The organism is Pigmentiphaga sp. GD03639, from assembly GCF_029845405.1.
Taxonomy (GTDB): Bacteria; Pseudomonadota; Gammaproteobacteria; order Burkholderiales; family Burkholderiaceae_B; genus Pigmentiphaga; species Pigmentiphaga daeguensis.
Map to the genome: position 1 here is coordinate 1 of NZ_JAOCLR010000009.1, position 56,401 is coordinate 56,401.

Here is a 56,401-nt window from a genome sequence, read left to right on the forward strand (position 1 = left end):
GGGCGCCCCCCAGGGGGCGAAACCAGCGGACTGGCGGAGCCAGATCCGCGGTTTCCTGGGTCTAGTGCGGCTTTCTTGGTTTGATGCACCGCTGCTACCGCTGGCAGCCAGCGAAGCACAGGTACCCCAATCCAAGATAAAAACTCTAGACCGCAGGATGCGGTGGATCCGGCTTTGCCGGTCCACCCGCATCGCCCCCTTGAGGGGGCGCCCGGAGGGCGTAGGGGGGGGGCTTTCCTTGCGCGCGTCAGCGCGTAGGGGGGGACGACTACTTCCAGGTGTCGCGGAGCGTGGTGGTGCGGTTGAAGACCGGGGCCAGGGTGGACGAGTCTTCGCGGTCGGCGACGAAGTAGCCGAAGCGTTCGAACTGGTAGGAAGTGCCCGGCGTGCCGTCGGTGCCGGGTTCCAGGTAGCCCTGGATGGTCTCGACCGAGTTGGGGTTCAGGTACTCGATGAAATCCTTGCCGCCGGCGCTGGGATTGGGTTCGGTGAACAGGCGGTCGTACAGGCGGATCTCGGCGGGCACGGCCGTGGGGGCGTGCAGCCAGGTGATGTTGCCCTTGACCTTGACGCTGTCCGCGCCGGGCGTGCCGCTCTTGGTGTCGGGCAGGTATTCGGCCTGGACCTCGACCACCTTGCCGGCCTCGTCCTTGACGAAGCCGGTGCACTTGACCACGTAGCCGTACTTGAGCCGCACCATGTTGCCGGGGAACAGGCGGAAGAAGCCCTTGGGCGGGGTTTCCTCGAAGTCCTCCTGCTCGATCCAGAGTTCGCGCCCGAACGGGAAGGTCCGCTTGCCCATTTCCGGATGGTGGGGATGGCGGGGGGCCGAGCATTCCTCGGTTTGGCCTTCCGGATAGTTGGTGATGACCAGCTTGAGCGGGCGCAGCACCGCCACGGTACGCGGCGCCTTGGGGTCCAGGTCGTCGCGCAGCGCCTGCTCCAGCAGCGAATAGTCGATCCAGGAGTCCGACTTCGAGGCGCCGGTGCGCTCGCACAGCAGCTGGATGGCCTCGGGGGTATAGCCGCGCCGGCGCAGGCCCAGGATGGTGGGCATGCGCGGGTCGTCCCAGCCGCTGACGTGGCCGTCGTTGACCAGTTGCAGCAGCTTGCGCTTGCTGGTGATGATGTAGGTCAGGTTCAGCCGCGCGAACTCGTGCTGGTGGGGCAGGGGCGCCTCCAGCAGGCCCAGCTCGCGCAGGTTGTTCAGCAGCCAGTCGTAGAACGGCCGCTGGTCTTCGAATTCCAGCGTGCAGATGCTGTGGGTGATGCCTTCCAGCGCATCCTCGATGGGATGGGCGTAGGTGTACATCGGGTAGATGCACCACTTGTCGCCCGTGCGATGGTGCGTGGCATGGCGGATCCGGTACAGCACCGGGTCGCGCAGGTTCATGTTGGGCGAAGCCATGTCGATCTTCGCCCGCAGGGCCATCGAGCCGTCGGGATGCTTGCCGTCGCGCATCTCGCGCAGGCGGGCGACGGACTCCTCGGGCGGGCGGCTGCGCCACGGCGAATCGGTGCCGGCTTCGGTCAGCGTGCCGCGCATGGCGCGGATTTCCTCGGGGCTTTGTTCGTCCACGTAGGCGTGGCCGGCCATGATCAGCGCCTCGGCCGCCTCGTACATGAAGTCGAAGTAGTCGCTGGCGTGGTAGTAGTGCTCGGTGCCGAACGCCGTCCAGTCGTAGCCCAGCCAGCGCACGGCATCGACGATGGCGTCGACGTAGCGCTGTTCTTCCTTCTCGGGGTTGGTGTCGTCCAGCCGCAGGTGGCAGACGCCGCCATAGTCGCGGGCGAGGCCGAAGTTCAGGGCGATGCTCTTGGCATGGCCGATGTGCAGGTAGCCGTTCGGCTCGGGCGGAAAGCGCGTGCGGATGCGGGCCGGATCCAGCGGAGCGCCGGCCAGGTCCGACGCCGGGCCGGGGTGGCCGGCCCAGTGTTTCTCGGCATAGCGCCCGGCGGCCAGGTCGGCCTCGACGATATTGCGCAGGAAATTGGTGGCTGGAGCGGGAGCGGGTTTGTTCGGTGTGGTCATTGGAAATAGGGGTGGACGAACTGGTCCTTGCTTCGATTTTGCCATAACGCTGGTCCCCCTACGCGCCGCGTGCGCCCGACATGGTGAGCCCGGCCGCTGCGCGGCAGCTCCCCAAGGGGGCCGGGACCCGCCTTGGGGCGGCACTGGCGGACCGGCGGAGCGGGTCCGCTGTGCCTGGGGGGAGGTCCGGCTGGCGGGGTGGGGTCAGGGGGGGAGGGGGATAGCCGCGATGACCCGCAGGCCGCCGCCTGCCGGGGTTTCCAGGACGATCCGGCCACCGTGGGCGCGGGCGATGGCGTCGACCAGGGCGAGGCCCAGGCCGACGTTGCCGGTGCGGCTGCGGGCGGGGTCCAGGCGGGAGAAGGGGCGCAGGGCGTCTTCGTAGCGGTCGGGGCTGATGCCCGGGCCATGGTCGCGCACGCCCAGGCGGGCCTCGCCGGAGCGGGCTTCCAGGGTGATCTCCAGGGGCGGGGCGCCGTGCTGCATGGCGTTCTGGATCAGGTTGTCGACCAGCCGCGCCAGCGCGACGGCGTCGGCGTTGACCACGATCTCGCCGGTGGGGGGGGACGGATAGTCGATCTGGCTGCCGGTGCCTTGCCAGGCGTGGATCCGTTCCCGCAGCCAGTCGCCCAGGTCGATGGGGGTGAAATGGTAGGTGGCGCGGTCGGTGCCGCGCACGAAGCCGATGAACTGGTCGACGATGTGCTGCATGTCCTCGGCGTCCTGCCGCAGGCCGTCCTTGAGCGCCGGATCGTCGACCATCTCGGTGCGCAGGCGCATCCTGGACAGCGGGCCCTTGAGGTCGTGCGGCAGGCCGGCCAGCAGCGTGCGGCGCACCTTGTCGGACTCGTTCAGCGCATCGAGCATGGCGTTGAAGCGTTCGCCCAGGACCTGGGTCTCGTGCGGGCCGGCCGGTTCCACCCGCTCCGGCTTGCCGGCCGCGAGGCGATCGGCGGCATGGGCGAGCGAGGTGATGGGGCGCGTGATGTGCCAGGAGAACCAGGCGGCCAGCAGCAGGATCGCGCCCACCCCGCCCAGCCACATGACGATCAGGGGCGTCTTGACGGGCGGGCTGATGCGTTCGAGCGAGATGACCAGCCAGGACCGCATGAGCGGTTCGTCGTCATTGCCCAGGCCGGGCGTGAGGGAGATGAACAGGGCGGGTTCGGGGCCGCGGGACAGCGCTACCCGCGAGCCGTCCGCCAACTGGGCGTTCAGGCGCTGGATCAGGCCCCGCATGGCGTGGCGGGGGTCGTCGTCGGCCCAGCGCGGGGCCTCGCGCGGGCCGCGGCGCTCGGGGCCGAAGCGGAATTCGCCGGACCGGTAGTCGGGCGGCATGCGGCCCCCAGGCAGCGGTTCGAACCGGGGGTGGGCCGGGCGGCCTTCCCGCCGTGGGGGCTCGCCCGGCCGGGGCCGGGGCGGGATGGGGCGGGAGACCAGCCGCCACTCGCCCTGGGAGGCCGCCGCGACGAAGGCGGCGCGCTCGCTCTCGTCGATCTGCGCGATGGACGCGCGCAGGGTGCGTATCGTGGTCGCCATGAGGTCCGGGGTGACGTTCTCGAGGACGTTGCGGCGGTAGTGCTCGATGGCCAGGAAGGTCGTGGCCTGCGCGACCAGCACCGCGCCCAGGATCAGCAGGACGAGGCGCGCGCGCAGCGAGCGCGGCACCAGGCGGCCCGCCCAGCCTCGGCGCGCGGGTGCGTTCATGGCAGGGACGGCGAGGCCGGCGCCGGATCGTCGTTCGGGGCCAGGGGAGAGAACCGATAGCCGATGCCCCAGACGGTCTGGATCCATTTCGGCTGCTTGGGGTCGTCCTCGATGGCGCGGCGCAGGCGCAGGATGGCGATGTCGATGGCGCGGTCGTTGCGCTCGCCGGCCTCGTCGTCGCGCGCCAGGGCCAGCAGCCTCTCGCGCGAAAGCGGCTTGCCCGCGTTGCGCAGCAGGGCCTCCAGCAAGTTGAATTCGCCGCCGGTCAGGCGTACCTGCTCGGCTCCGCGATGCAGGGTGCGGGCCTTGGCGTCGAAGATGAAGGGGCCGAACGAGACCGGGGCGTCCTTGACCAGCGCCGAGGGGCCGCTCTTGCGCCGCAGCACCGCCTCGATGCGGGCGAGCAGCTCGCGCGGATCGAAGGGCTTGCCCAGGTAGTCGTCGGCGCCGGATTCCAGGCCGATGATGCGGTCCACCGTCTCGTCGCGCGCGGTCAGCAGGATCACGGGCAGGTCCTCGCCGCGTTCGCGCAGGCGGCGGCAGGCTTCCGCGCCGTCGCCGCCCGGCAGCATGCGGTCGAGCACCAGCAGGGCGGGCGCGTAGCGGGTGATGCGCGCTTCCAGGTCGGTGGCGTCCGGCGCCAGCAGTGTGTCGTAGCCCTGCTTGTTCAGGTAGTCGGCCAGGAGCTGGCGCAGAGCCGGGTCGTCATCGACCACGAGCAGTTTGATGGCGGATTTTTCCATGGGGGAATGTTCGCGTGGCGGGGCAGGACCCGCAAGCTGCCTGAAATCGGTTGAAACAGATGGGCCCCGCCCCGCAACCGGTCCGAAACGGGTCTGGAACAAGAATGCCCTCACCGCCGCAGTCCGATGCGGTGTCGACAAGGAGTAATGCAATGACCAAGAACGCCCTTCGTACGATCGCGCTGTCGCTGGCCCTGGCTACCGGGGGCGCAGGCGTGCTGCAGGCCGCCCATGCCCAGGCCGCGGGCGACAATACCACGCAGGCCGAACAGAAGCCCGCGCCGGAACGCCATCGGGGCCCCATGGGCCACCATGGAGCCAAGGGACATCACTTCTTCCGGGGCGGCATGGAGCAGTCGCCGCTGGCCATGCTGGGACACCTGAAGTCCAGGCTGAACCTGACCGATTCGCAGCAGAAGCTGTGGGATGCGGCGCAGAGCGCCAGTCGCGAGGCCGGCCAGGCCATGCGGGCGCAGCGCGAGGAAGGCATCAAGGCCCTGCGCACGCAGGTCGCCGCCGGTCCCCTGGACCTGCGGGCGCTGAGTGCCCGGCACGACGCCGAACGCGCGGCCGTCAAGCCCAAGCTGGATGCCGCCCGGGACGCCTGGCTGGCCGCCTATGATTCGCTGGACGGCAAGCAAAAGCAGGTCGTGACCGACGCGGTCAAGCAGCGCCTGGAACGGGGCGACCGCATGCGCGAGCATCGCCGTCAGGATGCTCCGTCCAAGAGCTGATCACGGCGGACCGGAAAACCGGCGCAGCGATGCGCCGGTTTTTTTTGCGCAATGAGGTACGTTTCTTGCGAGAAGAGGGGTTTTCCGGCCGATATTGCGGACGGCCGCCACGGGAGACGGTCATGGTGGTGATCATCATGGGAGTATCGGGCAGCGGCAAGACGACCATAGGCAAGCTGCTGGCCGCCCGCCTGCGCTGCGGCTATTCGGACGCGGACGAGTTCCATCCCGAGGCCAACATCGAGAAGATGTCGCGCGGGGTGGCGCTGGGCGACGCCGATCGGGAACCATGGCTGCGAGCCATGCGCGCCGCCATCGAGACCGTCCTGGCCGGCGGCCGCACCCACGTGTTCAGTTGTTCCGCCCTGCGGCAGCGCTATCGCGACGCGCTGGCCCGGCCCGGCGAGGACGTCGTGTTCGTCCACCTGAACGTTTCCTACGAGACGGTCATGCGGCGGCTGGCTCGCCGCCGGGGGCATTTCTTCGATCCCGCCCTGGCGCGCAGCCAGTTCCAGGCGCTGGAGGTGCCCCGACGGGGCATCGTGGTCGATGCCGAGCGCACGCCCGAGGAAATCGTCGACCGGATCGCCGCGAGCCTGGCCCAGGGGGACGCACGGGCGGCCCAGTGAGGCCTTCTTGTCCGGCTTGGCGCCGCTTCGGCTTCGATATCCAGCCGACTTCGCTAAAATCCCCTGTGATCGGCGACCCGCCCGAACCTGCCAGAGATGTCCATGCCCAAGCCCGATACGCTGTTGGCGCATGCCGGACGCGCTCCCGAAGCCTATGCCGGCATGGTCAACACGCCCGTCTTCCGCACTTCCACCGTCATCCATCCCACGATCGAGTCGTACGAGGCGCCGCGCGACCTGACGAAGAAGCCGGTCAGCTACGGCCGCCACGGCACGCCCACGACCTTCGCCTTCGAAGAGGCCGTGGCCAGGCTCGAGGGCGCGCACCAGGCGGTGGCCACGCCCAACGGCCTGTCGGCCATCGTCGTGGCCCTGCTGGCGGTGCTCAAGCCGGGCCAGCACCTGCTGGTGGCCGATTCGGCGTATTCGCCGGCACGCGGCTTCTGCGACCGCAGGCTCGTTCCCCTGGGGGTCGATGTCGAATACTACGATCCGCTCATCGGCGCCGGCATCGCCGGTTTGTTGCGCGACAACACCGGCGCGGTGTTCTGCGAGTCCCCGGGTTCGCTCACCTTCGAAATGCAGGACATCCCCGCCATCGCGGCGGCGGCCCATGCGCGCGACATCCCGGTGCTGGCCGACAATACCTGGGTCACGCCGTATTTCGCCTCGCCGTTCGAACTGGGCGTGGACATCTCCATCCATGCGGGCACCAAGTACATAGGCGGCCATTCCGACCTGATGATAGGCGTGGTCGCCACCAACGAGCGCTATTGGAAGCCGGTGCGCCAGACGGTGTACGACTATGCCTACAGCGTCAGTCCCGACGATTGCTACCAGGCCCTGCGCGGCCTGCGCACGCTGGGCGTGCGCCTGCGCCAGCACGAGCGCAACGCGCTGCAGGTGGCACGCTGGCTCGAGGCCCAGCCGGAAGTGTCCCGGGTGCTGTATCCGGCGCTGGAAAGCGATCCCGGCCATGCGCTCTGGAAGCGCGACTACCGGGGCGCCTCGGGCCTGTTCTCGGTGGTGCTCAAGCCGGTCGGCGACGCCGCGCTGGCGCGTTTCGTCGACGGCCTGAAACTGTTCGGCATCGGTTCGAGCTGGGGCGGCTTCGAAAGCCTGATCACGGTCGTGCATGCCGCGGCCTATCGCACGGCCACCAGGTGGCAGCCCGAGGGGCCCGCCGTGCGGCTGCACATCGGCCTGGAGGATCCGACCGACCTGATCGCCGACCTGCGCCAGGGACTGGACCTGTTGCACGACAAGGCCGCGGCGCATGGCTGACGGCAGCGCGCTGGAGGTCCTGAACCGGGTTTTCGGCTACGACCAGTTCCGCGGACCACAGCAGGAGATCGTCGACCACGTGATCGGCGGCGGCGATGCGCTGGTGCTGATGCCGACCGGCGCGGGCAAGTCCCTGTGCTATCAGGTACCGGCACTGGTGCGCAGCGGAACCGGCGTGGTCGTCTCGCCCCTGATCGCGCTGATGCAGGACCAGGTCGATGCCTTGACCGAACTGGGCGTGCGGGCGGCCTTCCTGAACTCCACCCAGGACTTCGCGCGTGTGCGCGAGGTCGAGCGCGCGTTCGTGGCCGGCGAGCTCGACCTGCTGTACGTGGCGCCCGAGCGCCTGTTGACCGATCGCTGCCTGGCCCTGCTCGAGCGCGGCCGCATCGCCCTGTTCGCGATCGACGAAGCGCACTGCGTGTCGCAATGGGGGCATGACTTCAGGCCCGAATACCTGGGCCTGTCCGCGCTGCACGAGCGCTGGCCCGACGTGCCCCGCATCGCCCTCACGGCCACCGCCACCCAGGCGACGCGGGTCGAGATCGCCCAGCGGCTGGGGCTCGAGGACGCGCAGCATTTCGTCTCCAGTTTCGACCGTCCCAACATCCGCTACCGCATCGTCGAAAAGAACGATCCGCGCCGCCAGTTGCTCGATTTCCTGAAGCAGGAGCACGCGGGCGATTCCGGCATCGTCTATTGCCTGTCGCGCGCCAAGGTCGAGGAAACCGCCGAGGCGCTGCGGGCCCAGGGCATCGATGCCATGCCCTACCACGCCGGCCTGGACGCCGCCACGCGGGCGGCCAACCAGGCGCGCTTCCTGCGCGAGGACGGCGTGGTCATGGTGGCCACCATTGCCTTCGGCATGGGCATCGACAAGCCCGACGTGCGTTTCGTCGCCCACCTGGACCTGCCCAAGTCGGTGGAAGGCTACTACCAGGAAACCGGGCGGGCCGGACGCGACGGCTTGCCGGCCACGGCCTGGATGGCCTATGGCTTGCAGGACGTGGTGCAGCAGCGCCGCATGATCGACGAGTCGACCGGCGACGAGGCCTACAAGCGCCGCTCGGCGTCCATGCTGGAAGCGATGCTGGGGCTGTGCGAGACCGTCGAATGCCGGCGCGTGCGGCTGTTGCAGTATTTCGGCCAGGCCTCGCAGGCCTGCGGCAATTGCGATACCTGCCTGGAACCGCCCCAGGCCTGGGACGGCACCGAGGCGGCGCAGAAGATCCTGTCGGCGGTCTACCGGCTATGGAAAGAACGCGGCCAGCGTTTCGGCGCCGGGCACGTGATCGACATCCTGCGCGGCAAGCGCAACGAAAAGGTCGAGCAGCACCGGCACGACGAACTCAGCGTGTTCGGCATAGGCGCGGACCTGAGCGAGAAGGACTGGCGCAACGTGCTGCGCCAGTTGATCGCGCAAAGCCTGCTGACGGTGGACCACGAGGCCTTCGGCACGCTGGCCCTGACCGAGGGTAGCCGCAGCGTGCTCAAGGGCGAGCGCACGCTGATGCTGCGGCGCGAGCCCGCCAAGCCGGCCCGTGCGCGCGAAAGCTCGCGGGCCCGTTCCGCCGTTACCCTGCCGCCAGAGGCCGAGGCGCTGTTCACCGCGCTGCGCACCTGGCGGGGCGAAGTGGCGCGCAGCCATGGCGTGCCGGCCTACGTCATCTTCCATGATGCGACGCTGCGGGAAATCGCCCTGGCGCGGCCTGCGTCGCTGACCGAACTGGGGGCGATCAGCGGGGTGGGGGCGCGCAAGCTCGAGGCCTATGGCCAGGAGATCCTGGAGCGGGTAGAGAGGTTCTGACCCGCCGCCAACCTAGGCTGACTCGACATTCATTTTCTTTATCCGGTCTTGTCCGGGGCGCCGGGGCCGGGCGGGCGCGCAGGCGCAGCGTAGCCGGTCCCGGCTTTGCCGGGACTTCCCGGAGTTGGCGCGGTTGGCCCTTAGCCATCATGGATGCCATGAATGTCCATTCAGCCTAGCGAGCCGGCACGGTCCAGAAGTAGATCCGCTTGCTGTCTACCGTCAGGGTCTGCTCCGGTTCCCAGTCACCCATGTCGAACGCGTGCGAGACGATGCGCGTGCCGGGCTTGAGCGCGAGCAGGGTGGGTCGCAGCTTGAGGTTGAGATTGGGCAGCAGGTAGAGCGTGATGACGGTGGCCGGGCTCAGGTCTTGTTCGAACAGGTCGCCCTGGATGAATCGGACCTTGTCGGTCACCTGCTGGCTGCGCGCGTTGGCGTTGGCCTCGCTGATGCGCTGGGGGTCCAGGTCTATGCCCACGCCGCGCGTGCCGAAGCGCTTGGCCGCGGTGATCGGGATGCGGCCGTCGCCCGATCCCAGGTCGTACAGGATGTCGTCGGGGCCGACCTTGGCTACCTGCAGCATGGCGTCCACCACCGTCTGGGGCGTGGGCACGAAGATCACGTCGGGTGTGCGGGGCAGGGGCTTGGCGGTGCCGAAGGACTGGGCCCAGGCGGGGGCGGCCGCGGCGGCGGCCAGGGTGGTCAGGCAGAACTGGCGGCGTTTCATGGCTGGAAGGCTCCCGGAGAAGTGGCGGGTCAGGATGCGGACGGCGTGCGGCCGCGGGGCTGGGCCAGCATCAGCAGGGCGCCCACGCCCAGCACGGCCACGCCCACCAGGGCGCCGACGCCGGTATGGCGCAGGCTGGCATAGAACAGGTAGCCGCTGGTGGCGATGAACAGCAGCGGCGTCAGCGGATAGAGCGGCACGCGGAAGGGGCGATGGGCGCCGGGGTCCTTGCGCCGCAGCACGAGCAGCGCCACGCCGCTCAGCACGAAGAACAGCCAGAACACCGGCGCGGTGTATTCGACCATGGTGGCGAAGCCGCTGCGGGTGAAGGCCCCCAGCGCGACCAGCGCCAGCGAGATGGCCGCCTGGACCCACAAGGCGTTGACCGGTGTGTTCCACTGCGGATGCCATTTGGCCAGCATCGAGAAGGCCGGGGTGTCCTGGCCGAAGGCGTAGGTGGTGCGCGCGGCGGTCAGGATGGTGGCGTTGGCGGAGGTCAGCGCCGAGATCGCGATCAGCAGCGCGATCAGTTGCGCGCCCGGTTCGCCCAGCGCCCGCCGCATCATGTCGGCGGCGACGGCCGACGAGGCCCCCATGCCATCCTGGCCCAGCACGTTCAGGTAGGCCAGGTTGACCAGCAGGTACAGCAGCGTGATCAGCGCCAGGCTCCAGAACAGCGCCCGCGGCAGGGTCCGCCCAGGGCCCGAGGCCTCGGCCGAGATGTAGGCGGCCTCGTTCCACCCGCCGTAGGTCAGCATCACGAAGATCAGGACCAGGCCCCAGTTGGCGACGCCCGAGGCGGGGGCAGCCGGCGCGGCCGGCGCTGTCTCGGGCGCGAACAGCAGGCCCACGGCGATGATCAGCACGACGCCGCCGACTTCCAGGGCCGTCAGCAGGTTCTGCGTCCATTTGCCGGTGCTCAGTCCCGCCACGTTCACCAGCGTCAGCACGACGATGATCGCGGCGGCGTAGATGGCGGGCGAAGCCGGTCCGAGATTGGCGATCTGCGTGGCATAGTCGCCGAAGATGTAGCCGAGCAGGGCGATCGAGCCGGTGGGGATGACGGTCAGGCGGGCCCACGCGAACAGGAAGGACAGCCGGGTACCGAAGGCGCGCCGCAGATAGTGGTAGTCGCCGCCGGCATGCGGGTAGGTGCTGGCCAGTTCCGCGTAGCACAGCGCGCCGGCGACGGAGATCATGCCGCCGACGATCCAGGCCATCATCATCGCGGCCGGGGAGCCCGCGTGCATCGCCACCAGCGACGGCGCGCTGAAGATGCCGGCCCCGATGACGATGCCCACGACCAGCGCCATGATGTCCAGCGTACCGAGGAGCGGGCGAGTGGGGGGCCTGGCGGCGGCATCCGGGTTGGACGCATGCGGGGTCGATGCGGGGAACGCGTTGCTCATGACGGGAGGGTCCTCGGTGCAGGGCAGGGATGCGTGATCGTCCGGCGCAGCAAGCGGCACGCCCGGCGGCGCGGGCGGCAAGCTTACAAGTTCCTGAAAGTAATGGCGAAAGCCGAAGACGGTCAAGCCCCCGGGGGAGGCGCGGCACGGTTGCGGTCGAGCTGGTCGCGCACCATGGTGCGGAAGTCGCTGGGCGATGCGCCTGTGTGCTTGGTGAAGAAGCGCGAGAAATAGCCAGGGTCGGAAAAGCCCAGCGTGAGGGCGATTTCCTTCACGCTCAGCGACGAATAGGCGAGGTCGCGGCGCGCCTCGGTCAGCAGGCGGTCGTTGATGACGCCCAGGGCCGACAGGCCGAGCTCGTCGCGGCAGATCCGGTTCAACTGCGTGGGGGTGATGCCCAGGCGCTCGGCGTAATAGGCGATGTCGCGCTGCTCGCGGAAGCTCCGGTTCAGCAGGGTCTTGAAGCGGTGCAGGTGCATGACGCCGCGCGAGCTGCGCCGGCCCGGCCGGGGGCCGGCCAGCGTGGCGGCCTTGCGCGCCAGCAGGACCAGCACGGTGCCCAGCAGCGATTCGAGCAGGGCCAGTCTCCAGGCGTGGGCTTCGTCGTATTCGGCCAGCAGCAGCTCGATCGATTGGGCGAAGGGCGCGTAGGCCGCTTCCCCGGGCTCGAACGGGACGTGGCGTGGTGCCTGGAAATGAGGAAGGAGCTCCGCGTGGCGAGCCAGCAGGCTTTCCATCTGCTGCGTGACGATGGTGATGACCGCGCCGTCTATGTCCTCGGAAAAGCGGAAGCCATGCGCGTGCAGGGCGGGAACGAACAGGGCGCACGGGCCGTGGACGGTGAAGCGGCGATCGTCGAACTGGATGTCGGCGGTACCTGACCGTATGTACAGAATTTGCACGAACAGGTCATGGCGGTGCAGCTTGATCTCCCAGTCGTAAAGGCGGCTGCGTTGCGGGATGGATTCGCAGTGAAGGCTTTCCGGGACGAGGTTCTTGCCGTGTTCCCCATACAGGGCATAGGTGGGGACGATGCTTTTCATGGCCATGGTTCCTGGCACGCAAGATGTTCGGATTATCCATGAAGATGTCTCCATAATCTATCGCGCGCCGCCGACCCGGCTCTTAAGATGCCTGGAAGTCAGAACACATGCAGGAGACACGCCATGAGGGTCCAAGTCGCAATCATCGGGTCCGGTCCGGCCGGGCTCTTCCTCGGGCAGATCCTTTCCCGGGCGGGCATCGAGACGCTCATCATCGAGCAGCGCAGCAAGGAATACGTACTGGGCCGCATCCGCGCGGGCGTCCTGGAGCAGGGCACGGTCGACCTGCTGGACGAGATCGGCGCCGGCCGCCGCATGCACGAGCAGGGCCTGGTGCACGACGGCATCGAGCTGTGCTTCGACGGCCAGCGCCACCGCATCGACCTGAAGACGTTGTCGGGCGGCAAGAGCGTCATGGTCTACGGGCAGACCGAGGTCACCCACGATCTCATGGACGCGCGCCAGGCGGCCGGCTACGCGTCGGTCTACGAGGCCGAGCAGGTCCGTGTGCACGACTTCGGCACCGACCGGCCCAAGGTCACGTATCGCAAGGACGGCGTCGAGCACGTGGTGGAGTGCGACTTCATCGCCGGCTGCGACGGCTTCCACGGCGTGAGCCGCGCCAGCGTGCCGGCCTCCGCCATCAAGACCTACGAGAAGATCTATCCCTTCGGCTGGCTGGGCATTCTGTCCGAGACGCCGCCGGTGTCGGACGAGCTCATCTACTCGAACCACGAGCGCGGCTTCGCGCTGTGCAGCATGCGCTCGCACACGCGCAGCCGCTACTACGTGCAGTGTTCGCTGGACGACAAGGTCGAGAACTGGTCCGACGAACGGTTCTGGGACGAACTGCGCAGCCGGCTGGATGCGAAGGCGGCCGACTCGCTGGTGACCGGCCCGTCTATCGAGAAAAGCATCGCGCCGCTGCGCAGCTTCGTGGCCGAACCCATGCGCTTCGGCCGGCTGTTCCTGGCCGGCGACGCGGCCCATATCGTTCCGCCCACCGGCGCCAAGGGGCTGAACCTGGCGGTCTCGGACGTACGCTACCTGTCCGATGCCATCATCCGCCACTACGGCGGCGACCAGCAGGGCATCGAGACCTATTCCGAACGGTGCCTGGACCGGGTCTGGAAGGCCGTCCGCTTCTCCTGGTGGATGACCTCGCTGATGCACAAGTTCCCGGAGAACGGCGACTTCGGCCAGAAGATCCAGCATGCCGAGCTGGGCTACCTGGTCGGCTCACAAGCCGCCTCGACCGCCTTGGCGGAAAACTACGTCGGCTTGCCGTATTGAGATTCCCCCCTACGCGCTGACGCGCGCCCCCCCGGGGGGCCGACGGCGGTGGACCGGCGGAGCCGGATCCACCGTGTCGTGGTCTGTGTCGTCGTTCTCGGTGCGGAGCACCGCATGCTGGCTTTGATCCTGGGCGCCGCGGATCCGGCTTTGCCGGTCCGCCAGCGCCGCCCCCTTGAGGGGGCGCCCGAAGGCCGTAGGGGGGCTTCTAGCGGCCGCCTAAACCTTTCCAGCGTTTGAGGCGGTCGGAGTGGATGCCGAAGAGGTCCAGGGTGCGCAGCACGGTGTGGTTGACGATGTCGTCGACGCTCTGGGCGCCTGAGTAGAAGGCGGGGACGGGGGGGAAGACGACGCCGCCCATTTCGGTGACGGCGACCATGTTGCGCAGGTGGGCGAGGTTCAGGGGGGCCTCGCGGGTCAGGAGGACCAGGCGGCGGCGTTCTTTCAGGACGACGTCGGCGGCGCGGGTGATCAGGTTGTCGGCGTAGGCGTGGGCCACGGCCGCGAGGGTCTTCATCGAGGTGGGGGCGATGACCATGCCGGCGGTCAGGAACGAGCCGCTCGCGATGGCGGCGCCGACGTCGCCGGGGTGGTAGACCACGTCGGCCAGCGAGGCCAGGTCCTTGCGGCCGAGCCCGTGTTCATGCATGGTGTTGAGCACGCCGGCTTCGGAGACGACCAGGTGGCTTTCCCAATCGGGCAGTTCGCGCAGCGCTTCGAGCAGGCGCAGGCCGTAGATGGAGCCGCTGGCTCCGGTGATGGCGATGATCAGGCGTTGGCGCTGACGGTCGGCCGGCGGTGGGGTCATGGGGTGGTGTCTCCTCGTTGTTCGGCGCCCCGCGTCACCGCTGTGTCACGCAGGGCCGGCATAATTGTACGTTGGGTGATCGCGTCGCGAGTACAAGAAGAATGATGGTCGTGTTCCGCCGGCTGCGGGCGTGTGGGTTCCTGCTGACCGTTTTCCTGGCCACGCCGGCCATGGCCCAGGAGTCGTCGCCGGTCCAGGCGGAGGCCTTCGCCATCCATGCCCAGTCGACCTATGTATGGCAGCGCAAGCCCTCGTTCGCATCCCCGTACCAGGGGGAGAACTCGCTGTCGGGATCGCGTGCAACGAGTTATTCGCTGACGGCCACCGTGGACCTGGGCGCCAGGCTGTGGGAAGGGGCCGAGGTCCATTTCAACGGCGAAGGCTCGCAAGGCATCGCGTTCTCCGGCCTGCATGGCCTGGGTGGCCTGCCCAACGGCGAGCTGGCCAAGACCGCGGGTTCCGACATGACCTTCTACCGGGCCCGCGCCTTCCTGCGGCAGACCTGGGGGCTGGGCGGCGGACGCGAGGCGGTCGACGCGGACATGAACCAGCTCGCGGGCTTCGTCGACAAGCGGCGCATCGTGCTGACGGCGGGCAATATCTCGGTGCTGGATGTGTTCGACGCGGTGTCGGTCAGTCACGACCCGCGCACGCAGTTCATGAATTGGGCCTTCATGGCGCATGGCAGCTACGACTATGCCGCGGACGCCCGGGGCTACACCTGGGGGGCGGTGCTGGAATACATCGACGAGGGCTGGGCGGTGCGCGCCGGCCGGTTCATGCAGCCCAGGGAGTCCAACGGCCTGCCGCTGGACCGGCGGCTGGGACGCCACTACGGGGACCAGGTCGAATTCGAGAAGTCGTATGCGGTGCTGGACCGGCCCGGTACGCTGCGCGTGCTGGCCTTCCGCAACAAGGCGAACATGGGAAGCTACGGCGATGCGCTGGCGGCCGCGCGGGGCGGAACGCCCGACCTGGCGGCGGTGCGCAAGGAGCGGGCCAAGCTCGGCATGGGGGTGAGCCTGGAGCAGGGCCTGTCCGATCGCGCCACCGCCTTCATCCGCCTGAACTGGGCCGACGGCAAGACCGAAACCTACGCCTTCACCGAGATCGATCGATCGGTCTCGGGCGGCGTGGTGTTCGACGGCGCGGCGTGGGGGCGGCCGGGCGACACCGCGGGCGTGGCGGCCGCGATCAACGCGCTCAGCGCCTCCCATCGCGAATACCTGCGTCGCGGCGGGGCCGGCGCCTTCCTCGGCGACGGCACGCTGAACTACGGTACCGAGCAGATCGCCGAGGCCTATTACAGCTGGCGCCCCTTGAAGCGGCTATGGATCACCGCCGATGCACAGTACATCCGGCATCCCGGCTACAACCGCGACCGCGGCCCGGCCAAGGTGTTCGGCGTGCGCCTGCACACGGAATTCTGAGGCGCCTCGCCGGAAACCGCCTCATTCGGGCTGGATGTTGGCCTTCTCGATCACGGCCTTCCACGCCTGCGCCTCCTGCTTGATGCGCGCGGCGAATTCCGCCGGCGTGCTGCCTATGGGCGTGACGCCGATGTCGGTGTACTGCTTGCGGATGGCGGGATCCTTCAATACCTCGCGCAGCGCGCGCGAGAATTTGTCGATGATCTGCGGGTCGGTGCCCACCGGCGCGGCCAGCCCCCACCAGTTGCCCGTGACCAGTCCCGGCAGGCCTTGCTCGGCCGTGGTCGGCACCGACGGCAGGATGGGCAGGCGTGCGCCATCGGCCACGGCGATGGCGCGCAGCCTGCCGCTGGTCACATGGCCGGCCACCGAGCTGAGCGCGGTCGCATACAGCTGGATCTCGCCCGCCAGCAGAGCCTGGACCGCGGGCGGCGAGCCCCGGTAGGGAACGTGGGTCAATTGCACGTTGGCGAGCTGGCTATACAGCTCGGCCGCGAGGTGGGGCGGGGTGCCGTTGCCGGGTGATCCGAAGTTCAGCTTGCCGGGATTCTTCTTTGCTTCGGCGGTCAGGTCGGACAGGGTGCGGATGTCGGACGAACCGTTGACCACCAGCACGGAAGGGCCGTTGCTCAGCAGGGACACCGGCACCAGGTCCTTGGTCGGATCGAAGCGCATGCCCTTGAACAGGTACTGGTTGGTGACGAAGTTGTTGGTCGCCCCCAGCAGGAAGGTGTAGCCGTCGGGAGTGGCGCGCACCACCTCGTCGGCGCCGATGTTGCCGGAAGCTCCGCTCTTGTTGTCGATCAGGATGCGCACGCCGAACTGCTTCTCCAGTTGCAACTGGACGAAGCGCAGCGTGATGTCGCCGGTGTTGCCGGGCGCGTAGGGAACCACCACGCGGATGGGGCGCGAGGGCCAGACATCGGCCGCGACGGCGGCGGTCGAGGCGAGGACGCAGGCCGCGGCGAGGCTGGCGACCGCCAGCCGGCGGGCCGGGAACGGGACGGATGTCATGGGAATCTCCTTCAGGGGGTGGGGGCGACGATGTGGCCGTCGACCACCGTCAACAGGGAATGCAGCGTAGGGATATCGTCCTCGGCACAGGTCAGCGGATCGGCGTTCAATACCGCCAGGTCGGCCAGCTTGCCGGGTTCGATCGAGCCTCGGACGTCTTCGTCCAATGTCAGGTAGGCGCCGCCCCGCGTGGCGACGTCCAGTGCCTCTTGCCGGCCCAGCGCCTGGCCGGGGGCAACGGATGCGCCGCCGCGGCTGCGGCGCGCGACCGCGTGCCAGATGGGGCCGAACAGCGAAACCGGCAGGTTGTCGCTGCCGAACGCCACCGCGACGCCGGCATCGCGCAGCCGGCGCAGCGGCACGATGTCGTCCTGGCCGGCGGCGCCGCGGCGCTGCATCCACAGGTCGCCGTCCTTGTAGATATGGCGGTTGGTATGCGTGGTCAGCACCAGACCCAGATCGCGTATGCGGGCCAGGGTGTCGGCGTCGACCACCGGCTGGTGGCCGAGCACCCAGCGCTGGTCGTCGATGGGGTGCTGGCGGTGAGCCTGTTCGAACAGGGGCAGCAGGTCGGGCCAGATGCCCGCCACGCGGATGCCGGCCCGCGCGGCCTCGGCCAGCAGCGGCGCCAGCGCGCCGGCATCCAGCGCCGCTCCCGCCTGGAAGCCGGCCCAGCCGGTGCAGGGATGATTGCCGGCCCGCAGCATGTTGTTCAGCGGATCCTTGTCGATCTCGGCGTACAGACCCTGCACGCGCAGCATGTCGTCGCCCCGCCCGCGGCGAGCCAGCCAGGTGCGCCATTCGCGCAGCAGCTCCAGCGCCTGCCCGCCGCCACGAGGTCCCCAATAGGGGCTCAGGACCAGGGTGGACCGCACGGTCGATGCGCCCTGGCCGCGGACCGTTTCGTAGGCGTCGATGACTTCGCCGGCCACGCCGTGGCCTTCGAATACGGCGGTGGTGCCGTAGCGGTTGTATTCGGCCATCGCGTGCCGCAGTCCGCTGGCGCGCTGCTCGGCGGTGAAGCCGGGAGCGGCGCGCATCAGGGTATGTTCGACGATGGGCACCAGCGTGCGCTCGACGAACCGGCCGGTGGGGCGCCCGGCGTCGTCGCGTTCGATGTCGACGTCGGGCGAGGGCGAGACCGTGGCGGGCGTCACGCCGGCCAGCGCCAGGGCGCGGCTGTTGGCCACCGAGACCAGGGGCGCGCGGTTGCGCCAGTACCCCCAGATGGGCCGGATGTAGACGGGATGATCGGGGCTGACCCGGTCCAGGTCGTGGCGCGTGGGGTAGGGGCCGTTCGCCAGCGCGTCGTCGGGTTCGGGATATTCGGGAGGCTGGCCGATGGGCTGGGTCACGATCCAGGTTCCCGGCGGGGCCTTGGCGGCTTCGGCGGCGATGATGTCCAGGACGTCGTCCCGCGTGCGCGCGCCGGCCAGGCTGGGCAGGTGGCGCCGCAGGCCCTCGCGGTCCATGTGAGCGTGGCCATCGGTCAACCCTGGCAGCACCGCCTTGCCGCCCAGGTCCACGACCCGGGTCTCGGGGCCGGCCAGGGCGAGCATGTCGTCATCACGGCCCACGGCGGCGATGTGCCGGCCGCGGATCGCGACGGCCGAGGCGACGTCGCCGCGGTCGTTGCAGGTGATGATCCTGCCTCGGTGAAGGACCAGGGTGGGGGACACGGCCGGCGGGCTCCTGCGGTAAGCGTTCCGGCAAATCTAGCAGAGTCGACTAATTGTAAAAATTGAAATATTCATATAGATTCATAGTGATTTCCAATACTTTGCCGGCGGGCCCGCACGATGTCGATTTCCCTGCGCCAACTCGAGGCCTTCGTCGCGGTGTGCAACGAAGGCAACTTCAGCAAGGCGGCCCAGCGCATCCATATTTCCCAGTCGGGCCTGAGCATCCTGATCCGTGAACTGGAACAGAGCCTGGAGTGCCGCCTGTTCGACCGCAGCACGCGCCAGGTCAGCCTGACCGACGCCGGGCGCGAGTTCCGCGGGCCGGCGGCGCGCCTGCTGGCCGATCTCTCCGCCGCCGTCGGCAACGTCAAGGGGCTGGCCTCGCGCCAGCACGGCCACGTGACGGTGGCCGCGCCCCCGCTATTGATGTCGCGCCTGCTGGTGGGCATCGCCGCCCGGTTCCGCAGCGCTTATCCCCACATCGCGCTGACCCTGCGCGACATTCCTTCCGAGGCCATTCCCGCGGGCATCGCCTCGGCCGACATCGACCTGGGCATAGGCATGCTGCCGGCCGATCGCGACGAATACCTGACCGAGCCCCTGCTGGAAGGGCCGCTGGTGGCGCTGCTGCCCCGCGTCCATCCGCTGGCGCGCCGCCGCCAGCTGAAATGGACGGATCTGGCGGAGACGCCGCTGGTGGCGCTGACCCCGGAGAATTCCTTCCGGCAATTCCTGGACGGCTGCTTCGCTCGCCTGGACCTGCAGCCCCGGATCGCCGTCGAGGTCGTCCAGTTGAGCACGGTCATCAGCCTGGTCGAGGCCGGGTTCGGGGCCGCCATCATGCCGCCGTACGGCGCGCTGGTCCCCGGCGACGGCAACTCGGTGGCCAGGCCGTTGCGCGACCCCGTGGTCCGCTCGGAAATCGCCTTGATCCGAGATCGCTTCCGCTCGCCCTCGGCCGCGGCGGCGGCCTTCATCGAGGTGGCGCGCGAGGCCGTCGCGGGGCGTTCCCGTCCCCCGCGCGTTACGTAACGCCCCTGCGTATGGTACGTAACGTTTTGGCTCCGCCGCCCCGCGGCGGGCCCGGGAATCGGTGTGACTATCGCACCGGAGGAACATCTTCGGTTTGCCGATATCCCGTTTGTTTTCAACGTTTTCGCCGCATCGTGCGCCCTCGTTCCGGAGTTCGCGCGGGCTTGCGCCGCGAGGCGTCCAGGCCGATGGCATAGCTTTTGCTCGAAGCTCCCGCAAACGTGTTTTCCAGCAGTGGTCGATTCGCCATCCGGCGGATCGCGGCTCTGTTGGGATACCTATCCGTGGGGGCTGAAATTGAACAAGACCTATCGCACCGTGTGGAGCCAGCGGCTCGGATGTTGGGTGGCGGTTGCCGAAACCGCGCGTGCCAGGGGTAAGGGTGGCGCCAGCAAGGCCGGCGCGCTTGCCGTGGCGCTGATGGCCGGGGCATGGGCGGCGCCGGCGGCGGCCGACGGCATGCATGGCGTGCCCGGCCTGTCGAACGCGCGGCTGACCGATGGCGCCGCGGTGGGCGTGATGAGCCAATTGCTTCAGGCCACGACCAATGCGGCGCCCAGCGTTGCCCCCGTGGCGTCGGCCGTGCAGCAGGGCGTCTCGCAGACGGCGGCGGCCCTGGCCGGCATCGGCGCGCCCATCCTGCCGCCTGCCTCGGCATTGCAGCAGGTACCCATCGCCGAGGCCGTGCCGTCGCTGCCCGTGGTCGGCGAGGTGCTGGCCGCCACCCCGGTTCCCGCCGCGGTCCAGGCCATCGCCGCCGCGCCGGCCGCGGTGACGAAGAAGGTCGGCTCGGCGCTGCCGGGCAAGGCCGGCAAGGCGGTCGAGTCGGTTCCCGCCAAGCTCGCCGAGGTGCTGGCTTCCGCGCCGGTGGACAAGAGCCGGAATGCCGCCGTGCCCGCCGATGACGCGGTCGCTTCGGCGGCGTCGCTGGGATCGGTCGCCACGTTGTCCAACAGCGTGCCCGCCTCGCCCATGTCGCCGCTGAGCGGCAACGGCACGCTGGGTATCCTGCCCACGGGAGGGTCGCTCTTCCCCAGCAGTTCCAACCGCCAGACCATGGCGGTCGCCGCCTCGTCGGGCTCGGAGCCGCCGCCGCTCAATCCGCCCGCGCCCACCGGCCTGGTGATCGGCACGGCCGGCCTGCTGGGCGGCGTCGGGCAGGGCCTGCAGCCATTGACGATGAGCCTGTTCGGCCAGAAGGAAGCGTGGATGCGTTCCGGCGCGCTGAGCGTGAACCGCGAAAACATCAACGCGCGCTTCAGCGTGGTCAACGTGCTGGGCATCCCCATCCTGGACCTGGCACCGGTGACGGGTACGCTGCAAGGCACGCTGGGGGGCCCGCTGCCGGAGCAGAAGCTCACGCTGCTGGGCGGCGTGACCTCGGGCAACTACATCACCAACATCAATTCCGGCCTGACCTACAACAACGGTCTGCTGCTGCCGGGCACGCAGCCGCCGTCCTGGGTGGACAGGAACAACTGCCTGAACGTCCTGGGCCTGGCTGGCGCCACCTGCTGGGACATTCCCGCGGCGCAGAACAACCAGGTGCTGATCGGCGACGGCGCTTCGGCCAACGGTTCGCAGGAAGTCGTGATCGGCACCAACGCCAAGCACATCCTGCCCAACGAGGATGCCGGGACGATCTTCACCGATCCCAACATGCCGGGCGTGCCCGACACCAACTACGCGGCGCGCAAGGGCCACTCGGTCCTGATCGGCGACAGCACCTACGGCAATGCCAATGGCCAGACCATCGTCGGTGCCAGCGCATCGTCGACCGTGGCGGGCGGCGTCGCGCTGGGCTTCCAGTCCGTTTCCGACCGCGAGGGCGGCGGCAGGGAAGTGTTCTCGAACGTCGCGGTGCCGGTGCGCGGCGCGGTGTCCGTGGGCTCCGCGGGCAACGAGCGCCAGATCATCAACGTCGCGGGCGGCACGGCGGATACCGATGCCGTCAACGTGCGCCAGCTCAAGGCGGTGGCCGACCAGATCGACGGCATCGACGCCAATTCGGTCAAGTACGACGATGCCACGCGTGGCAAGGTGACGCTGGCCGGAGCGGGCGGCACGGTGGTGACCAACGTCAAGGCCGGCGAAGTCAGCGCCACCAGCACCGACGCGGTGAACGGCTCGCAGTTGAACGAGACCAACACCAACGTCACCAACGTGAACAACCGCGTCACCAACATCGACAACAACGGCACCAAGTACTTCAAGGCCAATTCGACCCTGGCGGCGGCCTCGGCCAGCGGCACGGACAGCGTGGCGGCGGGGGGCGCGTCGGTGGCGTCGGCCGCCAACGCCGTGGCGCTGGGCAACGGCGCCAATGCCAGCATGGCCAACAGCGTGGCCCTGGGCGCGGGTTCGACCACGACCGTGGGCGCGCAGAGCGACTACGTCGCGTATGCGCTGACCGCGCGCCAGTCGTCGGCGGGCGAAGTGTCGGTGGGCAGCGCCGGTGCGACGCGCCGCATCACCAACGTGTCGGCGGGCAGCGCCGATACCGATGCCGCCAACATCGCGCAGCTGAAGGCCGTGGACGGCCGCATCGGCGAAATGGACAAGCTGGCGGTGAAGTACGACGACGACACCAAGTCGAAGATCACCCTGAACGCCGGGGGTACGTCGACGGTGATCTCGAACGTGGGCCGGGGCGCGGTGACGTCCTCCAGCACGGACGCGATCAATGGTTCGCAGCTGTGGGGCTGGACTCAGGATGAGACCAACATCATGAGCAACCTCAGCCTGTACAAGCGCATCAACGACATCGATTCGGACACCAAGTACTTCAAGGCCAATTCCACGCTGGCCGGGGCGCAGGCCACCGGCACCAACAGTGTCGCAGCCGGTCCGGCGGCCGTGTCGGGCGGTGCCAACAGCGTCGCGATGGGCAATGGCGCCACGACTTCCGCCGACAACAGCGTGGCCGTCGGCGGGGCGTCCGCCGCTTCGGGCACGGCCTCGACGGCGGTGGGCTCCGGAGCGACCGCCACGGGCGCCCAGGCGACGGCGATGGGCTCGGGCGCGACGGCCAGCGGCGCGAACTCGACGGCCATGGGGACCGGATCCAAGGCGACGGGCGAGAGCTCGACCGCGATCGGCGCCAATGCCGATGCGTCGGCCAAGAACAGCGTGGCGCTCGGCGCCGGCTCGGTCGCCGATCGCGACAACACCGTATCGGTAGGCGCCGCCGGCAAGGAACGCCAGATCACCAATGTCGCGCGCGGCACGCAGGACACGGATGCCGTCAACTACGCCCAGTTGAAGGAGGTGTCGGGAGACATCACCAACATCCAGGAAGGCAAGGACGGCATGTTCCAGATCGAGAACTCGCTTGCCCGCGCCAAACCCAAGCCCACGGGCAAGGACTCGGTGGCGGGCGGTGCCGGCGCGATGGCCGAGGGCGCCGCGGCGACGGCGCTGGGCAACGCGTCGATCGCCAAGGGCGAGAACTCGACCGCGGTCGGCAACTCCGCCCAGGCGCTTGGGGTCAATTCGACGGTGGTGGGCAACTCCGCCCTTGCCTCGGGAGCCAATGCCTCCGCCTTCGGTACCGGCGCCAAGGCCGAGGGCAGCGGCAGCATGGCCATGGGCAATGGCGCGCAGACGGGCGCGGCGGCCACCAACTCGGTGGCGATCGGCAACCAGGCCAACGCCACGCAAAGCAATACCGTCGCGCTGGGCAACAACGCCCAGGCCACGGTGGCCAACAGCATGGCGCTGGGCACCGGCGCGCAGGCCAGCGGCGCCAACAGCGTCGCCCTGGGCACGAACTCGGTGGCGGACCGGCCCAACGTGGTGTCGGTGGGCGCGGCGGGCCAGGAGCGGCAGATCGCCAACGTGGGCGACGGCACCGCCGACACGGACGCCGTCAACCTGCGGCAGTTGCGCAGCGCCACGTCGGACTTCACGAGCAGCATCAGCAGCGTGCGCGACGACCTGCGCAGGGTCGAGCGCAACGCCAATGCCGGCGCGGCCTCGGCCATGGCGGTGGCGGGCCTGCCCCAGGCGTATACCCCGGGGCGCAGCATGGCCTCGGCGGCCGCCAGCCATTATCTCGGCCAGTCCGCCATCGCCGTGGGGCTGTCCACCATCTCGGAGAATGGCCGCTGGGTCTACAAGATCGCCGGCAACGTCAATTCCCAGGGCAAGGTGGGTGCCGTCATCGGCGCGGGTTACCAGTGGTAGCGCGCATGAACGAATCATCGGAGGCCAGGATGCAAGAAAAGAACCCCCATGCCCGCCGCGCCGGCCTGGCCGGCAGGCGCCTCGCGCTGCTGACCGCATGCGTGGCTTCGGTGGCCGTGATGAGCGGCTGCTCGATGTTCCGCAGTTCGAAGGCCCCGGCGTCGCCGTCCGCGCCGGCCGCGGCGAACGGGGCCAGCCCGCCCGCGGTGGAGTTTCCGGCCCGCGAGTCTGCCTCGCTCAAGGAAGGCACCTTCGTCAACCTGGACAATCTCAGGCAGATGATCCCGGGCATGACCAAGCCCCAGGTCTACGACCTGCTCGGCCCGCCGCACTTCAGCGAGGGCGTGTTCGGCGTGCGCACCTGGAACTACATCTTCAATTTCCGTACCGGCAACGGCAACGAGTTCATCACCTGCCAGTACCAGTTGCGCTTCAACAAGGACATGCAGACCGAGGCCGGCAATTGGAACCGGCGCGAGTGCGCGGATTTCGTGTTCCCGCGCCCGGCGGCCGCTCCGCCGCCTCCGCCGCCTCCGCCCGCGCCCGCGCCGGTCAAGCCGCCCCCCAGGCAGATCACGCTGGGCGCCGACGCGCTGTTCGCCTTCGACCGGTCCGATCTGGCCAGCATCTCGCCCGAAGGGCGCCGCCGCCTGGACGAGATCGGCAAGGAACTGCGCAGCGTGGACGTCGAACGGGTACGGGTGATCGGCCATGCCGACCGGCTGGGCAGCGCCAGCTACAACGACAGGCTGTCCCGGCAGCGGGCCGCCACGGTGGTGACCTACCTGGTCAATTCCGGCGTGCCGTCCAACCTGATCAGTTCGGACGGCCGGGGCTCGCGCGAGCCGGTGGTGCAGTGCGACCAGCGCAACCGCAGCGAGCTGATCGCCTGCCTGGCGCCGAACCGCCGGGTCGTCATCGAGATCCAGGGCAAGGCCGGCTCTTCGTGAGGCCGTCCGCGCCGCCCCGCGGGCGGCGCGGAACCTCGACGTATTCTGCGCGTTTCGTTTGTCTGGCGGACGTCTCCGAGTTAGGATTACCCCTTATCGATCCCCCGCAACGCGCGGCCCGCAAGGCGCTTCCGGAGCGCGCGCGGCGCGCGGGGGGATCCTTCCGGAGACTCGCATGTCCGCATTCACTTCCCTTACCGAAAACTTCGCCGTGGCCCCCCAACTGGCCCCGGAAGACATGGCCGCCGTCGCGGCGGCCGGTTTCAAGAGCGTCATCAACAACCGGCCCGATTTCGAAGGCGGGCCGGCCCAGCCCTCCAGCGAGCAGATGCAGGCCGCGGCGCAGGCGGCGGGGTTGAACTACGTCCACCAGCCGGTCAACGGCGCGAACATCCAGCCCGGCGACGTTTCCACCTTCGCTTCCCTGCTCAAGACCCTGCCGGGGCCGGTCCTGGCCTTCTGCCGCAGCGGAGCGCGATCGACCAAGCTGTTCATGTCGGCCAGCAATTCCCTCTGACCGGATCGCGACGTGGCTTTCACGCTGGGGGGGACGGTCGACGGCATCAGGCGGCGGCGCAAGCCGCTGGTTCGTATTCTCATTGCCCTGCTGGTCCTGTGGCTGCTGTTCCTGGCCCTGACCGCCTGGGGCATTCCCCGGCTGGTCCGCAGCGTGGCGCTGGCCCAGGTGCCGGAGGTCCTGGGGCGTACGGCACGCGTGGGCGAAGTGTCGTTCAATCCTTTCAAGCTGCGCCTGCGCGTCCATGACTTCGCCATTCTCGACCAGGCGGGCACCCATCCGGATTTCTCGGTGGAGCAGGTCGAGGTCAATGCCTCGGTTTCGTCACTGTTCCGGCTCGCGCCGGTGGTGGACGGGCTGACGATCACCGCGCCGCGCGTCTCGCTGGTCCGCGAGGGGCCGCAACGCTTCAACATCAGCGACATGCTCGACCGCCTGGCCGCCAAGCCCTCGGAAGACGGGCCGCCGCCCCGGTTTTCGCTGAACAACGTCAAGCTGGACGGCGGCGAGATCACTGTCGACGACAAGGTCACGGGCCGCCAGCACACCGTGCGCGACCTGCAGGTGGGCATTCCCTTCCTGTCCACGCTGGCCTATGCCACCGACATCGACGTGCAACCCAGGCTGTCGGCGCTGGTCAACGGCAGTCCGCTCAACCTGGAGGGCACCGCGCGGCCCTTCGATACGCCGCGTACGTCCTCGCTGCATCTCAAGATCGACGACCTGGGGCTGGATGCGCTGGCCGATGCCGTGCCGGGCGCGATGCCGGTGGTGCTCAAGCACGCCCGGCTCGACAGTGATGCCCAGCTGGTGTTCGAGGAAGGCGGCTCGGCGGCGCCCAAGGTCCGCCTGGAAGGCAATGCCACGGTGCGCGAGGTGGACGTGCGCGACCAGGGCGATGCCGCGCTGCTGGCGTTCAAGAGCCTGGCGCTCGAGAAGTTCGCATTGGAGCCGCTGGCGCGCCGGTTCCAGGCCGAGCGCATCGTCCTGGCCGGCCCCTCGATCCATGCCAGCCGCTCGGCCGACGGGCGCGTGAACCTGGCCGAGGTGGCCGGCCGTTTCCAGCAGCCCGCTGCGCCTGCGCCCGCGGCGCCGGCCGCGCCGTCGCCGTCCGCCAGCCCGGCCCCGGCGCCTTCTTCCGCGCCCGCGCCCGCACAGGCCGATGCTTGGCATGTGTCGGTGGGAACCGTGGCGCTGCAGGACGGCGAACTCGCCTGGCACGATGAGCAGGATCGCTTCGATTACCGCATCTCGGAGTTCGCGGCGGAGCTGCGCGATCTGAACCTGCCCGCGGCGCAGGACCAGGCCGTGCCCTTGACCGTGGCCGCGCGCGTGGGCGAGGCGGGCCGCCTGGACGTCAGCGGCCCGGTCCGCCTCCAGCCTTTGTCGGCGGACCTCGACCTCAAGCTGGATTCGCTGGCGCTGCCTGCGCTGGCGCCGCTGTGGAAGCCGTACCTGGCGCTGCGCATCGACGATGGCTCGCTGGGCGCGGCAGCCAGGCTGCACGTGGAGCAGGGCGAATCCCTGGCGGTGCGCTGGAGCGATGGCAGCGTCGCGCTGCGCAAGCTGGCCGCGGCACCGGTCTCGGACAAGGCATCCAGCCTGAAACTGGAGTCGCTGGAGGTGGGCGGGCTGGCTGGCGACCTGACGGGGCGTACGGCACGGATCGAACGCATCGCCATCGACGGCCTGGCATTGGCGGCCACCCGCTCGGCCTCGTCGGCCGTGAGCTGGGCGGATATCGCCATTCCGGCCGCGCCCCGGACCCGACCCGCCGGCAAGCCGACCCCGGCCCCCGCTGGCCATGGCCAGGCCGCGTGGAAGGTGAGCGCGGGCACACTGTCGGTCGCCAAGAGCTCACTCAGGCTGACCGACGAGTCCGTGTCGCCCCGCGTGGCGCTGAGGCTGGACGGCTTGCAGATGGAGGCGCGCAACCTCGGGTCGGACCTGCGGGCGCCCGTCGATTTCTCGCTGCGCTCGTCCGTCCAGGGTCGCGGCACCGCCGACATCAAGGGCACGGTCGTGCCCGAGCCGCTTTCGGTCAAGGCCCAGGTGCGCGCCGACCGGCTGGACCTGACCGCGCTCGCCCCCTACCTGGCGGAGCGGCTCAACGCCACCGTCAAGAGCGTCGTGGCCGGCGCCAACGGCAGGCTGGAGTTCGCGGCCGCCACCGGCAGGCAGCCGCAGCGCGCGGCCTGGACCGGCGCCGCCGAGATCACCAATCTCGACTTGATCGACAAGCTCAACTCGGCGGATTTCCTGAAATGGAAGCGGCTGGCGTTCAAGCGGCTGGACGTGGCCAGCGCGGGCGATACGCTCAAGGCCGACCTGGGCGACATCTCGCTGGAAGATTTCTTCGCACGGGTGATCCTGAGCGAGCAGGGGCGGTTGAACCTGTCGCAGCTGATCGTCCAGCCGGGCGAACAGGCCGGTTCCATCACCGACGAGAAGCCGGCCGGGCCGGCAACGAAGGCCGGCGAGCCGGCGGCATCGGAACGGCGGGTGCAGGGCGCCAAGGAAACAGGCGCGGCAGCCCCCGAGGCGGGCGGAATGCCGCGCGACATCCGGGTGGGCGCCGTGCAGCTGGCGCGAGGCCACATCAATTTCACCGACAACTTCGTCAAGCCCAATTACCGCGCCAACCTGACCGACATCGCCGGCAGCATCTCGGCCGTATCCTCGGCCGACAGCCAGCCGGCCGACGTGCAGGTGACGGCCAAGGTGGACGGCGACGCGCCGGTGGACATCACGGGCAAGCTCCACCCCTTCGGTCCGCGGCTGTACACGGACATCCATGCCAGCGCCAAGGGCGTGGAACTGCCGGCGCTGACTCCCTATGCCGCCAAGTACGCCGGCTATGCCATCGAACGCGGCAAGCTGTCGATGGACGTGCACTACCTGATCCAGGACGGCAAGCTCCAGGCCAGCAACAAGATCTTCCTCGACCAGCTCACCTTCGGCGAACGCGTCGACAGCCCCGATGCCCTGAAGCTGCCGGTGCTGCTGGCGGTATCGCTGCTCAAGAACAGCCGGGGCGAAATCGACATCGAACTGCCCATCTCCGGATCGCTGGACGACCCGCAGTTTTCGGTGGGCGGCATCATCTTCCGCGCGCTGGTCAACCTGATCGTGCGGGCGGTGACGGCGCCGTTCTCGCTGCTGGCCTCGGCCTTCGGCTCGGGCGAGGAGCTGTCCCACATCGATTTCGCGCCGGGCCGCGCCGTGCTCGACGACGATGCGCGCAAACGCGTCGAAACGCTGGTCAAGGCCTTGAACGACCGTCCGGCGTTGAAGCTGGACGTGGCCGGCCGGGCCAACCCGTCCGTGGACACCGAGGGCCTGCGCAAGGCCGGCGTCGACGCCCTGATCCGCGTCCAGCAGCGGGAAGACCTGCGCAAGAAGGGGGACGACGCCGACGGGAAGGACCTGCCGCCGCTGGATGCCGCGCAGCGGGCCCGCTACCTGGAAAGCGCCTACAAGGCCGCCAAGATCGACAAGCCGCGCAACGTGATCGGCCTTGCCAAGTCCTTGCCCGGTCCCGATATGGAGGCGCTGCTGGCAGCCAGCGTCAACGTGGGGCCGGACCAGTTGCGCGAACTGGCCGTGCGGCGCGCGCAGGCCGTGATGGCCGTGCTGCGCGAGGCCAAGCTGGGCGAGCGGGCCTTCGTGGTCGCGCCCAAGATCGAGGCCAAGCCCGCCGAGGGCGCGAAGCAGACGGGGGTGGACTTCAGCTTGAGGTAGGTCCCCCCCCTACGCGCTTCGCGCGCCCCCCAGGGGGCGATGCGGGTGGACCGGCGGAGCCGGATCCACCGCATCCTGGGTCTAGTACCTGTTTCTTGGGTTGTGGCATCTGTGCTTCGCTGGCTGCGGTTGGGGTTTGTTTTGTTTTTAATCTGGATATAAGATATCCAGAATAGAGGCATGGCCTCGCTTCTTGCCGAGTTCTTCATCATGACGCGTAGCGCTTCTTCGTCTGTCAGTGCCTTGCCGGGGCAGGGGTTGGGATCGGTTGCCATTCTTGCGCTGGGGACGTTCGCGGTGGGGACGGATGCGTTCATCGTGTCGGGGTTCCTGCCTTCGATCGCGCAGTCGTTGCAGGCATCGAATTCCATGACGGGGCTGTCGGTCACGGTGTTTGCGGGAACGTATGCGTTGTTGGCGCCGGTGCTGGCGACGGTCACGGCACCGTGGTCGCGCAATCGGGTGCTGGTGGGGGCGCTGGCGGTGCTGGCGTTGGCCAATCTGCTTTCGGCGCTGGCACCGGACATCTGGACGCTGCTGGCAAGCCGAGCGTTGGCGGCGGTGGGGGCGGCGGCCTATACGCCGACGGCCACGGCGGCGGGTGGGGCGCTGGTGCGGCCTGAGCTGCGGGCGCGGGCGTTTTCGCTGGTCACGGGCGGGTTGACGGTGGCGACGGCACTGGGCGTGCCGCTGGGCAATCTGGTCAGCCAGTGGTTCGGCTGGCGCACGGCGCTGGGCATGGTGGCCGCGCTGGCGGCGTTGGCCTGCGTGGGCGTGGCGCTGATCATGCCCGCTCTGCCAGGGCAGGCGCGTTCGTCGCTGCGCGCGCGCCTGGCGGTGCTGCGCCGGCCGGCGGTGGCCTGGGTGCTGCCGCTCACGGTGGTGGGCATGACGGCCTGCTACATCGTGTATGCCTACAGCGTGCCCGCCTTGCAGGCCCTGGGGATCGCCGACGGACACATCGGCGCGATGCTGCTCTGCTACGGCGTCGGGGCGGTGCTGGGCAACCTGCTTGCCGGTTACGGGACCGATCGCTGGGGGCCCACGCCGGTGTCGGTCACCGCGTACGTGGCCATGGCGGCGTCATTCGCAATCATGGCGTGGCTGGCCGTGGCGGGCGCCGGCCACGAGGTGGCCGTGGGGCTGCTCGTGCTGGTCTGGGGCATGAGCAGCTGGGGCCAGACACCGCCGCAGCAACTGCGCCTGACCAACGCCGCGCCGCAGGAGGCGCCGCTGGTGGTCGCGCTGAACGCCTCCTGCATCTACCTGGGCATCGCCCTGGGGACCGCGCTGGGCGCGGGCTTGCTGGCGCACGGTGCGGTGTCCGGATTTGCCGTATCCGCGCTGGTTGCCCTGGCCGCGCTGGGTTTCGTCGCCGGCCTGGCCAGGAAGGAAAGCCCCCGTCCGCGCTAGCGCGCCGGACCGTCGCCCGCCGGGGCGCCGTCGCCTTTCAGGCGCAGCCACACCCGCCGCATGCTGAAGTCGTCAGGGTCCACGTCGACGTGGAACCCCAGCCGGCCCATCAGCGTCAGCATCGGCCGGTTGTTGCCCAGTACCAAGCCTTCGATGACGGCCAATCCTTGCCTGCGCGCCGCGTCCACCAGCGTCGTCATGAGCTGGATGCCCAGTCCGCGCCGTTGCCACGCGTCGCCGATGACCAGCGCGTATTCGGCGCTTTCGCCGTCGGCGTTCAGCAGATAGCGCGCCACGCCGATGATGGCCTCGCGCAGTTCGCCGGGGTGGTCGGGGTCGGCTTCCCAGACCGTGGCCACCAGGGCCAGTTCCCGGTGGTAGTCGACCTGGGTGTAGCGCGCCAGTGTCCGCGGCGAGAGCTCGCGCATGAACGAGATGAAGCGCATGTAGCGCGTGTGTTCGGACAGCTGGCGGGTGAAGTCCTGCAGCGGTGCCGCGTCCTCGGGCCGGATGGGGCGGATGGTGTAGGGCGAGCCGTCCTTGAATTGCAGGTGCCTGACCAGGCGGGCGGGGTAGGGGTGGATGGCCATGTGGGCGTAGCCGCCCAGGCCCGCGTCGGCGTCGCCCGCGGTCTCGCGCGTGAGCGTGATGCGGGTGTCGGCCGCGACGACCCGGTCGCCGTCGATCATGACCGGGTCGATGTCTATGGTCTCGATATCGGGCAGCGCGCAGACGATCTCGGAAATGCGGACCAGCACGTCCTCCAGCGCGTCAAGTGCGCGCGGCGATAGCTGGCCCGCCAACGCGTAGCGCCAGACCGGCGAACGCTCCATCAGGCGGCGCGCCAGGAAGCCGTTGAGCGGCGGCAGTTCCAGGCTGCGGTTGGAGGGGCTTTCGCTGCGCGAGCGCGCGAATCCGAAACGGATCACCGGTCCGAACAGCGCGTCGCGGGCCACGCCCATGGAGACCTTGGCCGAGCCGGGCGGGCCGGCCATGGCCTCCACCGTGATGCCTTCGATGTAGGCCTGCGGCGCGGCGGCGTGGGCATTCGCCAGCATGCGCTGGTAGGCGGTGACGAGTTCGGTGCTGTTGCGGATGTCCAGGTGCACGCCCCGGACCGCCGATTTGCGCACCACGTCGGGCGAGTCGATCTTGATGGCCACGGGAAAACCGATCTGCTGCGCGGCGATCACCGCCTCGGCGGGGGTGCGGGCAAGCAGGACCTGGACCACCGGGATGTGGAAGGCCGCCAGCAGCGCCTTGCTCTCGGGTTCGGTCAGTGTCAGCCGGCCCTCGCGCCGCGCGCCGTCGAGCAGGATGCGCGCGCCGGCCAGATCGGGCTCCTGGCCGGGCGGCTCGGGGGGCGGGGTCTGCAGCAGCAATTGCTGGTTGTAGTGATAGGTGGCCAGGTTGCCGAAGGCGTCCACCGCCGCTTCGGGCGTGCGGAACGAGGGCGAGCCGGCGTCGTCCAGGATGCGGCGCAGCGGCCGCATGGCGGCATCGCCCATGAAGCAGGTGATGACCGGCTTCGAGGCCTTGGGCGCGGTGGCGGCCAGGGCCTGCGCCACCGCGCGCATGTCGGCCTCGGGATCGGGCGACAGCACGGCCAGCACGCCGTCCACGCCGGCGTCGGCGACGATGGCCTGCACGGCCTGCGCGCAGGCCTGGGGATCGGGGGCCGAGAACTCGACCACCGGATTGTCGGTCCAGGCATTGGCGCTGAGCGTGGCAGCCAGTTGCCTGCGCGTGTCTTCGCCCAGTTCGGCGCGCATGACCGGCCGGCCCGGCCCCAACTGGTCGAGTGCCAGCTGCGCCGGACCGCTGCCGTTGGCCAGCACGGCGATGCGCCGGCCGCTGGGCAGCTTGGCGAAGCCCAGCGCCTTCACCGCCGAGAACAGTTGCACGAAATAGCGGACGCGCACCGCGCCAGCGCGCCGCAGTGCGGCATCGAAGACCATGTCGGACGGGACCGGAGGCGGCGCGGCGGAGGCCGACTCGTCGGCGGCCAGGGGCCGCACGCTAGTGCGCTCTCGGCCGCCGTGCCCGGCCTTGAGCACCACCACCGGCTTGACGCTGGCGGCGGCGCGGATCGCACTCATGAATTCGCGGGCATCGCGCACGTCCTCCAGGTAGAGCGCGATGCTGTCGGTGCGCGCGTCGGCCACCAGGAAATCCAGCACGCGGGGCACGTCCAGCGCCGCTTCGCTGCCCAGGGAAACGACGGTCGAGAAGCCGGTCCGGTTGTCATCGGCCCAATCCATCACGACCGCCATGATGGAGCGCGATTGCGTGACCAGGGCGACGCGGCCCGAGCGCCCCAGCGAGGGGTGCACGCTGGCGTTGAGGCCGGCGTGCGGCCGTTGCAGCCCGAAGCTGTGCGGCCCCAGCAGTATGCAATCGTGGGCCGCGGCCCAGGCACGGCAGAAATCGTTGTCCTCGAGCGATGGCTCGTGGGTGAGCACCGCCACCGCTCGCGGCCGGGCCGGCGCCAGCGTCTCCAGCGTGGTCCGCAGCGCGTCGCGGGGAACGGACACCACCGCCAGGTCGGGCCGCTCGGCCGCCTGGGCCAGCCCGGCGGGCAGGACGCAGGTGCGCCGCTCGTCCAGCCGCAGCTCGGTGGTGCGGGCGCGCAGCGCGGCGGGCAGGGAGGCCATCATCGGCAGCGGCCGGTCGCTGATGGCGATCAGCGAGTGGGGATCGAACAGCGGGGACAGGGCGTGCCGGGACATGGCCCTCCTTTCTGGATGAGGACGCGCAGGCGCGTGGCGGCCCGGGGCCGCACGGATTTGCTGCAATACAATACTACCCCGGTCAGCCGACCCTGGCGCGCTTCGCGCGCCCAGTATTCACTCCTGCACGAGAGCCGTTTTCCTATGAGCACCGATTCCTCGTCGTCCGGCCGCAACCCCGCGGTCCGTACCCGCTTCGCACCGTCGCCCACGGGCTTCCTGCACCTGGGCGGCGCACGCACGGCGCTGTTCTCGTGGGCGTTCGCGCGTCACCACGGCGGCACCTTCGTGCTGCGGATCGAGGATACCGACCTGGAGCGTTCCACCCCCGAAGCGGTGCAAGCCATCCTGGACGGCATGGCGTGGCTGGCGCTCGATCACGATGAAGGCCCGTTCTACCAGATGCAGCGCATGGACCGCTATCGCGAGGTGCTGGCGGGCATGCTGGCCGCCGGGTCGGCCTATTACTGCTACTGTTCGCCCGACGAACTCGAAGCCATGCGCGAGCGCGCCCGGGCCGAAGGCCGCAAGCCGCGCTACGACGGCACGTGGCGGCCCGAGCCGGGCAAGACCCTGCCGCCGGTGCCCGAGGACCGCAAGCCCGTGGTGCGCTTCCGCAATCCGCTGGACGGCGACGTCACCTGGAACGACCTGGTCAAGGGCCCGATCACCATCGCCAACGCCGAACTGGACGACCTCATCATCGCCCGGCCCGATGGCACGCCCACCTACAACTTCTGCGTGGTGGTGGACGACTGGGACATGGGCATCACCCACGTCATCCGCGGCGACGACCACGTCAACAACACGCCGCGCCAGGTCAACATCCTGAAGGCCCTGGGCGCCACGCTGCCGGAATACGGCCACGTGCCCATGATCCTGGGACCGGACGGCGAGAAACTGTCCAAGCGCCATGGCGCGGTCAGCGTCATGCAGTACGACGACCAGGGCTATCTGCCGGAAGCCATGATCAACTACCTCGCGCGCCTGGGCTGGAGCCACGGCGACGACGAGATCTTCACGCGCGAACAACTGGTCGAGTGGTTCGATACCCGCAGCCTGTCGAAGTCCGCGGCGCAGTGGGATCCCAAGAAGCTCAACTGGGTCAACGCCCACTACATCAAGCAGAGCGCCGACGCCGACCTGGCCGCGCGCGTCGCGCCGCGCATCGCCAAGCGGGGCGGGGCGGTCGACGGCGTGGACCTGCCGGCCATCATGGCGCTGCTCAAGGAACGCGCCGAAACGCTCGAGCAACTGGCCGACGACGCCATGTTGTTCTGCGGCGAATTCGATGCCGCGGCCACGCCGCCGGACCTGGTCGCGCAGCACCTGACCGATGCCGCGCGCGCGATCCTGCGCGATTTCGCGCAAGAGGCCGGCTCGATCGAATGGACCCGGGAACAGATCGCGGCGCTGATGAAGGCCACCCTGGCCAAGCATGGCGTCAAGATGCCGGCGCTCGGGATACCGCTGCGGGTAGCCGTGACGGGACGGGCGCAGACGCCGGCCATCGATGCGGTCCTGTCATTGCTTGGCCGCGAGAAAGTGCTGGCCCGCTTGCACACGGTTTAAAAACCGTGCATAATCTCGCTTCTTCGCAGGACGGGGGTATAGCTCAGCTGGGAGAGCGCTTGCATGGCATGCAAGAGGTCAGCGGTTCGATCCCGCTTACCTCCACCAGTCCGGGAAGAAGCAGTACTGTAGTTCCGGGTCCCCTTCGTCTAGAGGCCTAGGACATCACCCTTTCACGGTGAGTACAGGGGTTCGAATCCCCTAGGGGACGCCAACCGAACAGGTTGGCAGCAGTAAAAATATGCCGCTGCGGAGCGGTAGTTCAGTTGGTTAGAATACCGGCCTGTCACGCCGGGGGTCGCGGGTTCGAGTCCCGTCCGCTCCGCCAAGAATCAGAAAGCCCTGCTAAATCCCGTGTTTAGCAGGGCTTTTGCTTTTCTGCTCCGCCTGTGTCTCAGGCGGGTCCTGCGTGGACTTGCAAGCTGAAATATGGCTATAATCCAGATCCCGCTTGAAAAACGTTTCTGCGGGCATCCACCCAGATGGATGGCGGTAACTGAATGGCAGTAACCGTGGGGGTATAGCTCAGCTGGGAGAGCGCTTGCATGGCATGCAAGAGGTCAGCGGTTCGATCCCGCTTACCTCCACCACGAAACAGCAGTTCCAGGTCCCCTTCGTCTAGAGGCCTAGGACATCACCCTTTCACGGTGAGTACAGGGGTTCGAATCCCCTAGGGGACGCCAACCGCCACAGGTTGGCAGCAGTAGAAACGCCGCTGCGGAGCGGTAGTTCAGTTGGTTAGAATACCGGCCTGTCACGCCGGGGGTCGCGGGTTCGAGCCCCGTCCGCTCCGCCAAGGAATTCCAAGGGTTAGTGCGCCAGCAGCCACTAGCCCTTTTTGTTTGGGCGTTCGACATGGCATTCGCCGCCTCGCGAAGCCGGGTACGCGTTTTGCGGCAGCCCGGGTTCATATCCAAAACCAAAGAGGTGACGCCATGAAATGCTCGAGTACCACTCGCAACACGCTGCTCGCCGTCCTGCTGGCGGCTGCCACGCCGTTCGCCATCGCGCAGACGAGTTCGCCCGACCGGACGAGCCAGGATGCCAGGACCGACATGGGGCCGTCGACCGGCTCGTCCGGCAAGCCCCTGCCCGCGGACCAGGGGAAGAACAGCCCGCAGCCCGAATCCACCAAGCGGACCGGGCCCGTCGAGCACGGAAGCCGCAGCGACATGGGGCCCTCCAGCGGGGCCTCGGGCAAGCCCTTGCCCGCCGGCCGCAGCGGCCCGGATGCGGCTCAGCCTTCGGGCGACCGCACCCGGCCGGGCGGCAACGACCGGGAATCCCGGACCGACATGGGACCGTCCTCGGGCGCGTCGGGCAAGCCGGTTCCTTCGCCTGACAACGGCGCGTCGTCGGGAGGCTCGATGCGGCGATGAGTCGCGGCAGCCGGCGCCAGCCTTCGCTGGCGCGGGCTGACAGCGGGGGCGTATGTCGATTCGTCGGCGAATAACGTCGATTGATCGTTCCTGATTGACAATTCCCACACCGACTTCCAACATCCGCGACGTCCATGCGTGCTCCGCATGACGGCTGCCGGGGTGGCGGGCCGCGCGTGAGCGGGCGTCAACCAGCGGAGTGTCCCCGACCATGCAATTCCCCATCGACCCGGCCGATCTGCAGCGCCGCAGGCTTTTCAAGTTCACCGCGTCGGCGCTGGCCGTGCAGGCCGTGGCCGCGTGCGGGGGCGATGCCCAGGCCGCCGAGGGCAATGCCAGCGACGCGGTTCTCAAGGCGGTGGCCGATTTCGGCGCGCTGGCGCCCGAAGGCACGCACTGCCTGGTGCGGGCCGACGTTCCCAATGCTTCCTGGAGCGCAAGCTACAACCCCGACCGGCAACTGTTCATCGGCAGCGCGATCAAGACCTTCATCCTGGGCCAGTTCGTGATCGATGCGGAAACGTCGTACAACGGCATTTCCGGGAACATGCCGCAGACCATCGACGACGGGGTCCGCTCGCCCGGCAGCCCTGTATTCGTCGACCTGAACGGCACGCTGCCCGCCAAGTACGCGCTGGAGGCGATGATCGCCCACAGCGACAACACCGCCACCGACATGGCCTATGCCGCGGTGGGGGCGGACCGGGTGCGGCAACTGATCGCCCGGGCGGGGCTGACGCATACGCGGATCCCGGATTCGACGCGCCGCCTGTTCTCGTACCTGGCCGGGGCGCCCGACGGCGTGGACCTGGGCTGGGAGGCCTTGATGGCGGAGCTGGCGCAGCCTTCGCTGCCGAACGCGCGGCAGGCGATCAACGACAGGCAGTCGATGCTCAGCACGGCCACCGAGCTGGTGGCGTGGTACCGGCAATCGCTGTCGGGCAAGTTCTTCACCCAGCCGGCGACCCTGACGGAATACAAGCGGATACTGGCGATGGCCGACGCGATCTCGCTGGTGGTGCCGGCGGACATCATCGCGTATGGCAAGGGAGGCAGCATCGACTGGCTGGACTTCCACACCATCAGCTTTCCCGGCCAGATGATCGTCGACCGGGTGCCGGTCACGTTCTGCTTCACCTACAACTGGCGCGGTCCGGAAACCAGCACGGGCGCGCCTTTCCAGGCGTTCGTGAAGGCCGTGCGCCCGGTGTTGCAGGCGTGCGTGGACGCCATCCGCAAATAGCGCCGCAAGAGGCCAGCCATGGACAGCATGGACAGCGACGCGCCGTTCGAGACCCTGGAGCGCGACCAGTGCGCGCCGGCTCCGGCGCTGGGGGCCTGGGTCCACCAGGTTGCCCTGGCACTGATGAGCCGGCCCCAGGACGAGGCCATCTTCCTGGCCCTGCAGGCGCTGGGAACGCTGGCGCAGGTCGATCGCGCATGGATGTTCGAATACGATGCGCGCGCCCTGCGCTTTCGCAACACCCATGAGTGGTGCCGGTCCGGCATCACCTCCCATGTGAGCGATCTCCAGGATGCGCCGGTCACGATGATCGCGTGGCTGCATCGCGCCCTGAACCAGCGGCGCGCCGTCATGATCCATGACGTGGCGCGCATGCCGCGCGCGGCAAGGTCGGTACAGGCGGAAATGCTGCGCCAGCAGGATCGCAGCGTGCTGAGCGTGCCTGTGTTCCATGAAGGCCGCCTGCGCGCCTGCATAGGCTTCGATGCGACGCGCGCGCCGGTGCGCTGGCAGCCGGCGCAGGCGCTGGGCCTGTTCCTGTGCGCGGACCTGATCGCGCAGGCCCGCTATGGCGGCACGGAAACCGAGCGCAGCCGGGCGCGCGCGCAGCTCTACGAGCCCCTGCTTTACCTGCGGCTGGGGCACGGAACCCGCGGACTGGCCCCGGCGGACATCCTGGGCGTGCGCTCGGCGCGCGATTATTCCCTGATCTGGCTGGCGGGCGGGGGCTCGGTCAAGGACATGCGGCCCTTGTCCGCCTGGGCGGAGCTGCTGCCACAGGAGAGTTTCATGCGCATCCACCGTACGGCGCTGGTCAACCTGGGGCACGTCAAGGCGCTGGAGCGGGGCGCTTCGATGCCGTGGACCGTCCAGTTGCGCGGCCTGGGCCAACCCTGGTCGGTGTCGCGGCCCTATCGCCAGGCGCTGCGCGCCAGGCTGGGGGTCTGAAGCCGAGGGCGGGCGCGCATCTTGCTGAGGAGCAGGCAGGCCTTGCCAAGGCCGCTTCCTTCGCTATCGAGGAGAACGCCATGCTCACCACAATAATTCTGATCATCCTGCTGCTGGCGCTGATCGGCGCCTTTCCCGCATGGCCCCATGCTGCCAGTTGGGGATACGGGCCCTCGGGCATCATCGGGGTGATCCTGGTCGTGCTGATCGTCCTGCTGTTGATGGGAAGGATATAGGCCCGGGGCGCGCGGGGGGCGCTCAGCGGCGGTTTTCGCCGTCCTGGCGCTCGCGCCAGTTGCGCCGCATGAGAATGAACGTGAACGAAGTGGACCAGCCGATCAGAATCAGGCCCACCAGGGGTTCCACCGAGGCCAGCAGACGCAGCGGCCCGGTGGGAAAGATGTCGCCCAGGCTCTGGGTGGTGAAGGTTTCCAGTCCGAAGTAGATGTAGGCCAGGGGGCCCGCGCTGGCCGCGCCGGTCAGGTGCCCCAGCCCCAGCCATTCCGCGCCTATCCAGTAGCCGGCCCCGAACAGCATGCCCTCCAGGCAATGGGCGGCGATGATGGCGCAGATCAGCACGCCTATGTTCGCCCGCCCGCTCCAGCGCCGCGGATGGATGGAGGAAATGAAGCGCAAGGCTTCGTAGTGCAGGGCGACGGTACCGATGGAGAAGACCACGGTCAGGCCGATGGCCATGAAATAGTGCGCCGGCATCGTTTCTTTGTCAGGACTTGTTGCGGGTATGGGGCGATTATTGCAGTTGTAGCACTCCCCGGCGGGCCGCCGCGCGCCTGGGCGCCGTGGAATGCTACGCTTGATGGCCTCAAGAAGAAGGAGAATGTCCATGAAACGGACCTGGAAAATCCTGCTCGCGGCGGTCGTGGTGCAGGGGCTGGCGGCCTGTGCCCAGCAGGGCGGCGCGGCGGGCGGCTCCGGCGCCAAGACCGATGCCTCGATCCTGACGGCCTATCACTGGCGCCTGCAACAGGCGCTGAACGCGACCGGCGCGCCCCAGCCGGATGCGGTAAACACCCACGGTGGCCAGGCGCTGCAACTGACCTTCGCCGGGGAGCGCGTTTCCGTGGCCGGGCTGTGCAACATGCTGGGCGGCGGCTACCGCGTGGATGGCGCGCGGATGACCATCACGCAGATGGCCGGCACCTTGCGCATGTGCCCGGACCAGGCCTTGATGAAGTACGAACGGGATGTGGCCGAGCGGCTGCCGACGGTGTCGGGCTGGGAGATCCTGGGTGGCGCCGCGCGGCCCGAGGCGGGGGCGCAGCCCGCCCTGAAACTCACCTTCGCCGACGGCAGCCAATGGCGGCTGGCCGGCACGCCCACCGACGAGACGCGCTACGGGTCGGCGGGCGAGACCATGTTCCTGGAGGTGGCGCCGGACCTGGTTCCCTGCAGCCATCCCCTCATCCCGAACATGAAATGCATGCGGGTGCGCACGGTCAGCTACGACGCCGCCGGCGTCAAGCAGGGCTATGGCGACTGGGAAGCCTTCTACGGCAACATCCAGGGCTATACCCATACGGCCGGCGTGCGCAACGTGCTGCGTATCAAGCGCTACACCCTCGCCAATCCGCCGGCGGACGCCTCCCGCTACGCCTACGTGCTCGACATGACCGTGGAAAGCGAGCAGGTCTCGGGGCGCTGAGCCCCGGCCGGCGTCTCACCCCAGGCGCCGCGCGGCGTCCAGGGCCAGGCCCGTTCCTATGCTGCCGAACGTGTCTCCCTGGACCGCGCGCGCCGCGGGCAGCAGCGAGGCGACCCGGTTGCGCAGCAGCGGTACGCTGCTCGATCCCCCCGTGAAGAACACCGTATCGACCGCCCGCGCGGCGATGCCGGCGGTGTCCAGCAGCTCGGCGATCGTCCTGCCTATCCGGTCCACCAGGTGTTCGATGGCGGCATCCAGGTCGGCGCGCGTCGCCACCTGGATCAACCCGGGCTCGACGCGGCCCAGGTCCATCCGGGCCTCGGGCGCGGCGGCCAGCGCGATCTTCGCTTCCTCGACCTGGAAAGCCACCCAGTGGCCCGCGCGCTCCTTGACCAGTTCCAGCAGCCGGGCGAGCTTGTCCTTCTCGGCCGATTCGTGGAACAGTTCGGCCAGCATGGTGGCCGACTTGCGGGCATAGACCTGGTTGATGGTGTGCCACGATGCCAGGTTGAAGTAGGGCGTCGAGGGCATCTCCTTGCCGCTGGTCAGGCGGCTGCCCAGGCCCAGCAGCGGCATCACGGTGCGCAGGCTCAGGTACTTGTCGAAGTCGGTGCCGCCGATGTGGACGCCGCCGTTGGCGAGGATGTCCTCGCGCCGCTCGGCGGCGGCTGCGCGCGCGGGATTCAGGCGTATCAGCGTGAAGTCCGACGTGCCGCCCCCGATGTCCACCACCAGGACCAGTTCCTCGCCGGCGATCTGCGATTCGTAGTCGAAGGCTGCCGCCATCGGCTCGTATTGGAATTCGACGTGGCGGAAGCCTACCTCGCGGGCGATCTCCGCCAGGGTCTCCTGCGCCTTGGCGTCCGCGCGCGGATCGTCGTCGACGAAGAAGACGGGGCGGCCGAACACCGCCTGGTCGAAAGTCCTGCCGGCCGCGTGCTCGGCGCGCCGCTTGAGTTCTCCGATGAAACGCGAGAGCAGCAGGCGGAAGGGCAGCGCCCGGCCCTGGACCTCGGTGTGGCCTTCCATGAGCGGCGTGCCCAGCAGGCTTTTCAGCGCCCGCATCAACCGGCCGTCATAGCCTTCCAGGTAGTCCCGGACCGCCGCGCGGCCGAAGCTGGTCTCGATGTCCTCGGCGTGGAAGAAGACCGCCGAGGGAAAGGTGGGCTGCCCGTCTTCCAGCGGCAGCAGGGAGGGAGCGGCGGGCCGGTGCCAGCCGACAGTGGAGTTGGACGTCCCGAAATCGACGCCGCATGCGTTTGAGATCATGGAGGGAAAGGAAAAAGGCGCCGCGCCCCGATGGGGTCTGCTTTCCGGCCGTGGACGGGACGCGACGGGAAACGCAGATCGATATGCGGTCTGGGCATGGCCCGCCTGGGCGGGCCGGTGTTAAAACGGGGAACGGCGTCATTGTATGCGCAGCCACGGACCGCACCGACACCGGTGCAGGGTCCTTCTCCATGGGAGCCTTTCGCATGTCATTCAAAGCCTTGGTCGCGGTCGTTGGCGTGTCGCTGCTCGGCGCGGGGTGCGCCGTCGCGCCGGTCGGCGAGGACACCGCGTTGAAGCAGGCCATCGCCAGTCCGGCGCGCACGCCGGCCTTCGTCGCCCGGGACGCCGCGCGCAAGCCTTACGAGGTCCTGCACTTCTTCGAGTTGCGGCCGGACGCCACCGTGGTCGAGATCTCGCCCGGGGCCGGCTACTGGACCGAGATCCTGGCGCCGTACCTGAAGCCGCGCGGCACCTACTACGCCGCCCAGTATCCGCAGGACGGCGGGGGGCGCGCCTACTACCAGGAGTACTACCGGAATTTCCGCGCCAAGCTGGATGCCAATCCGGCCTGGTACGACCGGGTCCGGGTGACGGCCTTCGGCAAGGGGCGCTACGACATCGCCCCGCCGGGCAGCGCCGACATCGTGCTGACCTTCCGCAACCTGCACAACTGGATGAACGACGGTTATGCCGAAGAGGTGATGGCCGCCTTCTACCGCGCCCTCAAGCCCGGCGGCATCCTGGGCATCGAGGCCCACCGCGGCCGGGCCGACAAGCCCCAGGACCCGCGCGCCGCCGAGGGCTACGTACGGCAGGATTATGCGATCCAGCTCGCCCGGCAGGCCGGCTTCGTCTTCGTCGGCAGCTCGGAGGCGCTGGCCAATCCCAGGGATACCAAGGATCATCCGGCGGGGGTATGGACGCTGCCGCCTACCTTCCGGCTGGGCGACAAGGATCGCGAACGCTACGCCGCGATCGGAGAGGCCGATGGCTTCCTGTTGAAATTCCGCAAACCCTAGGTCTTGGACGCCGGCAGCCGGGCGTAGCAGTGCTTGCAAATAGCGGCGGCGGGATGCACGTACTTGCCGCAGCTCGGGCACTGCTTGCCATGCCTTTCGCGGGCGATCTCGCGAGCCTTCGCCCGTTGGCGAGCCTTGACCACGATGACCCCTACGCAGATGGCAGCGATGATGGCAATGAAAACAATCATGCTTTTCCCGTTGTAATTGCGCGAACGAGTATAGGGGGCGTGTGTTATCGGAAGTTTGCAGGATGTCTCAATTGTTAGAAAGAGCCCATTTCTTTTTTCTGCGAAAAGCGCGTCGAGCGGGCGGGGGAAATTGCTCCGGGAGCAACAAAGGCGCCTGAACAGTGGCTGAATGAGGGATGGAGCTTCCGGGGAAACCCGGAACGAAGGCCGTGTGGCCGAGGACGAACAGCTCGCTTGCTAGCGAACGGATACACATGGCGGGAGCATGGCCGGTCATGATGGCCGAGTTACATTTTCCGGCGCGCGCGCAGTTGGACAAGTAACTTGCGCAGGTGAACGCCCTGATCGGCCGTGCGGTAGGCCAGGTGCAGCGGCGATACCGCGTCCTTGTCCAGGATACGCTGGTAGATCACTCCACCGAGGGCGATGCAGCGGGTGTGCGATGGCACGATGGCGATGCCCACGCCGGCCGCGACCAGCCCGATGATGGTGGAGGCTTCGCGGGCTTCCTGGACCATGCGCGGCCGGAATCCGGCTTTCGCGCACAGGTCCTGCACCTTCCAATACAAACCTATGCCTGCCTGGCGCGGATACATGACCAGCGGATGGTCGCGCAGGTCGCGTATGTGGAGCGGGGCGGCCGCCAGAGGATGGCCGGCGGGGATAGCCGCAACGAGCGGCGAGCGCAGCCATTCCTCGATGGCGATGCCCGCCGGGATCTCCACCCCGGGATGCCGGAGTATGGCCAGGTCCAGCGTGCGCGCGTTGACGGCATCGAGCTGATCGACCGAGGTCATCTCGTGCAGGTTCATGTGCACCTGGGGATGGGCGAGCTGGAAATCCCGCAGGATGGACGGCAGCGAGGACAGCATCGACGACGCGGTATAGCCCAGCGAAATGGCGCCGATCTCGCCCGAGGCGGCGCTTCGGGCTTCTCCTTTCGCATCCTCGACCTCGCGCAGGATGCCGCGGGCGCGCTCAAGGAAATGCCGCCCCGCCTGGGTCAGCGCCACGCGCCGCTTGTCGCGTTCGAACAATTGCACCTCGAGTTCTTCTTCCAGCGCGCGGATCTGGATGCTGAGCGGCGGCTGCGCCATGTGCAGCCGCTGGGCGGCGCGCGTGAAGTTGAGTTCTTCCGCGACGGCGATGAAGTAGCGCAGGTGGCGTAGCTCGATCATATCTTTAGGATATCGAAAGCCTCATTCAAATTGTATTTCAGAATATAAAAAAGGAGGCTTAGGATGCGGGGCATCGAGGAGGCGAGAACAGATAATGGATCAACGAGACAACTCGCGGACAGACGCCGTCCATCCCGTCATCGACCGGCTGGTTCGCCGGCTGCCGGTGGCGGCGCTGGGCCTGCGATGCGCGCGTACGCCCGATGTCGTGCGGTGGGCCAGGGCCACGGGACACCACGCGGTCTGGGTGGACCTGGAGCACAGCACCATGCCCGTGGATGTGGCGGGCGCGTTGTGCGGCACCGCGGCAGATCTGGGGATGGCGGCGCTGGTCAGGGTGCCCGAGCGCGAATATGGCGTCGTGGGACGGCTGCTGGATGCGGGGGCCTCGGGCATCATTTTCCCCCGGGTCGAAACGGCCGGGCAGGCCGCGGACCTGGTGGCCGCCTGCCGATTCCCGCCCCAGGGACACCGGTCGGCCATCGCGACGCTGCCCTGCGTCGGATTCCGCCGGGTGCCGGCGGCGGAACTCTATGCCACCGCCAACCGCGCCACCCTCGTCAAGGTGCTGTTGGAGAGCCCGCTCGGGATCGAGAATGCCGAGGCCATCGCCAGCGTACCCGGCGTGGATCTGGTGGCCATCGGCACCAATGACCTGAGCGCCGAACTGGGCGTGCCCGGCGAGGCCACCCATCCCCGCGTGCGCGAGGCGCACGAGGCGGCCCTGCGCGCGTGCCTGCGGGCGGGCAAGCCGCTGGTCATCGGAGGGGTTGCCGACGTTCGTTATGTGGCGGACCTGATCGAACGCGGCGCCGCGCCGTTCATGATGACGGGCATAGACAGCGACCTGCTGGCCGCGGCAATGCGCGAGCGCGTCGTCCAGGCCCTGGCTTGTGTGGGGGCCGGCGATGCGACGTGACCGCTGCTGGCGCGGGGCGCTGGCCCTGGCTGCCGTATTGATGGCGGGGATCCCGCCGGCCCACGCCCAGCGCGCGCTCACCATCGTGGTGCCGACGCCGCCCGGCGGACCGATCGACCGTGTGGCGCGGGTGGTTGCCCAGTACCTGCAACCGCGTCTGGAGGTCCCGGTGGTGGTCGAGAACCGCCAGGGCGCGGCGGGCAAGATCGGCGCCCAGGCCGCGCTGCGAGCCCCGCGGGATGGCCAGACGCTGCTGGCGGTGTCGCCGTCCATCCTGACCGTGAACCCGGTGGTGGACCGCGCCGTCGGCTACGACCCGTTGAAGGATTTCACGCCGCTGGCCATCGTGGCGGCGAACTCGGGAGTGCTGGCCGTCCGTGCGGGATTGCCGGTGGCGGATCTGGCGGGACTGGTCGAACATGCGAAGGCCCATCCCGACGGGCTGACCTACGGGTCCTTCGGCGTCGGCACCAGCCTGCACCTGCAAAGCGAGGAACTGCTGCAGGCGCTGGGGATCGCCGCGCGGCACGTGCCGTACAAGGGCGAGGCGCAGGCCATGAACGCGCTCGTGGCCGGCGAAGTCGACATGATGGTCTACGTCACGGCACCCATCGTGCCCTATGTGCGCAGCGGCCGGGTACGCGCGCTGGCGGCGACGGGCGCGCAGCGCTGGGACCTGCTGCCCGAGGTGCCGACCTACGCCGAATCGGGACTGCCCGCGCTGACCGACTACAGCTATCGCTCGTGGGTGGGCCTGGTCATGCCGGCGGGGGCGCCCGCGGCCCAGCAGGAGGCGGTCGGACGCGCGTTGCGCGAAGCAATGGCCGAACCGGGGCTGCGTCTTTCCCTTGAAGGCCAGGGATTCGAGCTCCAGGCCTACGATCCTGCCGCGATGCGCGAGGCGATTTCTTCCGAACTGGTCCGCAACCGGCGCGTCGCCGCGAGCGGGCGCGTCCATCTCGATTGATACACCACGGTCCTGCCATGACAGATTCCATGCTGACTTCCACGCCCATGCGCGCCTTCCACGCTGGAGCGCCCCCGTTTCGAGGTGCCCCCGGGGGCCTGCGATGCCCACGTGCACGTCTTCGGGCCGGCCGACCGGTATCCGCGCGTCCCGCATCCCCACTACACGCTGCCCGACGGCGAACAATCGAAGCTGGAGGGCGCGCTGGATGCACTGGGGGTGGAGCGCTACGTGATCGTGCAGCCCAGCTACTACGGCACCGACAACCGCTGCATGCTGGATGCGCTGGACCGCTGCGGCGGTCACGCGCGCGGCGTGGCCATGGTCGACGACGACGTCGATCAGGAGACGCTGGCGCGCATGCACGAACGGGGCGTCCGCGCGCTCAGGCTGGATCTCTTCCTGCGCGCCCAATTGCCGGGCCGGGAACTGCGGGCCTACATCGAACGCAGCGTGAGCCGCGCCTCGCGCCTGGGCTGGCACGTGCAGTTCTATACCCCGGGATGGGTGGTGCGCGACCTGATTCCGTTCCTGCCGTCGATCGGGGCCGATTTCGTCATCGATCACATGGGCTACATGCTGGAGACCGACGGCCTGACCCGCGAGGATTTCGACCGCCTGCTGCGGGCGGCGCACGAGGGGCGCGGCTGGTTCAAGCTGTCCGGTCCCTATCGCCTGGCCAAGGACAGGAACTATGTCCGGCTGCGGCCCTTGGCCCGCGCCATCGTCGAGACCCTGCCCGATCGCGTGATCTGGGGCAGCGACTGGCCGCATATTCCCGACGGCGCCCTGGATACGGGCAATCTGCTGAACCTGCTGGCGGACTGGGTGCCCGAGCCGGAGGGGCGAAAACGCATCCTGGTCGAGAATCCCGCCAGGCTGTTCGGCTTTCCCGAGGCGAGGCGGCCATGATCGGCCTGCGTTGCATCCAGGAACTGGATACGTCGGGAGCACGGGCCGCGGCCACGTTCGAGCACGAGGGGGCGCGCTACCTGGCCGTGCCGCAATTGGCGCGCGACGTCGAAGGAACGCCCGCCGACATGACGGCGGGGAACAGCGATACGCAGACGCTGATCTACCGTTGGGAAGGCGGCCGCTTCGTGCCGGACGCGGCCCTGGACGCCCCGGGCGGCGAGGACGCGGAGTTCTTCCGCATCGGCGAACGCGCTTTCCTGGCCGTGGCCAGCCTTCGCCACGGCGCCGGCCCCTACGACATGCGCCCGGGATCGACCATCTTCGAACTGCACGCCGGACGTTTCCTGCCTTTGCAGCAGGTACCGAGCTTCGCGGCCAAGCAATGGAAGTACCTCGCGGTCGGAGCTCGCCACTTTCTGGCGCTGGCCCAGTGCGTGGCTGCGCCGGGAGAGACGCCGGCCCGGCAGGACATGTCGACCCTGTATGAATGGACTGGCCGGGATTTCTCGCCCTTTCAGCACATCGACTCCGCCTGGGGCTACAACTGGGCCGATATCGACGTCGACGGACACCGGCTGCTGGCCTATGCCGACCATGTCCGGCCGTCACGGCTGCTGCGCTGGAACGGCTCGTCGTTCGAGCACTTCCAGGACCTGGACGGCAACAGCGGGCGCGCCTTCTGCCATTTCGAGACGCGAGGGCGGCATTGGCTGGCCTTCTGCAATCTGCTCGGCGACACGCTGCTGTACAGGTGGTCGGACGGCCGCTTCGTGCCGCACCAGACGGTCTCAGGCCCCGGCGGCAGGGAGTTTGCATGGCTGGACGACATCCAGGCGCTGGTAGTAGTGAATTTCCTGCGCGGCACCCGCGAGGCGCCCATCACCGACCTGGAGTCGGTCATCTACCGGTTCGCCGACGACAGGCTGGTTCCCGCCATGTCGTTCCCCACCCACGGCGCTACCGACGCGGCGTATTTCCGCCACGATGGCAAACGTTATCTCGTGGTGGCGAACAGCCTGTCGCCGCAGGTGCGCTTTCGCACGCCGACCCGCATCTACGAGCTCGACCCGGCCGTGCCGGGCGGCGATGGAAAGGAAACGACATGAATCCCGCCTACCAGAATCCGGATTTCCTGCGCCTGTATGAAACCTACACGGCCGCGGCCGACAGCCTGGGCGCCAAGCTGGCCGCCATGATGGGCGCCGCCCTGGCGGGGGATCCGCTGATCGTCGCCACCAGCACCGACATCGTGTTGTATCCGGGCGCCGGGCGCGCTCCCGAAGTCCAGGGCTATCGCCTGTTCAACCGGGGTTTCAAGGAATTGGCCGCCGTCTCCCACCTGGGGCCGGCCGTGGCGTCGCTGCTGAAGATGCGGGAGCTGGATCCCGACGGCCAGGCGTGGCAGGGCGAGGCGCGGCGCATGATGGACGCGACCCGCGCGGTCCGGGCCGCCAACTCGGCGGCACTGTGGCGCGACGAGATCGCGGTGGCGGCGTACCGGGGGCGCGAGCAGGCCATCGCCGGCATGGTGGACTACGCGTGCGCCATGACGCTGCGCTACCTTGAGCGCGCGCTGCGCGAGCCGTCCTGCTTCACCGCCCGGGACATGCGCGAGCAGTATCTCGAGGCCAAGGGCGGCGCCATAGGTGCGACCGTGCCCATGAACGCCGTCATGATCGCGACCTTCTTCCTGGTTGGACTGGACACCGGCCATCGCATCATCGGCTGGTTCGACCGGCACGATATCGACTGGGACCGCAGCATGGCGCTGATCGTCGGCAAGCAGGGCAGGCCCACCGCCGGCGTCACGTGGACCTCCAATTCGGTGTGCGCATCGATACGCGCGGCCTCGCGCTACCGGCTGCCGCTCGAGCGCGTGCTGATCGCCCCCCACGTGCCCAGCCCGGAACTGCCGGCCGATCCGGAGCAGGCCGTCGCGGCGGCGCGCGCGTTCGAGTCGCCGCTGCGGCAGTTGTGGTCGCGCACGCGCACGGTCAGCGACCTGGGGCCGCTGATGTACGACGGCTATCCGCGCTTCGCGCCGGCGGCGGCCGCGCATCCCCGCCTGACGCCCGAGACCACCGAGGTGGCCGAGCTGCCGGCGATCGCCGGGCCCGACGACTGGTGGGCGATGAACACGCGCTTGCGCGTGGTGCTGGAAGACCCCCGGCAATTGTTGTCGGGGTGTGTGGCCGACTACGCGGTCGACCAGTTGCAGGCCCACGACAACGATCCGGCGCGGGTCGTCGTGCCGGGGCTGGACGGCTGCGCCTATTAGACAACCGACATCAGGAGACTCCCATGCGTGCATTCGTTCCGTTCCTGCTGGCCGCCATTCTTCAGGCTGTCGCGACTTCCGCGCTGGCGCAGGCACCCTGGCCCAGCCATCCGATCAAGATCATCACGCCCAGTCCGGTGGGCGTCGGCTCCGATCTTTTCGCGCGAGCCTATGCCGAGCGCCTGTCGGAGGCGTTGAACACTCCGGTATATGTTGAGAACAAGCCTGGCGCGCTATCGGTGACCGGGACCGACGCGGTGGCCAAGTCCAAGCCGGACGGCTATACCCTGCTGTTCTCGACCAGCAATCCGTTCGCCATCACGCCTTTTCTGTTCAGCCGCCTGCCCTACGATCCGCAGGCCGACTTCGTCGCGGTGACCCAGGCGCTGCGCGGGGGATCATTCATCGTCGCCAACAACGCGGTGCCGATTCGTAGCGTGCCGGACCTGGTGGCCGCGGCGCGCCGCGAGCCGGGCAGGATCAGCTACGCCTCGTACGGGTCGGGCAGCACCGCCCACCTGGGGTTCGAACTGCTGCAGGATGCGTCAGGGGTACGGCTGCTGCATGTTCCGTACAAGCGGGCGGCCCTGCCGGACGTCATGGCGGGGCACGTGATGCTGGGGTTCGAGCCGCCGGTCTCGGCGCTGCCGGCCATCCGGTCGGGCAAGCTGTCCGCGATTGCCTATACGGGCAATCGCCGCAGCGCGGCGCTGCCCGACGTACCGACCGTCTCGGAGTCCTACCCGGGCGTGGAGATCTTCACGTCGCTCGGCTTCTGGGTGCCGGCCGGAACGCCGGTGTCCATCGTCGAGCGCCTGAACCGCGAGATCCAGGCCGTTACCCATTCCGCGGGCATGCAGCGGATGATCGCCGAAGCGGGACTGGAGCCGATAGCGACCACGCCGGCGGATGCGGCCGCGGCCATACGCAAGGAGACCGAGATCATGGGGCGCCTGATCAAGGCCAAGGGCATCACGGTCGATTGACGGGCCGCTCAGCCCCGCCAATAGCCGCCCGCTTCGATGGCGCGGCGCACGTCCTCGGGCACCTCGATGGGCCGCATGGTGTGCATGTCGATGAACACCAGGACCAGCGCGGCGCGCAGGCGCACCGGCTGGTCGTCGCCGGCGCGGCTCAGTTCGATGGCGATCTTCAGCGAGGTGCGTCCGACGCCGTCGATGCGCAGCGCCGAGACGATGTCTTCTCCCAGCCGGCTGGGAGCCAGGAAGTCGACCTGCAGGTTGACGATGGGAATGGCGATGTGCCGCTCGCCATGCAGGGCGGCGAAGCCGGTTTCCAGGCCGTGCCGGAGCCAGTGTTCGACGGTGTCGTTCAGGATCTCGACGTAGCGTGGATAGAACACGATGCCGGCGGGATCGCAGTGCTTGAAGCCGATCTCGACCGGCATGACATGGATGGTTACCATGCGGTTTCCTCGATGGATGGAACGGGCGGGCGCCGGAATGGCCGCAGCTTTCAATTAGACCTCATGCTCACGCCTGCTGCGCGATGCCCGAGAGCTGCCGGGCGAGCCGTTCGCCGCTGTCGTCGGCCAGCGCGGCCTCGCGCAGCCTGCCGTTTGCCAGACACTGAGCCGGGAGGCGTCCGCTCAGGCCAGCGGCCCCACGCGCAGGCCTTCCTCGTCCAGCCAGCGCGAGAAGGCCGGGCCGGCCAGCACCCGGTATTCGGCCACGCGCTGCCCGCCGGGAGGATCGTCGGGCACCGGGGCGACGGCCGGATGGCACATCAGCACGTCCCGGTCGCCCGCGTGCCGCAGCCAGTTGCGCACCAGCGCGGCATAGTGCTGTTCTCCGCCCTGGAAACCGTACACGCCCAGCAGGCGGGCATTGGTTCGCATGCCATGGCCGTGCGCCAGGCGGGCCAGCCCGGCGGCGCCCAGCGCGGCGATCACGTGCGCCTTCAGGCGCGGCGGGTGCGGCATGCCGGGCAGGGACGCGGCGCGCGTGGCGCGCAGCCACGGCGGGGCGTCGCCATAACGCCGCGCCAGCAGCGCGACCAGGCGGGCGCGGATGTGGGGCAACTGGTGCACGTGCTGGTGGCCGTCGACGTAGTCGGGCGGGCGGCCGAAGGCCCGTTCGAAGGCGTCGAACTGCCGGGCGAGCCTTGCGTCGATCCAGCCACCGTCGAGCAGGCCCGCATAGGCGCGGGCAATCAGCACGGACAGGGACAGCCGCTCGGCGGGCGTGTCAGGAAAGGCCGTGAAGTCCACATGCAGGCCGGTCTCGATGCCCGAGCCGGCCAGCAGCCCGGCATGGGCGCCGAAGCTGGGGCCCAGCGTCATGCAGCTGGCGGCGCTGACGCGCCCGTGCGCGGCCAGGGCCAGGATGGCCAGGTCGACCGATGCGTCCATGCCGAAGTCGTCCGCACACACGACGATCCGCCTGCCGGATAATGGCGTTCCGTTCATCACGTATCCGTTGGATGGCTCTTCATGCGCCTGCTTGCCGGACAGATCCTCCGCTTCGTCGCCGTCGGCTGCCTGGCCGCCGCGACCCACTGGGTCGTGGCCGTGGCCTGCGTCGAAATGCTGGGCCTCGCGCCCCTGCGGGCCAACGTGGTGGGCTGGCTGGCCGCTTTCTGCGTGTCGTTCGCGGGCCATCTGCTGTTCACATTCCGGCATCCGCTGCATGCGTGGCAGCGCGCCGCGGCGAGATTCTTTCTCGTATCCGCGGGCGGCTTCGCAGTCAACGAAATGGCCTATGCCTGGCTGCTCCATGTGTCCTCGGTGCGGTATGACGTCTTGCTGGCAGCGGTGTTGGCGGGGATTGCCGTGGGTACCTTCATTGCAAGCCGGCTATGGGCGTTTCGCCGCACGCCTGGCGCATGAGCCCGTCGCCGGCCTCGACCAGCCATACCCGGCTGCGGTCTTCGCTCAGCACGGGCTGCCGGTTCGCCAGGAATGGCTTGCGCGCGGCGTCGTCGGCGCCGCCCCAGATCCAGTAGCGTTCCCCGGCGGGCGCCGCGCACAGGCGTTCGCGCAGCAGCCGGTCCGACAGCAGCACCTGCTGGCCCTGGACCGGGTCGAAATGCGCGGCGTCGTACAGTTCCTTGCGCCAGTTGTCGCGCAAGGGAATCTGCGGGTCCAGCCAGTCGTCCACGACCCAGATGGGGGCGGGGGAGCGGGAATAGAGCTGTAGCTGGAAGGGGTACTCGTGCAGCGCGACCAGCGTGTCGCCGGGCCGCAGCCGCGTGCCGATATCGGTGGCCAGGGACTTGGGCGCCTGGTGCGAATAGGCGGCGGCTGCGGCGATGGCGGCGCCGCACAGCGTGGCGGCGCCCATGACGGACAAGGGGAACAGGCGCCGCCAGCGCAGGCTGCGGCCGCTGCGCCGGACCGACATGACGACCTCGGCCAGCAGGAAGGCGAAGGCGGGCAGCGCCGGCACGATGTAGCCGATGAGCTTGGAGCTGGGGATGGAGAAGAAGGCCAGGATCACGGCCAGCCAGACCAGCGCCAGCCGCCGCAGCTCGCCGCCGGGCGCGGTCCAGAAGCGCTTGTCGAACAGGCCGGCGGCCCAGGCCGACCAGGGCAGCGCCAGCGCGGCAAGCACCGGCAGGTAGAACCAGGCCGGCTGTACGTTGTTGAAGCCGCCGGCGGAGAAGCGCTCGAACTGCTGGTAGATGAAGAAGTAGTGGAAGAACTCCGGATAGCGCAGCTGCATCAGCCAGAACCACGGCACCGCCACGGCCAGGAAGACGCCGATGGCGGGCGGCCACAGCAGGACGAGCAGGTCTTTCCAGCGGCGCGCCGACGCCACCCATAGCACCAGCACGGCCGCCGGCAGCGCGACGCCTATCAGGCCCTTGGCCAGCACGGCCAGGCCGGCCAGCACCGCGCAGGCCAGCATCATGCCGCGGGGCGAGGCACCTTCGCGGGCGCGCAGCAGCGCTTCGGCGCCGGCCAGGATGCACAGCGAGATCAGGCTGGCCACCAGCATGTCCAGGTTGGCGAACTGCGCGGCGCCGTAGAAGAAGGGCAGGGTGACCAGGATCAGCGTGGCGACCGCGGCGGTGCCGGCGTCGCGCCGCCGGCGCACGAACAGGTACAGGCCCGCCGCCGCCAGCCAGGCCGCCAGGACCGAGGGCAGGCGCGCCGCGAACTCGTTCAGTCCGAACACCGAGAACGAGGCCTCGGCCAGCCAGTAGAACAGCGGCGGCTTGTGGAAATAGGGCATGCCGTTCAAGAGCGGCACGGCATGGGAGTGGCTGCGCAGCATTTCCCAGGCGACGCCGGCATAGCGGCCCTCGTCGGGCAGCATCAGCGGCCGCACCCAGGACAGCATGGCAAGCCACGCCGCGATGGCGGCAAAGAACAGGCTGGTTCTTTTCATCGCCGGGCCGCCCCAAGATGAAAACGCCCCCTTGGGGGGCAGCGCAGCCGCGCAGCGGCAAGCGTGGGGGCCATTTTTCATCGCCGGGCCGCCCCAAGATGAAAACGCCCCCTTGGGGGGCAGCGCAGCCGCGCAGCGGCAAGCGTGGGGGCCATTTTTCATCGCATGCCTGCGCGGCCGCTGCGCGTCCCCGTGCCGCGGCGAGAACGGACCACGTACAGCGGCCGGCCCTTGACCTCGTCGAAGATGCGGGCGACGTACTCGCCCACGATGCCCAGCGAGATCAGGTTCAGTCCGGCGAAGAACAGCAGGGCGGCGACGATGGTGGTCCAGCCGGCGACGATGTTGCCCTTGACCAGGTATTCACCCACCACGTAGCAGCCATAGGCGATGGACAGCGCCGCGAAGAGCCCACCCACGAGGCTCGCCATGCGCAGCGGCCAGGTGGTGAAGGCGGTCAGCCCGTCCAGGGCCAGGCGCCCGAGCTGCAGCGGCCGGAAGTGGCTGCTGCCGTGGGCACGGTCGGCGGGAACGTAGGGCAGCGGCTCGGCCTTGAACCCGACCCAGGCGTACAGGCCCTTCATGAAGCGGGTGCGTTCGGGCAGGGCGATCAGGGCGTCGACGACGCGGCGGTCCATCAGCCGGAAGTCGCCGGCATGCGCCGGGACGTTGACGCGGCCGTGCGAGCTGAGCAGCCGGTAGAACAGCCGCGAGCCCAGGCGCTTGAGCGCCGGCTCGTCGTCGCGATGGCTGCGCACCGCGTAGACCATGTCCGCGCCGGCGGCCCACTTGACCAGCATCCTGTCGATCAGGTCGGGCGAGTGCTGCAGGTCGGCGTCCATGCTGATGACGACGTCGCCGTCCGCCGATTCCAGCCCGGCGCTGAGCGCGGCTTCCTTGCCGAAGTTGCGCGACAGCTGCAGGTAGCGGAAGCCGGGGACCTGGCTCCAGCGGGCCATGAGTTCAGGGGTCTCGTCGGTGCTGCCGTCGTCCACCACAATGATCTCCCAGCTTCGGCACAGCGTGTCGAGGCGGGCTCGCAAGAGGGGAAGCAGTTCGCGCAGGTTGCGGGCTTCGTTCAGGCAGGGCAGGACGCAGCTGACATGGGCATCGTGGAAGGCGGAATCCCTGGGCGCGGCTGCCTCGGGCAGAGGCAGGACCACGCCGGGCAGCGCCGGGCCGAAGCCATCCAGATCGTGTTGGACATCCATGGAACACTCGGAGGGAACGACAGAACGGCGCCAGTATGGTCGGGCGTGCGTCGAATTTTCGTTGAAGGGATGTCGAGTTTCCGTTCCTCCGGCCGTTCAGCGGAACGTCAGTTTTCCGGCGTCCCGTAAGTGCGTTCCCCGCGTTCGGCGATCACCTCCAGCAGCGTGCCGGTGAACGCCTCCAGGACCGCAGGCTGTTCCCTTCCGCGCTTGGTGATGAGGTGAAAGCCCAGCGACAGCACGGGGTCGGTCAGCAGCGCGGTGACGACCGGCACGTCGGGTCCGACCGGCGCGGCGAAGGACGGAACGATGGTGGGACCGACGCCGGCCGCCGCCATGCCGATCAGCGATTCCAGATTGTTCATCCGGATGCCGCCCTCCGGCCGCAGGCGCCTGGACGCGGCCTTGCGCTTGTCGATCAGTTGCTGGAGTTCCGAGGTGGGGTGCAGCTCCACGAAGGGCACGTCGGGCAGGTCGTCCCAACGTATGCGCCGGGCCCTGCCCTGCGCCTTCAGGCGCAGCGGGGCGTTGCGGCATTCCACGTACAGGAAGTCGAACTCGAACAGCGGGCGCCGCGAGACCTCGGGCACGTGCCGCGGGAAGATGCCCAGCCCGCAATCGAGTTCCCCGCTGCGCACGCGGCGTTCGACCTCGGGCTTGGGCAGGTCGAACACATGCAGGTCCAGCGTGGGCTGGGTGACGCGCAGCTTCATGTATACGTGCGGCATCACGCTGGCGGAGAATATGGGCGTGGCGCCCACGCGCAGCGTGCGCCGCCGCTCTTCCGAGAGCTGGCTGAGGACGGGGGCGATGGTTTCCACTTCGTCCACCACGTGCTGGGCCACGGGCACCAGCCGCTGGCCGGCCGCGGTCAGGTGGACCGAACGCGTGGTGCGCTCGAACAGCCGGCACGCCAGCTGGCCCTCCATGTCCTGCATCATCAGGCTCAGGCCGGGCTGGCTGATGTGCATCTGCTCCGCCGCGCGCGTGAAGCTGCGAGTATGCACCACGGAAAGAAAAGCCTTGAAATGCCGGATCGAGAGATTCATAAGTAACGTAAATCAATAGATATAAGAGATATATTAGACAAATTAAAAGGCTGTTCCTAGAATTTCCCGCAAGCAAGCACAAATGCACCCGCCGGCCAGGCCGGACGGGGCGACGGGAGACGGGACGATGAACGAGGCGACAGCCAAGCGGCGCCAATTCCGCGAACTACTGGCCAGGGACGAACTACTGGTCATGCCCGGCGGCTTCAGCCCCCTGCTGGCCCGCATCGCGCAGGACGCGGGCTTTGAAAGTTATTTCATCGCCGGCTCGCAACTGTGCGCGTTCCTGTACGGATATCCCGACACCGGCGTGATGGGCATGCGCGACGTGGTCGATCATGCGCGGCACGTGGCGGCCCGGACCGACATCCCCATCTTCCTCGACTTCGACACGGGCTTCGGCAATGCGGTCAACGTCTGGTATGCGGTGCAGGAAGCGGTGCGGGCCGGCGTGGCGGGATTGCAGATCGAGGACCAGGAGGCGCCCAAGAAGTCCGGGACCAGTGCCGGCCGCCGCTGCATTCCGGTGGACGAAGCCGTGGGCAAGTACCGCGCGGCCGTCGCCGCCCGCGACGAGATCGACAGGGAATTCGTGGTGTGCGCGCGCTGCGACGCGCTCGGGGCCGCCGGCGAGACCTTCGAGTCCGCGCTGAACCGCTGCGTCGCCTATGCCGAGCAGGGCGGCGTGGATCTGGTCTGGCTCAATTCGGTGCAAAGCCGCGAGCAACTGAAGATCGCCTGCCGCGAGATTCCCGTCCCGGTGCTGACCATCTGGGGCGGGCAGGGGCCGGCGCCGACGCTGGAGGAGTACCGCGATCTCGGCCTGCGGGTGGTGCTGTACCCGACCATCGCGGCCTCGTCGGGGATGCAGGCCGCCTGGCGCGTGCTGCACGATTTCCGCCGGCGCGGCCAGGCGGCGCTGGCCGACTGGGCCGCCCAGGTCAACGCCTGCCCGGACGGGCCGGCCGACTACAAGACCCTGTCCGGCATCCCGAAAGTGATGGAGCTGGAGCGCCGGTTCCTGGCCGAGGGCAGCCGCCCCGACTACGAGAGCACCTGGGGCCACGGCGGCACGCTGGAGCAGAGCGGCAGGCAGCCTCCGAAGTGACCGGGGCCGGCGCGGCCGGCCCACCTTTCTTCTTCCTTCTTGGAAACGAACATGGATCGACGTCAATTGTTGAAGGTCGCGGGCGGAGCCTTGCTCGCGCCGGCCGTGGCGCGCGGCGATGCCTATCCCGTCCGGCCCATCCTGCTGCAGGTGCCGTTCCCGCCGGGCGGCGCGGCCGACGTGATGGCGCGGCTGGTCGCACGCAAGATGAGCGAATCGCTGGGCCAG

The 56,401-nt window shown here is 68.9% G+C and carries 47 protein-coding genes and 6 tRNA genes (1 of these 53 cut by a window edge); 34 read left to right on the forward strand and 19 right to left on the reverse strand.

The window, feature by feature from the left end; all coding sequences use genetic code 11:
- Positions 1-268: 268 nt before the first annotated feature.
- The 3 genes from N5K27_RS11760 to N5K27_RS11770 all read right to left on the reverse strand — a co-directional run bounded on the left by N5K27_RS11760 (position 269) and on the right by N5K27_RS11770 (position 4,482).
- Positions 269-2,032 (reverse strand): glutamine--tRNA ligase/YqeY domain fusion protein, encoded by a 1,764-nt coding sequence (locus N5K27_RS11760; protein ID WP_087837173.1) that lies wholly within the window; start codon positions 2,030-2,032, stop codon positions 269-271.
- A gap of 204 nt (positions 2,033-2,236) precedes the next feature.
- Entirely contained in the window at positions 2,237-3,739 is a 1,503-nt protein-coding gene (locus tag N5K27_RS11765) for an ATP-binding protein (protein ID WP_087837172.1), read from the reverse strand.
- Positions 3,736-4,482 carry a response regulator gene (locus N5K27_RS11770; RefSeq protein WP_087837171.1) on the reverse strand — a complete coding sequence of 249 codons (747 nt, stop codon included), beginning with the start codon at positions 4,480-4,482 and terminating at the stop codon, positions 3,736-3,738. The genes N5K27_RS11765 and N5K27_RS11770 overlap by 4 nt, the downstream gene beginning before the upstream one ends.
- Positions 4,483-4,634: 152 nt before the next feature.
- On the opposite strand from N5K27_RS11770, the gene N5K27_RS11775 reads away from it, so the two are divergent.
- From N5K27_RS11775 to recQ, 4 genes are all read left to right on the forward strand, one after another.
- Positions 4,635-5,216 carry a Spy/CpxP family protein refolding chaperone gene (locus N5K27_RS11775; RefSeq protein ID WP_165963001.1) on the forward strand — a complete coding sequence of 194 codons (582 nt, stop codon included), beginning with the start codon at positions 4,635-4,637 and terminating at the stop codon, positions 5,214-5,216.
- Positions 5,217-5,338: 122 nt separating this feature from the next.
- Positions 5,339-5,845, forward strand: a complete 507-nt coding sequence (locus N5K27_RS11780; protein ID WP_087837169.1) for a gluconokinase — start codon at positions 5,339-5,341, stop codon at positions 5,843-5,845.
- 102 nt (positions 5,846-5,947) lie between these two features.
- On the forward strand, positions 5,948-7,129 hold the full coding sequence (metC, locus tag N5K27_RS11785; RefSeq protein ID WP_338617835.1) for a cystathionine beta-lyase: 1,182 nt from the start codon (positions 5,948-5,950) through the stop codon (positions 7,127-7,129).
- On the forward strand, positions 7,122-8,936 hold the full coding sequence (recQ, locus tag N5K27_RS11790) for a DNA helicase RecQ (RefSeq protein WP_132978929.1): 1,815 nt from the start codon (positions 7,122-7,124) through the stop codon (positions 8,934-8,936). Before metC ends, recQ begins: the two co-directional genes overlap by 8 nt.
- Before the next feature lie 175 nt (positions 8,937-9,111).
- Here the strand turns inward: recQ and N5K27_RS11795 are convergent, their stop codons facing one another.
- The 3 genes from N5K27_RS11795 to N5K27_RS11805 all read right to left on the reverse strand — a co-directional run bounded on the left by N5K27_RS11795 (position 9,112) and on the right by N5K27_RS11805 (position 12,115).
- The gene (locus N5K27_RS11795; RefSeq protein WP_087837166.1) at positions 9,112-9,663 is read right to left on the reverse strand and encodes a class I SAM-dependent methyltransferase; all 552 of its coding nucleotides are present in this window, start codon (positions 9,661-9,663) and stop codon (positions 9,112-9,114) included.
- Between the two features lie 29 nt (positions 9,664-9,692).
- A complete protein-coding gene (locus N5K27_RS11800) occupies positions 9,693-11,072 on the reverse strand; it encodes an amino acid permease (protein ID WP_087837165.1) in 1,380 nt (459 codons plus the stop codon).
- A 122-nt stretch (positions 11,073-11,194) separates the two neighbouring features.
- Entirely contained in the window at positions 11,195-12,115 is a 921-nt protein-coding gene (locus N5K27_RS11805; protein WP_176400650.1) for a helix-turn-helix domain-containing protein, read from the reverse strand.
- 123 nt (positions 12,116-12,238) lie between these two features.
- Here N5K27_RS11805 and pobA point away from each other — a divergent pair, with 123 nt between their 5' ends.
- Entirely contained in the window at positions 12,239-13,408 is a 1,170-nt protein-coding gene (gene pobA / locus N5K27_RS11810; RefSeq protein WP_087837163.1) for a 4-hydroxybenzoate 3-monooxygenase, read from the forward strand.
- Positions 13,409-13,616: 208 nt separating this feature from the next.
- On the opposite strand, the gene N5K27_RS11815 is transcribed toward pobA, so the two are convergent.
- Positions 13,617-14,216: a UbiX family flavin prenyltransferase gene (locus tag N5K27_RS11815; protein ID WP_087837162.1), complete on the reverse strand. Its 600-nt coding sequence runs from the start codon at positions 14,214-14,216 to the stop codon at positions 13,617-13,619.
- A 104-nt stretch (positions 14,217-14,320) separates the two neighbouring features.
- Here N5K27_RS11815 and N5K27_RS11820 point away from each other — a divergent pair, with 104 nt between their 5' ends.
- Positions 14,321-15,646: a carbohydrate porin gene (locus N5K27_RS11820; RefSeq protein WP_243724391.1), complete on the forward strand. Its 1,326-nt coding sequence runs from the start codon at positions 14,321-14,323 to the stop codon at positions 15,644-15,646.
- 21 nt (positions 15,647-15,667) lie between these two features.
- Here the strand turns inward: N5K27_RS11820 and N5K27_RS11825 are convergent, their stop codons facing one another.
- Both N5K27_RS11825 and N5K27_RS11830 read right to left on the reverse strand, forming a co-directional pair.
- Complete coding sequence (locus N5K27_RS11825; RefSeq protein WP_087837161.1) at positions 15,668-16,660, reverse strand: tripartite tricarboxylate transporter substrate binding protein; 993 nt, start codon at positions 16,658-16,660, stop codon at positions 15,668-15,670.
- 11 nt (positions 16,661-16,671) lie between these two features.
- The gene (locus tag N5K27_RS11830) at positions 16,672-18,339 is read right to left on the reverse strand and encodes an amidohydrolase family protein (protein WP_132978924.1); all 1,668 of its coding nucleotides are present in this window, start codon (positions 18,337-18,339) and stop codon (positions 16,672-16,674) included.
- A gap of 120 nt (positions 18,340-18,459) precedes the next feature.
- Here N5K27_RS11830 and N5K27_RS11835 point away from each other — a divergent pair, with 120 nt between their 5' ends.
- The 6 genes from N5K27_RS11835 to N5K27_RS11860 all read left to right on the forward strand — a co-directional run bounded on the left by N5K27_RS11835 (position 18,460) and on the right by N5K27_RS11860 (position 30,180).
- A complete protein-coding gene (locus N5K27_RS11835) occupies positions 18,460-19,374 on the forward strand; it encodes a LysR substrate-binding domain-containing protein (protein ID WP_087837159.1) in 915 nt (304 codons plus the stop codon).
- 234 nt (positions 19,375-19,608) lie between these two features.
- Complete coding sequence (locus N5K27_RS11840; RefSeq protein ID WP_279816615.1) at positions 19,609-23,559, forward strand: YadA-like family protein; 3,951 nt, start codon at positions 19,609-19,611, stop codon at positions 23,557-23,559.
- A 5-nt stretch (positions 23,560-23,564) separates the two neighbouring features.
- On the forward strand, positions 23,565-24,509 hold the full coding sequence (locus N5K27_RS11845; RefSeq protein ID WP_132979166.1) for an OmpA family protein: 945 nt from the start codon (positions 23,565-23,567) through the stop codon (positions 24,507-24,509).
- Between the two features lie 175 nt (positions 24,510-24,684).
- Complete coding sequence (locus N5K27_RS11850; protein WP_087837156.1) at positions 24,685-25,026, forward strand: TIGR01244 family sulfur transferase; 342 nt, start codon at positions 24,685-24,687, stop codon at positions 25,024-25,026.
- A 12-nt stretch (positions 25,027-25,038) separates the two neighbouring features.
- A complete protein-coding gene (locus N5K27_RS11855; protein WP_279816621.1) occupies positions 25,039-28,767 on the forward strand; it encodes a DUF748 domain-containing protein in 3,729 nt (1,242 codons plus the stop codon).
- A gap of 180 nt (positions 28,768-28,947) precedes the next feature.
- Complete coding sequence (locus N5K27_RS11860) at positions 28,948-30,180, forward strand: MFS transporter (RefSeq protein ID WP_243724399.1); 1,233 nt, start codon at positions 28,948-28,950, stop codon at positions 30,178-30,180.
- Here N5K27_RS11860 and N5K27_RS11865 read toward each other — a convergent pair.
- Positions 30,177-32,909, reverse strand: a complete 2,733-nt coding sequence (locus N5K27_RS11865; protein WP_279816625.1) for a bifunctional acetate--CoA ligase family protein/GNAT family N-acetyltransferase — start codon at positions 32,907-32,909, stop codon at positions 30,177-30,179. The genes N5K27_RS11860 and N5K27_RS11865 overlap by 4 nt on opposite strands.
- Before the next feature lie 144 nt (positions 32,910-33,053).
- On the opposite strand from N5K27_RS11865, the gene gltX reads away from it, so the two are divergent.
- The 11 genes from gltX (at position 33,054) to N5K27_RS11920 (ending at position 38,287) form a co-directional block, all read left to right on the forward strand.
- Entirely contained in the window at positions 33,054-34,481 is a 1,428-nt protein-coding gene (gene gltX, locus N5K27_RS11870; RefSeq protein ID WP_279816626.1) for a glutamate--tRNA ligase, read from the forward strand.
- A 32-nt stretch (positions 34,482-34,513) separates the two neighbouring features.
- Positions 34,514-34,589: transfer RNA gene (locus N5K27_RS11875), tRNA-Ala, on the forward strand.
- Positions 34,590-34,619: 30 nt separating this feature from the next.
- Positions 34,620-34,695: transfer RNA gene (locus N5K27_RS11880), tRNA-Glu, on the forward strand.
- 37 nt (positions 34,696-34,732) lie between these two features.
- Positions 34,733-34,809, forward strand: a tRNA-Asp gene (locus tag N5K27_RS11885).
- A 186-nt stretch (positions 34,810-34,995) separates the two neighbouring features.
- Positions 34,996-35,071 (forward strand) — tRNA-Ala (locus tag N5K27_RS11890).
- Between the two features lie 17 nt (positions 35,072-35,088).
- Positions 35,089-35,164 (forward strand) — tRNA-Glu (locus N5K27_RS11895).
- A 36-nt stretch (positions 35,165-35,200) separates the two neighbouring features.
- A tRNA-Asp gene (locus N5K27_RS11900) sits at positions 35,201-35,277 on the forward strand.
- Between the two features lie 139 nt (positions 35,278-35,416).
- Positions 35,417-35,860, forward strand: a complete 444-nt coding sequence (locus tag N5K27_RS11905) for a hypothetical protein (protein WP_279816628.1) — start codon at positions 35,417-35,419, stop codon at positions 35,858-35,860.
- A gap of 211 nt (positions 35,861-36,071) precedes the next feature.
- Positions 36,072-37,103 carry a serine hydrolase gene (locus N5K27_RS11910; protein ID WP_279816630.1) on the forward strand — a complete coding sequence of 344 codons (1,032 nt, stop codon included), beginning with the start codon at positions 36,072-36,074 and terminating at the stop codon, positions 37,101-37,103.
- A gap of 18 nt (positions 37,104-37,121) precedes the next feature.
- Positions 37,122-38,051, forward strand: coding sequence for a LytTR family transcriptional regulator DNA-binding domain-containing protein (locus N5K27_RS11915; RefSeq protein ID WP_279816632.1), 930 nt, complete (start codon positions 37,122-37,124; stop codon positions 38,049-38,051).
- Between the two features lie 80 nt (positions 38,052-38,131).
- Positions 38,132-38,287: a DUF3309 family protein gene (locus N5K27_RS11920; protein WP_087837150.1), complete on the forward strand. Its 156-nt coding sequence runs from the start codon at positions 38,132-38,134 to the stop codon at positions 38,285-38,287.
- A 22-nt stretch (positions 38,288-38,309) separates the two neighbouring features.
- On the opposite strand, the gene N5K27_RS11925 is transcribed toward N5K27_RS11920, so the two are convergent.
- Positions 38,310-38,765: an ion channel gene (locus N5K27_RS11925; RefSeq protein WP_279816636.1), complete on the reverse strand. Its 456-nt coding sequence runs from the start codon at positions 38,763-38,765 to the stop codon at positions 38,310-38,312.
- Between the two features lie 130 nt (positions 38,766-38,895).
- On the opposite strand from N5K27_RS11925, the gene N5K27_RS11930 reads away from it, so the two are divergent.
- Complete coding sequence (locus N5K27_RS11930) at positions 38,896-39,714, forward strand: META and DUF4377 domain-containing protein (protein ID WP_279816639.1); 819 nt, start codon at positions 38,896-38,898, stop codon at positions 39,712-39,714.
- 15 nt (positions 39,715-39,729) lie between these two features.
- On the opposite strand, the gene N5K27_RS11935 is transcribed toward N5K27_RS11930, so the two are convergent.
- Positions 39,730-40,983: an Hsp70 family protein gene (locus N5K27_RS11935; RefSeq protein ID WP_279816642.1), complete on the reverse strand. Its 1,254-nt coding sequence runs from the start codon at positions 40,981-40,983 to the stop codon at positions 39,730-39,732.
- 206 nt (positions 40,984-41,189) lie between these two features.
- On the opposite strand from N5K27_RS11935, the gene N5K27_RS11940 reads away from it, so the two are divergent.
- Positions 41,190-42,005 carry a methyltransferase gene (locus N5K27_RS11940; RefSeq protein WP_279816644.1) on the forward strand — a complete coding sequence of 272 codons (816 nt, stop codon included), beginning with the start codon at positions 41,190-41,192 and terminating at the stop codon, positions 42,003-42,005.
- On the opposite strand, the gene N5K27_RS11945 is transcribed toward N5K27_RS11940, so the two are convergent.
- Entirely contained in the window at positions 42,002-42,196 is a 195-nt protein-coding gene (locus N5K27_RS11945) for a zinc ribbon domain-containing protein (protein WP_087837146.1), read from the reverse strand. The genes N5K27_RS11940 and N5K27_RS11945 overlap by 4 nt on opposite strands.
- Positions 42,197-42,483: 287 nt before the next feature.
- Complete coding sequence (locus N5K27_RS11950; protein WP_087837145.1) at positions 42,484-43,374, reverse strand: LysR substrate-binding domain-containing protein; 891 nt, start codon at positions 43,372-43,374, stop codon at positions 42,484-42,486.
- Positions 43,375-43,468: 94 nt separating this feature from the next.
- On the opposite strand from N5K27_RS11950, the gene N5K27_RS11955 reads away from it, so the two are divergent.
- The 6 genes from N5K27_RS11955 to N5K27_RS11980 all read left to right on the forward strand — a co-directional run bounded on the left by N5K27_RS11955 (position 43,469) and on the right by N5K27_RS11980 (position 49,439).
- Complete coding sequence (locus tag N5K27_RS11955; protein WP_087837144.1) at positions 43,469-44,293, forward strand: aldolase/citrate lyase family protein; 825 nt, start codon at positions 43,469-43,471, stop codon at positions 44,291-44,293.
- Entirely contained in the window at positions 44,283-45,260 is a 978-nt protein-coding gene (locus N5K27_RS11960; RefSeq protein WP_087837143.1) for a tripartite tricarboxylate transporter substrate binding protein, read from the forward strand. Before N5K27_RS11955 ends, N5K27_RS11960 begins: the two co-directional genes overlap by 11 nt.
- Positions 45,261-45,344: 84 nt before the next feature.
- Positions 45,345-46,172: an amidohydrolase family protein gene (locus N5K27_RS11965; protein WP_279816646.1), complete on the forward strand. Its 828-nt coding sequence runs from the start codon at positions 45,345-45,347 to the stop codon at positions 46,170-46,172.
- Positions 46,169-47,281 (forward strand): hypothetical protein, encoded by a 1,113-nt coding sequence (locus tag N5K27_RS11970; RefSeq protein ID WP_279816647.1) that lies wholly within the window; start codon positions 46,169-46,171, stop codon positions 47,279-47,281. Before N5K27_RS11965 ends, N5K27_RS11970 begins: the two co-directional genes overlap by 4 nt.
- Complete coding sequence (locus N5K27_RS11975) at positions 47,278-48,453, forward strand: DUF5624 domain-containing protein (RefSeq protein ID WP_087837140.1); 1,176 nt, start codon at positions 47,278-47,280, stop codon at positions 48,451-48,453. The genes N5K27_RS11970 and N5K27_RS11975 overlap by 4 nt, the downstream gene beginning before the upstream one ends.
- A 23-nt stretch (positions 48,454-48,476) precedes the next feature.
- A complete protein-coding gene (locus N5K27_RS11980; RefSeq protein ID WP_087837139.1) occupies positions 48,477-49,439 on the forward strand; it encodes a tripartite tricarboxylate transporter substrate binding protein in 963 nt (320 codons plus the stop codon).
- Between the two features lie 8 nt (positions 49,440-49,447).
- Here N5K27_RS11980 and N5K27_RS11985 read toward each other — a convergent pair whose 3' ends face one another.
- Positions 49,448-49,879 carry a thioesterase family protein gene (locus N5K27_RS11985; RefSeq protein ID WP_087837138.1) on the reverse strand — a complete coding sequence of 144 codons (432 nt, stop codon included), beginning with the start codon at positions 49,877-49,879 and terminating at the stop codon, positions 49,448-49,450.
- A 183-nt stretch (positions 49,880-50,062) separates the two neighbouring features.
- Complete coding sequence (locus tag N5K27_RS11990; protein WP_087837137.1) at positions 50,063-50,881, reverse strand: ChbG/HpnK family deacetylase; 819 nt, start codon at positions 50,879-50,881, stop codon at positions 50,063-50,065.
- Positions 50,882-50,905: 24 nt separating this feature from the next.
- Here N5K27_RS11990 and N5K27_RS11995 point away from each other — a divergent pair, with 24 nt between their 5' ends.
- Complete coding sequence (locus N5K27_RS11995) at positions 50,906-51,301, forward strand: GtrA family protein (protein WP_087837136.1); 396 nt, start codon at positions 50,906-50,908, stop codon at positions 51,299-51,301.
- Here N5K27_RS11995 and N5K27_RS12000 read toward each other — a convergent pair.
- From N5K27_RS12000 to N5K27_RS12010, 3 genes are all read right to left on the reverse strand, one after another.
- Positions 51,255-52,805 (reverse strand): glycosyltransferase family 39 protein, encoded by a 1,551-nt coding sequence (locus N5K27_RS12000; protein WP_279816650.1) that lies wholly within the window; start codon positions 52,803-52,805, stop codon positions 51,255-51,257. The two genes, N5K27_RS11995 and N5K27_RS12000, sit on opposite strands and share 47 nt — an antisense overlap.
- Positions 52,806-52,963: 158 nt before the next feature.
- Positions 52,964-54,016 carry a glycosyltransferase family 2 protein gene (locus tag N5K27_RS12005; protein ID WP_279816651.1) on the reverse strand — a complete coding sequence of 351 codons (1,053 nt, stop codon included), beginning with the start codon at positions 54,014-54,016 and terminating at the stop codon, positions 52,964-52,966.
- A gap of 107 nt (positions 54,017-54,123) precedes the next feature.
- Entirely contained in the window at positions 54,124-55,065 is a 942-nt protein-coding gene (locus N5K27_RS12010) for a LysR family transcriptional regulator (protein WP_087837133.1), read from the reverse strand.
- A gap of 127 nt (positions 55,066-55,192) precedes the next feature.
- On the opposite strand from N5K27_RS12010, the gene N5K27_RS12015 reads away from it, so the two are divergent.
- Positions 55,193-56,173, forward strand: coding sequence for an isocitrate lyase/PEP mutase family protein (locus tag N5K27_RS12015; protein ID WP_165963040.1), 981 nt, complete (start codon positions 55,193-55,195; stop codon positions 56,171-56,173).
- Positions 56,174-56,224: 51 nt separating this feature from the next.
- Positions 56,225-56,401, forward strand: the start of a protein-coding gene (locus tag N5K27_RS12020) for a tripartite tricarboxylate transporter substrate binding protein (RefSeq protein ID WP_087837131.1). 792 nt of this gene lie beyond the right edge of the window; 177 of the gene's 969 nt are visible here — the first part of the coding sequence; the start codon lies at positions 56,225-56,227; its stop codon lies off the right edge, out of view.

Excerpts from the sequence above, each read along its gene's own strand:
- N5K27_RS11760 (WP_087837173.1), bottom strand. The coding sequence starts at position 2,032 with ATGACCACACCGAACAAACCCGCTCCCGCTCCAGCCACCAATTTCCTG.
- N5K27_RS11765 (WP_087837172.1), bottom strand. The coding sequence starts at position 3,739 with ATGAACGCACCCGCGCGCCGAGGCTGGGCGGGCCGCCTGGTGCCGCGC.
- N5K27_RS11770 (WP_087837171.1), bottom strand. The coding sequence starts at position 4,482 with ATGGAAAAATCCGCCATCAAACTGCTCGTGGTCGATGACGACCCGGCT.
- N5K27_RS11775 (WP_165963001.1), top strand. The coding sequence starts at position 4,635 with ATGACCAAGAACGCCCTTCGTACGATCGCGCTGTCGCTGGCCCTGGCT.
- N5K27_RS11780 (WP_087837169.1), top strand. The coding sequence starts at position 5,339 with ATGGTGGTGATCATCATGGGAGTATCGGGCAGCGGCAAGACGACCATA.
- metC (WP_338617835.1), top strand. The coding sequence starts at position 5,948 with ATGCCCAAGCCCGATACGCTGTTGGCGCATGCCGGACGCGCTCCCGAA.
- recQ (WP_132978929.1), top strand. The coding sequence starts at position 7,122 with ATGGCTGACGGCAGCGCGCTGGAGGTCCTGAACCGGGTTTTCGGCTAC.
- N5K27_RS11795 (WP_087837166.1), bottom strand. The coding sequence starts at position 9,663 with ATGAAACGCCGCCAGTTCTGCCTGACCACCCTGGCCGCCGCCGCGGCC.
- N5K27_RS11800 (WP_087837165.1), bottom strand. The coding sequence starts at position 11,072 with ATGAGCAACGCGTTCCCCGCATCGACCCCGCATGCGTCCAACCCGGAT.
- N5K27_RS11805 (WP_176400650.1), bottom strand. The coding sequence starts at position 12,115 with ATGAAAAGCATCGTCCCCACCTATGCCCTGTATGGGGAACACGGCAAG.
- pobA (WP_087837163.1), top strand. The coding sequence starts at position 12,239 with ATGAGGGTCCAAGTCGCAATCATCGGGTCCGGTCCGGCCGGGCTCTTC.
- N5K27_RS11815 (WP_087837162.1), bottom strand. The coding sequence starts at position 14,216 with ATGACCCCACCGCCGGCCGACCGTCAGCGCCAACGCCTGATCATCGCC.
- N5K27_RS11820 (WP_243724391.1), top strand. The coding sequence starts at position 14,321 with ATGGTCGTGTTCCGCCGGCTGCGGGCGTGTGGGTTCCTGCTGACCGTT.
- N5K27_RS11825 (WP_087837161.1), bottom strand. The coding sequence starts at position 16,660 with ATGACATCCGTCCCGTTCCCGGCCCGCCGGCTGGCGGTCGCCAGCCTC.
- N5K27_RS11835 (WP_087837159.1), top strand. The coding sequence starts at position 18,460 with ATGTCGATTTCCCTGCGCCAACTCGAGGCCTTCGTCGCGGTGTGCAAC.
- N5K27_RS11845 (WP_132979166.1), top strand. The coding sequence starts at position 23,565 with ATGAACGAATCATCGGAGGCCAGGATGCAAGAAAAGAACCCCCATGCC.
- N5K27_RS11850 (WP_087837156.1), top strand. The coding sequence starts at position 24,685 with ATGTCCGCATTCACTTCCCTTACCGAAAACTTCGCCGTGGCCCCCCAA.
- N5K27_RS11860 (WP_243724399.1), top strand. The coding sequence starts at position 28,948 with ATGGCCTCGCTTCTTGCCGAGTTCTTCATCATGACGCGTAGCGCTTCT.
- N5K27_RS11865 (WP_279816625.1), bottom strand. The coding sequence starts at position 32,909 with ATGTCCCGGCACGCCCTGTCCCCGCTGTTCGATCCCCACTCGCTGATC.
- gltX (WP_279816626.1), top strand. The coding sequence starts at position 33,054 with ATGAGCACCGATTCCTCGTCGTCCGGCCGCAACCCCGCGGTCCGTACC.
- N5K27_RS11905 (WP_279816628.1), top strand. The coding sequence starts at position 35,417 with ATGAAATGCTCGAGTACCACTCGCAACACGCTGCTCGCCGTCCTGCTG.
- N5K27_RS11910 (WP_279816630.1), top strand. The coding sequence starts at position 36,072 with ATGCAATTCCCCATCGACCCGGCCGATCTGCAGCGCCGCAGGCTTTTC.
- N5K27_RS11915 (WP_279816632.1), top strand. The coding sequence starts at position 37,122 with ATGGACAGCATGGACAGCGACGCGCCGTTCGAGACCCTGGAGCGCGAC.
- N5K27_RS11920 (WP_087837150.1), top strand. The coding sequence starts at position 38,132 with ATGCTCACCACAATAATTCTGATCATCCTGCTGCTGGCGCTGATCGGC.
- N5K27_RS11925 (WP_279816636.1), bottom strand. The coding sequence starts at position 38,765 with ATGCCGGCGCACTATTTCATGGCCATCGGCCTGACCGTGGTCTTCTCC.
- N5K27_RS11930 (WP_279816639.1), top strand. The coding sequence starts at position 38,896 with ATGAAACGGACCTGGAAAATCCTGCTCGCGGCGGTCGTGGTGCAGGGG.
- N5K27_RS11935 (WP_279816642.1), bottom strand. The coding sequence starts at position 40,983 with ATGATCTCAAACGCATGCGGCGTCGATTTCGGGACGTCCAACTCCACT.
- N5K27_RS11940 (WP_279816644.1), top strand. The coding sequence starts at position 41,190 with ATGTCATTCAAAGCCTTGGTCGCGGTCGTTGGCGTGTCGCTGCTCGGC.
- N5K27_RS11945 (WP_087837146.1), bottom strand. The coding sequence starts at position 42,196 with ATGATTGTTTTCATTGCCATCATCGCTGCCATCTGCGTAGGGGTCATC.
- N5K27_RS11950 (WP_087837145.1), bottom strand. The coding sequence starts at position 43,374 with ATGATCGAGCTACGCCACCTGCGCTACTTCATCGCCGTCGCGGAAGAA.
- N5K27_RS11955 (WP_087837144.1), top strand. The coding sequence starts at position 43,469 with ATGGATCAACGAGACAACTCGCGGACAGACGCCGTCCATCCCGTCATC.
- N5K27_RS11960 (WP_087837143.1), top strand. The coding sequence starts at position 44,283 with ATGCGACGTGACCGCTGCTGGCGCGGGGCGCTGGCCCTGGCTGCCGTA.
- N5K27_RS11970 (WP_279816647.1), top strand. The coding sequence starts at position 46,169 with ATGATCGGCCTGCGTTGCATCCAGGAACTGGATACGTCGGGAGCACGG.
- N5K27_RS11975 (WP_087837140.1), top strand. The coding sequence starts at position 47,278 with ATGAATCCCGCCTACCAGAATCCGGATTTCCTGCGCCTGTATGAAACC.
- N5K27_RS11980 (WP_087837139.1), top strand. The coding sequence starts at position 48,477 with ATGCGTGCATTCGTTCCGTTCCTGCTGGCCGCCATTCTTCAGGCTGTC.
- N5K27_RS11985 (WP_087837138.1), bottom strand. The coding sequence starts at position 49,879 with ATGGTAACCATCCATGTCATGCCGGTCGAGATCGGCTTCAAGCACTGC.
- N5K27_RS11990 (WP_087837137.1), bottom strand. The coding sequence starts at position 50,881 with ATGAACGGAACGCCATTATCCGGCAGGCGGATCGTCGTGTGTGCGGAC.
- N5K27_RS11995 (WP_087837136.1), top strand. The coding sequence starts at position 50,906 with ATGCGCCTGCTTGCCGGACAGATCCTCCGCTTCGTCGCCGTCGGCTGC.
- N5K27_RS12000 (WP_279816650.1), bottom strand. The coding sequence starts at position 52,805 with ATGAAAAGAACCAGCCTGTTCTTTGCCGCCATCGCGGCGTGGCTTGCC.
- N5K27_RS12005 (WP_279816651.1), bottom strand. The coding sequence starts at position 54,016 with ATGGATGTCCAACACGATCTGGATGGCTTCGGCCCGGCGCTGCCCGGC.
- N5K27_RS12010 (WP_087837133.1), bottom strand. The coding sequence starts at position 55,065 with ATGAATCTCTCGATCCGGCATTTCAAGGCTTTTCTTTCCGTGGTGCAT.
- N5K27_RS12015 (WP_165963040.1), top strand. The coding sequence starts at position 55,193 with ATGAACGAGGCGACAGCCAAGCGGCGCCAATTCCGCGAACTACTGGCC.